This is a genomic window from Streptomyces sp. NPDC048623, assembly GCF_040650755.1.
GTDB lineage: Bacteria > Actinomycetota > Actinomycetes > Streptomycetales > Streptomycetaceae > Streptomyces.
In genome coordinates, this window is the sequence record NZ_JBEZHV010000036.1 from 1 (window position 1) to 57,671 (window position 57,671).

General features: G+C 71.4%; 49 protein-coding genes and 1 pseudogene (1 of these 50 running past the window's edge). 26 read left to right on the forward strand and 24 right to left on the reverse strand.

Annotation, left to right across the window (positions count from 1 at the left end):
* Positions 1 to 240: 240 nt before the first annotated feature.
* From AB0C73_RS33415 to AB0C73_RS33430, 4 genes are all read right to left on the reverse strand, one after another.
* A complete protein-coding gene (locus AB0C73_RS33415; protein ID WP_362537228.1) occupies positions 241 to 1,200 on the reverse strand; it encodes a slipin family protein in 960 nt (319 codons plus the stop codon).
* Positions 1,201 to 1,257: 57 nt separating this feature from the next.
* Positions 1,258 to 2,142 (reverse strand): aminoglycoside phosphotransferase family protein, encoded by an 885-nt coding sequence (locus AB0C73_RS33420; protein ID WP_362537230.1) that lies wholly within the window; start codon positions 2,140 to 2,142, stop codon positions 1,258 to 1,260.
* Between the two features lie 74 nt (positions 2,143 to 2,216).
* On the reverse strand, positions 2,217 to 2,633 hold the full coding sequence (locus AB0C73_RS33425) for a ferritin-like domain-containing protein (protein WP_362537232.1): 417 nt from the start codon (positions 2,631 to 2,633) through the stop codon (positions 2,217 to 2,219).
* Positions 2,630 to 3,238, reverse strand: coding sequence for a hypothetical protein (locus AB0C73_RS33430; protein ID WP_362537234.1), 609 nt, complete (start codon positions 3,236 to 3,238; stop codon positions 2,630 to 2,632). The genes AB0C73_RS33425 and AB0C73_RS33430 overlap by 4 nt, the downstream gene beginning before the upstream one ends.
* 183 nt (positions 3,239 to 3,421) lie before the next feature.
* Between AB0C73_RS33430 and rimP the strand changes: the two genes are divergently transcribed.
* From rimP to AB0C73_RS33475, 9 genes and pseudogenes are all read left to right on the forward strand, one after another.
* Entirely contained in the window at positions 3,422 to 3,919 is a 498-nt protein-coding gene (rimP, locus tag AB0C73_RS33435) for a ribosome maturation factor RimP (protein ID WP_362537236.1), read from the forward strand.
* A gap of 2 nt (positions 3,920 to 3,921) precedes the next feature.
* On the forward strand, positions 3,922 to 4,923 hold the full coding sequence (gene nusA / locus AB0C73_RS33440; RefSeq protein ID WP_362537238.1) for a transcription termination factor NusA: 1,002 nt from the start codon (positions 3,922 to 3,924) through the stop codon (positions 4,921 to 4,923).
* Between the two features lie 159 nt (positions 4,924 to 5,082).
* Entirely contained in the window at positions 5,083 to 5,361 is a 279-nt protein-coding gene (locus tag AB0C73_RS33445; RefSeq protein WP_362537240.1) for a YlxR family protein, read from the forward strand.
* Between the two features lie 179 nt (positions 5,362 to 5,540).
* The gene (infB, locus tag AB0C73_RS33450; RefSeq protein WP_362537242.1) at positions 5,541 to 8,627 is read left to right on the forward strand and encodes a translation initiation factor IF-2; all 3,087 of its coding nucleotides are present in this window, start codon (positions 5,541 to 5,543) and stop codon (positions 8,625 to 8,627) included.
* Positions 8,628 to 8,785: 158 nt separating this feature from the next.
* The gene (locus AB0C73_RS33455; protein ID WP_356076752.1) at positions 8,786 to 9,079 is read left to right on the forward strand and encodes a DUF503 domain-containing protein; all 294 of its coding nucleotides are present in this window, start codon (positions 8,786 to 8,788) and stop codon (positions 9,077 to 9,079) included.
* Positions 9,080 to 9,108: 29 nt separating this feature from the next.
* Positions 9,109 to 9,549 (forward strand): 30S ribosome-binding factor RbfA, encoded by a 441-nt coding sequence (gene rbfA, locus AB0C73_RS33460; protein ID WP_362537245.1) that lies wholly within the window; start codon positions 9,109 to 9,111, stop codon positions 9,547 to 9,549.
* Positions 9,546 to 10,445, forward strand: a complete 900-nt coding sequence (truB, locus tag AB0C73_RS33465) for a tRNA pseudouridine(55) synthase TruB (protein ID WP_362537247.1) — start codon at positions 9,546 to 9,548, stop codon at positions 10,443 to 10,445. The genes rbfA and truB overlap by 4 nt, the downstream gene beginning before the upstream one ends.
* A 161-nt stretch (positions 10,446 to 10,606) precedes the next feature.
* A pseudogene (locus AB0C73_RS33470) lies at positions 10,607 to 11,095 on the forward strand (trypsin-like peptidase domain-containing protein); the annotation flags it as partial.
* 2,667 nt (positions 11,096 to 13,762) lie between these two features.
* Positions 13,763 to 14,728, forward strand: coding sequence for a bifunctional riboflavin kinase/FAD synthetase (locus AB0C73_RS33475; protein WP_362537314.1), 966 nt, complete (start codon positions 13,763 to 13,765; stop codon positions 14,726 to 14,728).
* A 184-nt stretch (positions 14,729 to 14,912) separates the two neighbouring features.
* Here the strand turns inward: AB0C73_RS33475 and AB0C73_RS33480 are convergent, their stop codons facing one another.
* From AB0C73_RS33480 to eccE, 8 genes are all read right to left on the reverse strand, one after another.
* Positions 14,913 to 15,929, reverse strand: coding sequence for an ABC transporter ATP-binding protein (locus AB0C73_RS33480; RefSeq protein WP_362537249.1), 1,017 nt, complete (start codon positions 15,927 to 15,929; stop codon positions 14,913 to 14,915).
* On the reverse strand, positions 15,926 to 16,963 hold the full coding sequence (locus AB0C73_RS33485) for an ABC transporter ATP-binding protein (RefSeq protein ID WP_362537251.1): 1,038 nt from the start codon (positions 16,961 to 16,963) through the stop codon (positions 15,926 to 15,928). The genes AB0C73_RS33480 and AB0C73_RS33485 overlap by 4 nt, the downstream gene beginning before the upstream one ends.
* Positions 16,960 to 17,844: an ABC transporter permease gene (locus AB0C73_RS33490; RefSeq protein WP_362537253.1), complete on the reverse strand. Its 885-nt coding sequence runs from the start codon at positions 17,842 to 17,844 to the stop codon at positions 16,960 to 16,962. Before AB0C73_RS33490 ends, AB0C73_RS33485 begins: the two co-directional genes overlap by 4 nt.
* Positions 17,841 to 18,932 (reverse strand): ABC transporter permease, encoded by a 1,092-nt coding sequence (locus AB0C73_RS33495; RefSeq protein WP_362537255.1) that lies wholly within the window; start codon positions 18,930 to 18,932, stop codon positions 17,841 to 17,843. Before AB0C73_RS33495 ends, AB0C73_RS33490 begins: the two co-directional genes overlap by 4 nt.
* Positions 18,933 to 18,935: 3 nt before the next feature.
* On the reverse strand, positions 18,936 to 20,801 hold the full coding sequence (locus AB0C73_RS33500; protein ID WP_362537316.1) for an ABC transporter substrate-binding protein: 1,866 nt from the start codon (positions 20,799 to 20,801) through the stop codon (positions 18,936 to 18,938).
* A gap of 206 nt (positions 20,802 to 21,007) precedes the next feature.
* Complete coding sequence (locus tag AB0C73_RS33505) at positions 21,008 to 23,815, reverse strand: SCO5717 family growth-regulating ATPase (protein ID WP_362537257.1); 2,808 nt, start codon at positions 23,813 to 23,815, stop codon at positions 21,008 to 21,010.
* 239 nt (positions 23,816 to 24,054) lie between these two features.
* Entirely contained in the window at positions 24,055 to 24,900 is an 846-nt protein-coding gene (locus tag AB0C73_RS33510; protein ID WP_362537318.1) for a hypothetical protein, read from the reverse strand.
* A gap of 125 nt (positions 24,901 to 25,025) precedes the next feature.
* Complete coding sequence (gene eccE / locus AB0C73_RS33515) at positions 25,026 to 26,351, reverse strand: type VII secretion protein EccE (RefSeq protein WP_362537259.1); 1,326 nt, start codon at positions 26,349 to 26,351, stop codon at positions 25,026 to 25,028.
* 191 nt (positions 26,352 to 26,542) lie between these two features.
* Here eccE and eccB point away from each other — a divergent pair, with 191 nt between their 5' ends.
* The 7 genes from eccB (at position 26,543) to AB0C73_RS33550 (ending at position 33,285) form a co-directional block, all read left to right on the forward strand.
* Complete coding sequence (eccB, locus tag AB0C73_RS33520) at positions 26,543 to 28,084, forward strand: type VII secretion protein EccB (RefSeq protein WP_362537261.1); 1,542 nt, start codon at positions 26,543 to 26,545, stop codon at positions 28,082 to 28,084.
* Positions 28,085 to 28,158: 74 nt separating this feature from the next.
* The gene (gene mycP, locus AB0C73_RS33525; RefSeq protein ID WP_362537320.1) at positions 28,159 to 29,358 is read left to right on the forward strand and encodes a type VII secretion-associated serine protease mycosin; all 1,200 of its coding nucleotides are present in this window, start codon (positions 28,159 to 28,161) and stop codon (positions 29,356 to 29,358) included.
* 122 nt (positions 29,359 to 29,480) lie between these two features.
* Positions 29,481 to 29,942, forward strand: coding sequence for a hypothetical protein (locus tag AB0C73_RS33530; RefSeq protein WP_362537263.1), 462 nt, complete (start codon positions 29,481 to 29,483; stop codon positions 29,940 to 29,942).
* 18 nt (positions 29,943 to 29,960) lie between these two features.
* The gene (locus AB0C73_RS33535) at positions 29,961 to 31,343 is read left to right on the forward strand and encodes a hypothetical protein (RefSeq protein WP_362537265.1); all 1,383 of its coding nucleotides are present in this window, start codon (positions 29,961 to 29,963) and stop codon (positions 31,341 to 31,343) included.
* A gap of 13 nt (positions 31,344 to 31,356) precedes the next feature.
* Positions 31,357 to 32,598, forward strand: a complete 1,242-nt coding sequence (locus AB0C73_RS33540) for a S8 family serine peptidase (RefSeq protein WP_362537267.1) — start codon at positions 31,357 to 31,359, stop codon at positions 32,596 to 32,598.
* Positions 32,599 to 32,632: 34 nt separating this feature from the next.
* The gene (locus AB0C73_RS33545; RefSeq protein WP_362537269.1) at positions 32,633 to 32,959 is read left to right on the forward strand and encodes a hypothetical protein; all 327 of its coding nucleotides are present in this window, start codon (positions 32,633 to 32,635) and stop codon (positions 32,957 to 32,959) included.
* Positions 32,960 to 32,976: 17 nt separating this feature from the next.
* The gene (locus AB0C73_RS33550; RefSeq protein WP_362537271.1) at positions 32,977 to 33,285 is read left to right on the forward strand and encodes a WXG100 family type VII secretion target; all 309 of its coding nucleotides are present in this window, start codon (positions 32,977 to 32,979) and stop codon (positions 33,283 to 33,285) included.
* Positions 33,286 to 33,372: 87 nt separating this feature from the next.
* On the opposite strand, the gene AB0C73_RS33555 is transcribed toward AB0C73_RS33550, so the two are convergent.
* From AB0C73_RS33555 to AB0C73_RS33565, 3 genes are all read right to left on the reverse strand, one after another.
* Complete coding sequence (locus AB0C73_RS33555; protein ID WP_362537273.1) at positions 33,373 to 33,606, reverse strand: DUF397 domain-containing protein; 234 nt, start codon at positions 33,604 to 33,606, stop codon at positions 33,373 to 33,375.
* Between the two features lie 102 nt (positions 33,607 to 33,708).
* Positions 33,709 to 33,915, reverse strand: coding sequence for a DUF397 domain-containing protein (locus AB0C73_RS33560; protein ID WP_362537275.1), 207 nt, complete (start codon positions 33,913 to 33,915; stop codon positions 33,709 to 33,711).
* A gap of 10 nt (positions 33,916 to 33,925) precedes the next feature.
* Entirely contained in the window at positions 33,926 to 34,777 is an 852-nt protein-coding gene (locus tag AB0C73_RS33565) for a helix-turn-helix transcriptional regulator (RefSeq protein WP_362537277.1), read from the reverse strand.
* 258 nt (positions 34,778 to 35,035) lie between these two features.
* Here AB0C73_RS33565 and AB0C73_RS33570 point away from each other — a divergent pair, with 258 nt between their 5' ends.
* A complete protein-coding gene (locus tag AB0C73_RS33570; protein ID WP_362537279.1) occupies positions 35,036 to 35,542 on the forward strand; it encodes an ATP-binding protein in 507 nt (168 codons plus the stop codon).
* 74 nt (positions 35,543 to 35,616) lie between these two features.
* On the opposite strand, the gene AB0C73_RS33575 is transcribed toward AB0C73_RS33570, so the two are convergent.
* The 7 genes from AB0C73_RS33575 to eccCa all read right to left on the reverse strand — a co-directional run bounded on the left by AB0C73_RS33575 (position 35,617) and on the right by eccCa (position 45,686).
* Positions 35,617 to 36,129, reverse strand: coding sequence for a hypothetical protein (locus AB0C73_RS33575; protein WP_362537281.1), 513 nt, complete (start codon positions 36,127 to 36,129; stop codon positions 35,617 to 35,619).
* Between the two features lie 103 nt (positions 36,130 to 36,232).
* The gene (locus tag AB0C73_RS33580) at positions 36,233 to 36,859 is read right to left on the reverse strand and encodes a hypothetical protein (RefSeq protein WP_362537283.1); all 627 of its coding nucleotides are present in this window, start codon (positions 36,857 to 36,859) and stop codon (positions 36,233 to 36,235) included.
* A gap of 232 nt (positions 36,860 to 37,091) precedes the next feature.
* Positions 37,092 to 38,105 carry a hypothetical protein gene (locus AB0C73_RS33585; protein WP_362537285.1) on the reverse strand — a complete coding sequence of 338 codons (1,014 nt, stop codon included), beginning with the start codon at positions 38,103 to 38,105 and terminating at the stop codon, positions 37,092 to 37,094.
* A 1-nt stretch (position 38,106) separates the two neighbouring features.
* Positions 38,107 to 40,380 carry a DUF6571 family protein gene (locus AB0C73_RS33590; RefSeq protein WP_362537287.1) on the reverse strand — a complete coding sequence of 758 codons (2,274 nt, stop codon included), beginning with the start codon at positions 40,378 to 40,380 and terminating at the stop codon, positions 38,107 to 38,109.
* A gap of 31 nt (positions 40,381 to 40,411) precedes the next feature.
* Positions 40,412 to 40,801, reverse strand: coding sequence for a hypothetical protein (locus AB0C73_RS33595; protein ID WP_362537289.1), 390 nt, complete (start codon positions 40,799 to 40,801; stop codon positions 40,412 to 40,414).
* A gap of 140 nt (positions 40,802 to 40,941) precedes the next feature.
* Positions 40,942 to 41,625 carry a hypothetical protein gene (locus tag AB0C73_RS33600; protein ID WP_362537291.1) on the reverse strand — a complete coding sequence of 228 codons (684 nt, stop codon included), beginning with the start codon at positions 41,623 to 41,625 and terminating at the stop codon, positions 40,942 to 40,944.
* 110 nt (positions 41,626 to 41,735) lie between these two features.
* Positions 41,736 to 45,686, reverse strand: a complete 3,951-nt coding sequence (gene eccCa, locus AB0C73_RS33605; protein ID WP_362537293.1) for a type VII secretion protein EccCa — start codon at positions 45,684 to 45,686, stop codon at positions 41,736 to 41,738.
* Between the two features lie 182 nt (positions 45,687 to 45,868).
* Here eccCa and eccD point away from each other — a divergent pair, with 182 nt between their 5' ends.
* From eccD to AB0C73_RS33635, 6 genes are all read left to right on the forward strand, one after another.
* A complete protein-coding gene (gene eccD / locus AB0C73_RS33610) occupies positions 45,869 to 47,344 on the forward strand; it encodes a type VII secretion integral membrane protein EccD (RefSeq protein WP_362537295.1) in 1,476 nt (491 codons plus the stop codon).
* Between the two features lie 214 nt (positions 47,345 to 47,558).
* Complete coding sequence (gene rpsO / locus AB0C73_RS33615) at positions 47,559 to 47,846, forward strand: 30S ribosomal protein S15 (protein WP_265864476.1); 288 nt, start codon at positions 47,559 to 47,561, stop codon at positions 47,844 to 47,846.
* 274 nt (positions 47,847 to 48,120) lie between these two features.
* Entirely contained in the window at positions 48,121 to 50,355 is a 2,235-nt protein-coding gene (locus tag AB0C73_RS33620; RefSeq protein WP_362537297.1) for a polyribonucleotide nucleotidyltransferase, read from the forward strand.
* On the forward strand, positions 50,352 to 51,731 hold the full coding sequence (locus tag AB0C73_RS33625; protein ID WP_362537299.1) for a pitrilysin family protein: 1,380 nt from the start codon (positions 50,352 to 50,354) through the stop codon (positions 51,729 to 51,731). The genes AB0C73_RS33620 and AB0C73_RS33625 overlap by 4 nt, the downstream gene beginning before the upstream one ends.
* Before the next feature lie 39 nt (positions 51,732 to 51,770).
* A complete protein-coding gene (dapB, locus tag AB0C73_RS33630; protein ID WP_362537301.1) occupies positions 51,771 to 52,523 on the forward strand; it encodes a 4-hydroxy-tetrahydrodipicolinate reductase in 753 nt (250 codons plus the stop codon).
* 5 nt (positions 52,524 to 52,528) lie between these two features.
* Entirely contained in the window at positions 52,529 to 52,975 is a 447-nt protein-coding gene (locus tag AB0C73_RS33635; protein WP_362537303.1) for a hypothetical protein, read from the forward strand.
* A 105-nt stretch (positions 52,976 to 53,080) separates the two neighbouring features.
* Here AB0C73_RS33635 and AB0C73_RS33640 read toward each other — a convergent pair whose 3' ends face one another.
* Both AB0C73_RS33640 and AB0C73_RS33645 read right to left on the reverse strand, forming a co-directional pair.
* On the reverse strand, positions 53,081 to 53,629 hold the full coding sequence (locus tag AB0C73_RS33640) for a hypothetical protein (protein WP_362537305.1): 549 nt from the start codon (positions 53,627 to 53,629) through the stop codon (positions 53,081 to 53,083).
* A gap of 52 nt (positions 53,630 to 53,681) precedes the next feature.
* Positions 53,682 to 53,912, reverse strand: a complete 231-nt coding sequence (locus AB0C73_RS33645) for a hypothetical protein (RefSeq protein ID WP_362537306.1) — start codon at positions 53,910 to 53,912, stop codon at positions 53,682 to 53,684.
* 202 nt (positions 53,913 to 54,114) lie between these two features.
* Here AB0C73_RS33645 and thyX point away from each other — a divergent pair, with 202 nt between their 5' ends.
* The 3 genes from thyX to AB0C73_RS33660 form a co-directional block, all read left to right on the forward strand.
* Positions 54,115 to 54,858: an FAD-dependent thymidylate synthase gene (gene thyX / locus AB0C73_RS33650; protein WP_362537308.1), complete on the forward strand. Its 744-nt coding sequence runs from the start codon at positions 54,115 to 54,117 to the stop codon at positions 54,856 to 54,858.
* Positions 54,859 to 55,067: 209 nt separating this feature from the next.
* Positions 55,068 to 55,967, forward strand: coding sequence for a 4-hydroxy-tetrahydrodipicolinate synthase (gene dapA / locus AB0C73_RS33655; RefSeq protein ID WP_362537310.1), 900 nt, complete (start codon positions 55,068 to 55,070; stop codon positions 55,965 to 55,967).
* Positions 55,968 to 56,120: 153 nt separating this feature from the next.
* Positions 56,121 to 57,671, forward strand: the 5' portion of a protein-coding gene (locus AB0C73_RS33660) for a ribonuclease J (RefSeq protein ID WP_362537312.1). 135 nt of this gene lie beyond the right edge of the window; the window shows 1,551 of its 1,686 coding nt (coding positions 1-1,551); it begins with the start codon at positions 56,121 to 56,123; the stop codon falls past the right edge of the window.

A 57,671-nucleotide genomic window follows, 5' to 3' on the forward strand; every position in this document is an offset into this window, starting at 1 on the left:
CCGAGAGCCCCGACGGTGGCACCGAGACCGGCAGCAAGTCCTGCATCCATCGGCACCTGCGCCTGGACCCGCACCACCAGTGCGGCGCCCTACGGGCGAACGTCCAGGCGCAGGGAGCCTAGGCCCGGCAAGGGGCGCCGTCCGTTGTGCCCACCCGTTCCGCCCCGGCGGAACGTATGCCCACAACGGGGAACAGCGGGACGGGCACCGCCCAGCGGGCGCAGGCCCACAACGAGGGGCTCAGGACGCGTCGTCGTCACGTGGCGCCGGGTCCACCGGGGCGCCCGCCAGGTCCTCGACGGCCTCCACCGCGTCCGCCCGGCCCTTCAGGTACGCGGGGGACGGGACGTCCGGGAGCTCCGGGGGGACCGGGGGCGGCGCGGTCACCGAAGGGGCGTCGGGGGCGGCCACCGGCGGCGCCGGCTTCGGAGCCGTCTCGGACAGCGGCGCGCGCTCCAGGAAGCGCAGCAGCTCCACCGGGATCGGCAGCACCAGCGTCGAGTTCTTCTCGGCCGCCACCGCCATCACCGTCTGCAGCAGCCGCAGCTGCAACGCCGACGGCGTGTCCGCCATCTGCCGCGCCGCCTCCGCCAGCTTCTTCGAGGCCTGCAGCTCGGCGTCCGCGTTGATCAGACGGGCCCGGCGCTCACGGTCGGCCTCGGCCTGCCGGGCCATGGAGCGCTTCATCGTCTCCGGCAGCGACACGTCCTTGATCTCGACCCGGTCGATCTGCACGCCCCAGCCGATGGCCGGCGAGTCCAGCATCAGCTCCAGGCCCTGGTTGAGCTTCTCCCGGTTCGACAGCAGGTCGTCCAGGTCGCTCTTGCCGATGATCGACCGCAGCGAGGTCTGCGCCATCTGCGAGACGGCGAACTTGTAGTCCTCCACCCGGATCAGCGCCTCGGCCGCGTCGACCACCTTGAAGTAGACGACCGCGTCCACCCGCACCGTCACGTTGTCCCGGGTGATGCCCTCCTGGGCCGGCACCGGCATCGTGACGATCTGCATGTTCACCTTGTGCATGCGGTCCACGCCCGGGACGATCATGTTGAAGCCCGGCTTGCGCACCTCACCGCGCAGCCGCCCGAAGCGGAACACCACGCCGCGCTCGTACTGCTTCACGACCCGCGCCGCCGCGGCCGCGTAGACGCCGATCACCGCGGCAGCTCCCGCGGCCACCATCAACACCTCTTGGATCATCACGGCCCCCTGTCAAAGGGATACAAAAAGGGTATTCCCTACCGCGGGGCCGCGGACTCACAGCCAGCCGGCGAACTCCAGGAGCAGCTCCGCGTCGGACCGGCGCCCGGCGGTGAGCGCGCGGGTCGCGGACTCGACGGCGCGGAACAGCGTCCAGCCGCGCAGCCGGTCCCGGTCGAGCTCCAGGGAGTCGGCGAGCTTGTTGACCCGGCGGCGGGCCGCCGAGGCGCCCGCGGACGCGGCCACCAGGTCCTCCACCCGGTCCCGTACCAGCCTGGCCAGGTCGTAGGCGCGCTCGCCGACCAGCGGCTCGGGCCCGACCGCGAGCCACGGGGCCCGGTCGCCGGCGAGCACCTTGCCCTGCCGGAACTGGCCGTGCAGCAGCAGCGTCTCCGCCGGCGCCGCGAGCAGCTCGGCGCGGGCGTCCAGCGCGGCGGCGACCAGATCCCCCGCCTCCGGGTCGGCTCGGTACGCCTCCATGGGCGCCGCCTGGCGCGCGGTGCGCTCGCCGACCGACCCGAAACCGTGCCCGGCGGGCGGCTCGACCCACAGCTTGCGTACGGTGTCGGCCGCCTCGAGCAGCGCCTTCGCCTCCGGCAGCGAGCGCAGGGACACCTCGGGGTGCAGCCGCTCCAGGAGCACCGCGCCGGGCGCGGGCTCCCCGAGCAGCCGGGCGGCGCCCCAGCCGTTCCAGTGCGCGAGCGCGTCCCGCTCCAGGTCGGGGCGGGCGAAGGTGGGGGCGAGCTTCAGCACGGCGTCGGGGACGAGCACGACGAGGCTGCTGCGCCCGCCGGGGGCCACCACCCGTTCGGCGACCAGACCCGACCGGTCGAGGGTGTCCCGGGCGAGCTCCGGGAGCGCCTTCAGCCATTCGGCCGCGGCAGCGTCCCCGTACGTCTCGCCGAGAGCCCGCACCAGTCGCTGCGGCGGTTCGAAAGCCATGCGTGCGTTGATTCCTTCGTCTCCTGCGGTGCGGCGAGCTCCTGGATAGCGCCGCTTTCCAGGAGTGCGGCCTGTCAGGCCCGCTCCGCGAGCCCAGGAAAGGTTACGTCGCTGCCGCGCCAGCGGACCGCCCGCACCGCCGCCTCGCGCAGCGCGGCCGCCGCGTCCCTGCGCAGCGGGCCGTCGGCGGAGCGCACCAGGTCGGAGTAGACGCCGGCCACCCGGTCCTCCAGGACGGCGGCGAGGCGGACGGCGGCGGTGGGGTCCGGCACGGCGAACGGCAGCGCGTAGCCGGCGGCCGCGGCGACCGGTTCGCCGCCCAGGTCGCGCACGGTGCGGCGGAGCGCGTCACGGCGGGCCCGGTGGGCCTGGTGGGCCGCGGTGGCCTCGGCGCGCCGGTCCTCACCGACCCGGGCGCCGACGACCCCGTAGCCGTACACGGCGGCGTGCTCGGCGGCGAGCGCGGCCTGGGTGGCGGCGAGCGCGCTCATCCGCGGCCCCCTTCGGTCGGCTCGGTGAGCAGATAGGCGTGGGCGGCGCCGGCCGCGGCGACGGAGGCGAGCAGCCGGGCGTACTCGGGCGGTGCGGTGAGCAGGGCGGCCGTGTGGGTGTCGGCGGTCGCCCGTTCGGCGGCGGTGAGGTTCCTGAGCGCGGCCGCCGGGTCGGCCGGCACCCGGACGAGGGCGAGCGAGCGGGAGGGGGAGGGTGCCGTGGACACGGACGCGGACGCGGCTCCGGACGGCCCGGACGGCCCGGACGGCCTGGGGGAGGAGGGCGCGGCTCCGGACGGGCCGGGCGCCGGGGCCGTACCGCCCTCGGCCAGCGCCTTCACATGGGCCGCCGCCGAGGCCCGCAGCGGTGCGAGCCGGGCTGCGAGCGCCGGGTGGCCCTCGATGACCGCGTCGTACTGCGCGAGCAGGTCGCGGCTCGCAGCCGCCGAGCGCCCGCGCAGGGCCGCCTCGGCGGCGGCCGCCCGTTCGGCCGCGTCCGGCTTCCTCGGTCCGGCCGCGTCCCCGTCGGACGTGCAGCCGGCCAGTGCGGCGGCCGCGCCCGCGGCGCCGGCGGCCAGGAGCGCGCGTCTGCCCACGGTCGTCACGCTTCGCCTCCCTCGCGTGTTCCCTCGCGTGTTCGAAACCCTCGAAGATCTTCGAAGATCGCCGCAGGCGAGCGTACCCGCGGTCCCCCGGCCGGTGGACGGCAACACCCTCCGGGACCGGATACCCTTTGATCTGACACGCGACGAACCCACAACAGCACACGCGGCCGAGGAGTCACCCGGATGAGCACCACCCCGAACGAACGGCTGCGCGGTCTTCTGGAGCCGCTCGTCCACGCCAAGGACCTCGACCTCGAGGAGATCGAGCTGTCCCGGGCCGGCCGGCGCGGACTGCTGAGGGTGATCGTCGACTCGGACGAGGGCGTCGAGCTGGACACCTGCGCGGAGCTGAGCCGCGAGATCTCCGAGAAGCTCGACGAGACGGACGCGATGGGCGAGGGCGAGTACGTCCTCGAGGTCAGCTCCCCGGGCGCCGAGCGCCCCCTCACCGAGCCCCGCCACTACGTGCGCGCCACCGGCCGTCTCGTGAAGCTGCAGCTCACCGAGGGCGGCGAGCTGGTCACCCGGATCCTCGCCGTGGACGAGGACGGCCTGGACACCGAGGTGCCGGGCGTGAAGGGCCGCAAGGCCACCGCCCGCCGGGTCGAGTTCGCCCAGATCGCGAAGGCGCGTGTCGAGATCGAGTTCAGCCGCAAGGACAAGAAGGAAGAGGAGGCGTAGCCGTGGACATCGACGTGAAGCTCCTGAAGGGCTTGGCACAGGAGAAGGAAATCTCCTTCGAGATGCTGGTCGAGGCGATCGAGTCGGCCCTCCTCATCGCCTATCACCGCACCCCCGACGCCCGCCGCCACGCGCGCGTGGAGCTCAACCGGCAGACCGGTCACGTGACGGTGTGGGCGAAGGAAGACCCCTCCGAGCTGGAGGAGGGCCAGGAGCCCAAGGACTTCGACGACACCCCGTCGGACTTCGGCCGGATCGCGGCGAGCACCGCCCGCCAGGTCATCCAGCAGCGGCTGCGGGACGCCGAGAACGACGTCACCTTCGGCGAGTACGCGCGCCGCGAGGGCGACATCGTGGCCGGCCAGGTGCAGCAGGGCAAGGACCCGAAGAACGTCCTGGTCAAGCTGGACGACAAGCTGGAAGCCATCCTTCCGGTGCAGGAGCAGGTGCCGGGCGAGGACTACACGCACGGCCTGCGGCTGCGCACGTACGTCGTCCGGGTGGCCAAGGGTGTGCGCGGTCCGTCCGTCACCCTTTCGCGCACCCACCCCAATCTGGTGAAGAAGCTGTTCGCCCTGGAGGTGCCGGAGATCGCCGACGGTTCCGTCGAGATCGCCGCCATCGCCCGTGAGGCCGGCCACCGCACCAAGATCGCGGTCCGTGCCACCCGTTCGGGCCTGAACGCCAAGGGCGCCTGCATCGGCCCGATGGGCGGCCGGGTGCGCAACGTGATGGCCGAGCTGCTCGGCGAGAAGATCGACATCGTCGACTGGTCGGACGACCCGGCCGAACTGGTGGCCAACGCGCTGTCCCCGGCGCGGGTCTCCAAGGTCGAGATCGTCGACCTGGCCGCCCGGTCCGCCCGGGTGACGGTGCCCGACTACCAGCTGTCGCTGGCGATCGGCAAGGAGGGGCAGAACGCCCGTCTGGCCGCGCGCCTCACCGGCTGGCGGATCGACATCCGTCCCGACACCGAGCAGCAGGGCGACGCGGGCGCCCGGTAGCCCGGCGCCCGGCGGTACGGGCCGTCCGGGCCGTCCGGCGGCCCGCGCCGCCCGCTGGCACGGCCGCCCGGTCCCGTACCGGCACTGATCCTTTTTGGCCAACGACTGTTCGATTTTTGCCCCGAACGGGTGAGGTCGGTACGGGGAGGTAGACTTAACGTGTCTGGCCGGACGCATGCCCGCGTATGCCCTGAGCGAACCTGTGTGGGATGCCGGGAGCGAGCGGCCAAGAGCGATCTGCTGCGGATCGTGGTGAATAAGGACGAGTGCGTTCCCGATCATCGCGGTACGCTGCCCGGCCGGGGTGCGTATCTGCATCCCGCCTTGGCTTGTCTCGATCTGGCGGTGCGCCGCCGGGCGTTCCCGCGGGCCTTCAAGGTCCCGGGTCCGCTCGACACCGCGGCGCTTCGCGCACACGTCGAGCAGGCCGCACCGTAGATGAAGTACGGGAAGTACGGAAGTACGGCACAACAGATGTACGGCACGGAACCCCGTGCGGTCAGGTACCTCGCGAGTCGGAAGTAGGTCGAGATTGCGATGAGCACTCGATGAGTACGCGATGAGTACGCCCATGAAGTAGCGACGGTCCGGCGGTAACCGGACCTAAAAGGAGCGAAGTGGCTAAGGTCCGGGTATACGAACTCGCCAAGGAGTTCGGTGTGGAGAGCAAGGTCGTCATGGCCAAGCTCCAAGAACTCGGTGAATTCGTCCGTTCGGCGTCCTCGACGATCGAGGCGCCGGTCGTGCGCAAGTTGACTGACGCTTTGCAGGGTCCCGGCGGTTCCGCCGGCAAGACCGCTGCCAAGCCCGGCGCGCCCCGCAAGGCGGCGCCCGCCCCCAAGCCCGCGGCGCCGTCTCCGGCCGCCGCGGCACGTCCCGCTGCCCCGAAGCCCGGCGCCCCGGCCCCCAAGCCGGCCCCCGCCGCGCCTGCGGCCCCGGTCACCCCGGTCGCGCCGGCGAGCAGCACTCCCTCTCCGGCCCCGGCCGCGTCGGGCCCCCGCCCGGGCCCGAAGCCCGCGCCCAAGCCGGCTCCCGCCGCGCCCGCGGCCCCGGAGTTCACCGCGCCTCCGTCGGCCCCGGCCGCCGGTCCGCGCTCCGGTGGTGCCACCCCCGGCCCGCGTCCCGCTGCCCGTCCGGGCCAGCAGGCGCCGCGTCCGGGTCAGCAGGCCCCCCGCCCCGGCGGCCAGCAGGCCCCGCGTCCGGGCGGCCGTCCGGCCGGCCCGCGTCCGGGCAACAACCCCTTCACGTCCGGTGGCTCCACCGGCATGGCGCGCCCGCAGGCGCCCCGTCCGCAGGGCGGCGCCCCGCGTCCCGGCGGCCCCGGTGCTCCCGGCGGCGCTCCGCGTCCGCAGGGTCCGGGCGGCGTTCCCGGCGCCCCGCGTCCCCAGGGCGGCGCGCACCCCGGTCCCTCCGGGCGACCCACCCCTGGCGGCATGCCCCGTCCGCAGGCTCCGCGTCCCGGCGGCGGCCCCGGCGGCAACCGTCCGAACCCGGGCATGATGCCGCAGCGTCCCGCTGCCGGCCCGCGTCCGGGCCCCGGCGGCCGTGGCCCGGGTGGCCCCGGCGGTCGTCCCGGCGGTCCGGGCGGGCGTCCCGGCGGCGGCTTCGCCGGCCGTCCGGCCGGTCCCGGCGGCGGTGGCGGCGGCTTCGCCGGCCGTCCCGGCGGTCCCGGTGGCGGCGGCGGTCGTCCCGGTGGTCCCGGCGGCGGTGGCGGCGGCTTCGGCGGTCGTCCCGGCGGCTTCGGCGGCCGTCCCGGCGGCCCGGGTGGCCGTGGTGGCACGCAGGGCGCCTTCGGTCGTCCCGGCGGTCCCGCGCGTCGTGGCCGTAAGTCGAAGCGGCAGAGGCGCCAGGAGTACGAGGCCATGCAGGCCCCGTCCGTGGGCGGCGTGATGCTGCCTCGCGGCAGCGGCGAGACCATTCGCCTGTCGCGCGGTGCGTCCCTCACCGACTTCGCGGAGAAGATCAACGCCAACCCGGCGTCGCTCGTCGCGGTCATGATGAACCTCGGCGAGATGGTCACGGCCACGCAGTCCGTCTCCGACGAGACGCTGACGCTCCTCGGCGACGAGATGAACTACACGGTTCAGATCGTCTCCCCCGAGGAGGAGGACCGTGAGCTGCTCGAGTCGTTCGACCTCGAGTTCGGCGAGAACGAGGGCGGCGAAGAGGCCCTGGTCTCCCGTCCGCCGGTCGTGACCGTCATGGGTCACGTCGACCACGGTAAGACCCGGCTCCTCGACGCCATCCGCAAGACCAACGTGGTCGCGGGCGAGGCCGGTGGCATCACCCAGCACATCGGTGCCTACCAGGTCGGCACCGAGGTCAACGGCGAGCACCGCGGCATCACCTTCATCGACACCCCGGGTCACGAGGCGTTCACCGCCATGCGTGCCCGTGGTGCGAAGTCGACCGACATCGCGATCCTCGTGGTCGCGGCCAACGACGGCGTCATGCCGCAGACGGTCGAGGCGCTCAACCACGCCAAGGCCGCCGGTGTCCCGATCGTCGTCGCGGTCAACAAGATCGACGTCGAGGGCGCGGACCCGGTCAAGGTGCGCGGTCAGCTCACCGAGTTCGGTCTGGTCGCGGAGGAGTACGGCGGCGACACGATGTTCGTCGACATCTCCGCCAAGCAGGGCCTGAACATCGACAAGCTGCTCGAGGCCGTCATCCTGACCGCCGACGCCACGCTCGACCTGCGGGCCAACCCGGAGCAGGACGCGCAGGGCATCGCGATCGAGTCCCACCTCGACCGCGGCCGTGGTGCGGTCTCGACCGTCCTCGTCCAGCGAGGCACCCTGCGCATCGGCGACACGATGGTCGTCGGCGACGCGTACGGCCGTGTCCGCGCGATGCTCGACGACAAGGGCAACAACGTCGAGGAGGCGACCCCGTCGACTCCGGTCCTGGTCCTGGGTCTCACCAACGTCCCGGGCGCGGGCGACAACTTCCTGGTCGTCGACGAGGACCGCACCGCCCGCCAGATCGCCGAGAAGCGCGCCGCGCGTGAGCGCAACGCCGCCTTCGCCAAGCGCGTCCGCCGGGTGTCCCTCGAGGACCTCGACAAGGTGCTCAAGGCCGGTCAGGTCCAGGAACTCAACCTCATCATCAAGGGCGACGCGTCCGGTGCGGTCGAGGCCCTGGAGTCCTCCCTGCTCCAGCTCGACGTCGGCGAGGAGGTCGACATCCGCATCCTGCACCGCGGTGTGGGTGCGGTCACCGAGTCGGACGTCGACCTGGCCATGGGCTCCGACGCCATCGTCATCGGCTACAACGTCCGTGCGGCCGGCCGTGCCGCGCAGATGGCGGAGCGCGAGGGCGTCGACGTCCGGTACTACTCGGTCATCTACCAGGCGATCGAGGAGATCGAGGCGGCGCTCAAGGGCCTCCTCAAGCCGGAGTACGAAGAGGTCGAGCTCGGTACGGCGGAGATCCGCGAGGTCTTCCGCTCGTCCAAGCTGGGCAACATCGCCGGTGTCCTCATCCGCTCGGGCGAGGTCCGCCGCAACACCAAGGCGCGCCTCATCCGCGACGGCAAGGTCATCGCGGAGAACCTCAACATCGAGGGTCTGCGCCGCTTCAAGGACGACGTCACCGAGATCCGCGAGGGCTTCGAGGGTGGTATCAACCTCGGAAACTTCAACGACATCAAGATCGACGACGTCATCGCGACGTACGAGATGCGCGAGAAGCCGCGCGTGTAACACGCGAGGCTGAGTCGCGACACTCAGGTCGGGGCCGGTCGGCGGAAGATATTTCCGTCGATCGGCCCCGGCCGTTGCGTGTACGGTTTTGATGTTCCCCCGCCGGGCGTGCGCCCGGCGGGACGTCGAACCCGAACCGGCGGGACATCCGGCACCGCATGTACGTGGGGACTCTGTCCTTCGATCTGCTCCTCGGCGACGTTCATTCGTTGAAGGAGAAACGCTCCGTCGTCCGGCCCATCGTCGCCGAGCTCCAGCGCAAGTTCTCCGTGAGCGCGGCCGAGACGGGCGACCAGGACCTCCATCGCAGGGCCCGGATCGGGGTCGCGCTGGTGTCCGGGGACGCGGGGTTCGTGTCGGACGTGCTCGACCGCTGTGAGCGGCTGGTCGCGGCCCGGCCCGAGGTGGAGCTCCTCTCGGTACGCCGAAGGCTCCACACTGATGAAGACTGAATGAGCAAGGCAAAGAAGGAGACGGACCAGTGGCCGACAACGCGCGGGCGAAGAAGCTGGCGGACCTCATCCGGGAGGTGGTCGCCGAGAAGCTGCAGCGCGGCATCAAGGACCCGCGCCTGGGCACGCACGTGACCATCACGGACACCCGCGTCACCGGTGACCTGCGGGAGGCCACGGTCTTCTACACGGTCTACGGCGACGAGGAGGAGCGCGCGAGCGCCGCCGCCGGCCTGGAGAGCGCCAAGGGCATCCTGCGCTCGGCCGTGGGCAAGGCGGCGGGCACCAAGTTCACCCCGACGCTCGCCTTCGTGGCGGATGCCCTCCCCGAGACCGCCAAGAACATCGAGGACCTCCTCGACCAGGCGCGCGCCTCGGACGCCAGGGTGCGCGAGGCGTCCTCCGGCGCCACCTTCGCCGGTGACGCCGACCCCTACAAGAAGCAGGGCGAGGACGAAGCCGCCGAATGAGCACCGCAGGAAAGACGCCCGACGGGCTTGTCGTCGTCGACAAGCCGTCGGGCTTCACTTCGCACGACGTCGTGGCCAAGATGCGCGGGATCGCCAAGACCCGTCGCGTCGGCCACGCCGGCACGCTCGACCCCATGGCCACGGGCGTTCTCGTCCTCGGCGTGGAGCGGGCGACCAAGCTGCTCGGTCACCTCGCGCTGACCGAGAAGGAGTACCTGGGCACCATCCGCCTGGGCCAGACCACCATCACGGACGACGCCGAGGGCGAGATCACGGCGTCGGTCGACGCGTCGAAGGTCACCCGCGAGCAGATCGACGCGGGCGTGGCCGAGCTCACCGGCGCGATCATGCAGGTGCCGTCGAAGGTCTCCGCGATCAAGATCGACGGCAAGCGGTCCTACGCGCGCGTGCGCGGCGGCGAGGAGTTCGAGATCCCGGCCCGGCCGGTCACCGTCTCCTCCTTCACCGTGTACGACGTGCGCGAGGCCGTGGCGGAGGACGGGACGCCGGTCGTGGACCTGGTCGTGTCCGTCGTCTGCTCCTCCGGCACGTACATCCGGGCACTCGCCCGGGACCTCGGCGCCGGGCTCGGCGTGGGCGGCCATCTGACCGCACTGCGCCGCACCCGGGTCGGCCCGTACAAGCTGGACAGCGCCAGGACCCTGGACCAGCTCCAGGAGGAGCTCACGGTCATGCCGGTGGCCGACGCCGCCGCGGCGGCGTTCCCGCGCTGGGACGTCGACGAGAAGCGGGCCCGGCTGCTGCTCAACGGCGTACGCCTGGAGATGCCGGAGTACCCCAAGGGGCCGGTGGCGGTCTTCGGGCCGGACGGGCGGCTGCTCGCCCTGGTCGAGGACCAGCGCGGCAAGGCGAAGAGCCTGGCCGTCTTCGGCTGAGCGGTGTGAAACATCGAGATGGGGCGGACACCCGGGTGTCCGCCCCATCTCGATGTTTTTCACCCCATTGGGTAAGCGCTCGAAGCGAACCCGGGAGTGCGAGGGGGCGCGTTCGCCCGACGCGCTTCACCCGGAGATCACCCCCGGCCTACCGTCGATCCATGGGGAGCGGGGACCTGGGGACACTGGTACGGATCGAGGACCCGGCCGGGCGGCACCTCGGCACCGGATTCCTCGCCGACCACCGCGGCACCCTGCTCACCGGCCTTGAGGTCGTCGCCGGCCACCGCAGCATGGTCCTGCGCGCCCCCACCGGCCCGCCCCGGCCCGTCACCGACGCCGACGTCACCCCGCTGCCCGCGCACGGCCTCGCCCTGGTCCGCTGCCCCGGCCTCCACGCCCGCCCGCTGCCGCTCGCCGCCCGCCCGGACCTCGAACCCGGCACGTACGTCCGGATCAGCGCGTACGGCTGGCGCGAGGCCCGGGTGCTCGGCCGCGCCACCGGGACCGCCGGGACCGCCGGAACCCCGGGAACCCCCGGAACCCCTGGAACCGCCCTCGAACTCGCCATCGGTACGGAGGGGGCCGAGGCCCTGCTCGACGGCGGGCCGGCCGCCGGCGGACCCGTCCTCGACCCCGCCACCGGCGCCGTCCTCGCCGTCCTCGGCACCGCCGCCCACGGCGACAGCCGGGCCGCCGGACACGCCCTGCCGGTCCCGCCCACCGGCCCGCTCGCGAAGCTGCTCCGCCGTAACGCCGGCACCGTCCCCTGCTACGGGCGCCACCTCAATCTCGGCGGGGTCCTGGAACTCACCGCCACCACCTGCCCCGCCCCCGAGGACCTGCCCGAACCCCGGGTCGGCGACGAGCACCGCCCGCCCGTCCTCGCCGTCGTCGGCGTGCCCGGCACCGGCCGCAGCACCGCCCTCGCGGGCCTCGCCGCCGCCCGCGCCCGCGGCCCCGAGCCCGCGCCCACCGTCTGTCTGCGCGGCGCCGACCTGCGCGCCGACGACGACTCGCTCGCCGCCGCCGTCGGGCGCGCACTGCGCCGGGCCGGCCGGGTCGCCGCCGCCTCCGGCACCCCCGGCGAACCCGAGGCCGTCACCCCCGAACAGGCCGCCGCCCTCGCCCGGGACGCGGGACGGCCGCTGCTCGTGCTGCTCGACGGGCCCGAGGAGATGCCGCCGCTGCTCGCCCACCGCCTCGGACCCTGGACCGCCGCCACCGAGGAGTGGCTGGCCGCGCACGGCGCGCGCCTGGTCCTCGCCTGCCGCCCCGAGCACTGGGAACAGGCCCGCACCCACTACACCGCCCCGCCCGAGGTCGTCCGCCTCGGCGACCTCACCGAGGCCGAGGCCGTCGCGGCCCGGCGCCGCCACGGTGTGCCCGAGGACGCCATCGCCGAGGCCGACGCCCGCCACCCGCTCGCCCTCCGACTGCTCGGCGAGGTCCGCGCGGCCACCCGGGACGACCTGCCCGGCCGCCCCGGCAGGGACGAGATCTTCGCCGCCCATCTGGACCTGATGTGCCTGAAGATCGCCGTCCGGATCGCCGCGGCGGGCCGCCCGGTGCTCCGCGGCACCGCCGTGCGCCGGCTCGCCGCCCGGGTGAGCGGCCGGGTCCACGAGGCCGCCCGCCGCTGCCTCGGCCCCGGCCAGGGCGAACTGGACCGGGAGTCCTTCGAGGAACTCTTTCCGTGGAGGACCGGCTGGGCCTCCGCCGTCCTCACCGAGGCCCTCCTCGTCCCGGCCGGGGGCGGCTACCGCTTCGCCCACGAGGAGTTCGGCGACTGGCTCCAGGGCACCCACCTCGACATCGACCGGGCCCTGGACACCCTGATCCACCGGCCGGCGGCGCTGCCCGTCCCGCGCCACCGGATCGGCCCCGTGCTCCAGGCCCTGCACCACCTGGACCGCGACCACGGCCCCGAAGGCCTGATCCCGCGGCTCACCGCCCTGGTGGACGCCCTCGCGGAGCCCCCGGCCGATCCCGGGGCGGGGGAGACCGAGGAGGGACGCTGGTGGGCCGCCAGGCTGCTGCACGGGGCGCTCGCCGACCTCCGCCCGTACCTCCCGGTGCTCCGGCTGCTCGCCGACCGCATCGGCGAGCGCGGAGTGCTCCCCGGCTTCGGTGCCGGCTACTGGCGCGACCTGCCCGTCGCCGAGGACGAGCGGCTCGACCTGCTGCGCCGCCTCGTCGCCGCCGACGCCGTGCCCGAGGGCCGGCTGCCCGAGGGCCGGTTCCTCGACCTGGCGGCCGCCCGGCTCACCGCGGACCCGCGCGGAGTACAGCCGCTGCTCTGCCGCTGGTTCGGCGACGAGCGGGCGCTCGCCGGGGCGCCAGGCGCCACCGTCGGCGCCGCCGCCCAGGCCCTCCTGCACACCCACCGCGCGCTCGCCGTGGACGATCTGTGCGAGGCCCTGGTCGCCACCGCCCACCCGCTCGCCGAGGGCCTGCTCGCCGCGCTCACCGAGGACGAACCCGCCGCCCTGTGCCGGGCCGTGGACCGCTGGGCGCACGACGACCGGCGCCCCGAACGCCGGGCGGCGGCAGCCGCGTACGGGCAGCTCGTCGCCCGGCACGCGACCGACCCCGCCGACCGCGACACCCTGCGCTACGCGGCCCTCGCCCTGCTCGCCCGGCCCGGCGACCGGGCGCTGCACGGCGCCGCGCTCGGGCTGCTGCTCCGGGACCCCGACACCCGCGAACGGTTCCTGCCGCGGGCGCTCGCCGACCCCGGCGTACCGGCCGACGCCCTCGCCGCCGCGCTGCCCAGCCACGCCGAACCGGTCCTCGCCGCCTTCCGGGCCCGGCTCCTCGACGGGGCGGGGACCGCGGCGGCGCAGGCCCTCCGGGCCCTCGCCGGGGTCGACACGCCCCGGCTCGCGCGCCGCGCCGCCGCCCTCGTCGCCGAGTACGCCGAGCGGCACCCCGAGGGCGCGCCGCTGGTCGCCGGCTTCGTCGACCGGCGCCTGGAGCGCGGCCCGGTGGTCCGCTGCGTCCTCCACCCGCTGGTCCTCGGGCTGCTCGCGCTGCCCGCCCAGCGGGCCGCCCTCGCCCCGGTGCTCGCCGCGCCCGGCACCGGCGCCTCCCGCTTCCTGCGCGCCGAACTCCGCGCCGTACTCCACGCGGACCTGCGCACCGGACCACCACGGGCACAGCTCCCCTCAGGAGTGCTCGAACCGCTGCCCGCCGGGCCGCGAGACAAGGCGCACACCATGCCGATGCCACCGCTGCCGCATGCTCATGGCAGTCTTAGACCTGCGCCAACAGGCGTACACGCGGACATGGGTACAGGCGGACGAGGAGCGGTCACAGTGCAGCGCTGGCGTGGCTTGGAGGACATCCCCCAGGACTGGGGGCGCAGCGTCGTCACCATCGGTTCCTACGACGGGGTCCACCGCGGGCACCAGCTGATCATCGGGCGGGCCGTGGAGCGCGCCCGCGAGCTGGGCGTGCCCTCGGTCGTGGTCACCTTCGACCCGCACCCCTCCGAGGTCGTCCGCCCCGGCAGCCACCCGCCGCTGCTCGCCCCGCACCACCGGCGCGCCGAGCTGATGGCGGGCCTCGGCGTGGACGCGGTCCTCGTCCTGCCGTTCACGGCCGAGTTCTCGCAGCTGTCCCCGGCCGACTTCATCGTGAAGGTCCTGGTCGACAAGCTGCACGCGCGCTGTGTCATCGAGGGCCCGAACTTCCGCTTCGGCCACCGGGCCGCCGGGAACGTGCAGTTCCTCGCCGAGCTCGGCGACACCTACGACTACGAGGTCGAGGTCATCGACCTGCGGGTGACCGGCGCGGCGGGCGGCGGCGAGCCGTTCTCCTCGACGCTCACCCGCCGCCTCGTCGGCGAGGGCGACATGGCCGGCGCCGCCGAGATCCTGGGCCGGCCGCACCGCGTCGAGGGCATCGTCGTACGCGGCGCCCAGCGCGGCCGCGAGCTCGGCTTCCCGACCGCCAACGTCGAGACCCTGCCGCACACCGCGATCCCCGCCGACGGCGTCTACGCGGGCTGGCTGACCGCCGCCGGCGAGCGGATGCCCGCCGCGATCTCGGTGGGCACCAACCCGCAGTTCGACGGCACCGAGCGGACCGTGGAGGCGTACGCGATCGACCGCGAGGGCCTCGACCTGTACGGGCTGCACGTGACGGTGGACTTCCTCGCCTATGTGCGCGGGATGCTCCGCTTCGACACCCTCGACGACCTGCTCGTGGCGATGGCCGACGACGTGAAGAAGTGCCGCGAGCTGACGACGGCGTACGACCAGGAGCATGGCCAGGCCTGAGCCGGCGGGGCAAACGGACGGGAGCGGGGGACGGGCGGGGGGACCGTGTACGGGACGTAAAGCGTGATTTGTGGCGCGGAACAAGAAGGGCGCCCTTTCAGGGACCGGCCCCGCGCCGTAAATCATGCAGTCCCGAACACGGCCCCCCGCCCGGCCCACGCGCCACCCACCACCGGCCCCCGCCTCAGCCCTGTACGGCCGCCGCCTGCACCAGGTGGCACGCCACCCCGCCACCCCCCAGCACCGCCAGGTCCTCCGTACGGCACCGGTCAGCGACCCCCGCCGCCGCCCCCGACGCGAGCGCCTGGCAGCGCACGTGGAAGCGGCAGCCGGAGGGGATCCGGGCCGGGTCCGGTGGTTCTCCCGCCAGCACCACCGGCTCACCACCGGACTCCGGAAGCACCGACAACAGCGCCTGGGTGTAAGGATGCTGAGGACGCGTCAGCACATCCTCCACCGCCCCGGTCTCCACGATCCGCCCCAGATACATCACCGCCACCCGGTCCGCGATGTTCCACGCGAGCCCCAGGTCGTGCGTCACCACGAGCGCCGACAGGCCCAGTTCGTCGCGCAGCCGCAGCAGCAGGGCCAGGATCTCGCCCCGTACGGACGCGTCCAGAGACGCCACCGGCTCGTCCGCGACGATCAGTTCGGGTTCGAGCACCAGCGCACCCGCGATCACCACGCGCTGCCGCTGTCCGCCGGACAGCTCGTGCGGGTAGCGCAGGAAGAAGCGCTCCGGGGGCCGGAGCCCGGCCCGGGACAGCGCCTCGGCGACCGCCGCGCGCTCGTCGCCCGCGTACCCGTGGATCCGCAGGCCCTCCGCCACGGCGTCGTACACCGTGTGCCGCGGGTTCAGCGAACCGCTCGGGTCCTGGAGCACCAACTGGGCGCGTTTCCGGTACGCCTTGAGCGCCTTGCCCGTGTACGTGAGGGGGGCGCCCGCGAACCGCACCGAGCCGCCCGTCGGCCGGACCAGGCCGAGCAGCGAGCGGGCCAGCGTCGTCTTGCCGCAGCCGGACTCGCCGACCAGGGCCACGATCTCGCCTGCGCCGATGTCCAGGTCGACACCGTCCACCGCCCGGGCCGGAGGCGCGCCCCGCCGCCCGGGAAAGACGACCCGCAGCCCCTCCGCCGACAGCAACGGCGCCACGCCCGCCGCCGACGCCGCCGCATCCGTACCCACGCCCTGCCCGCTCATGAGCCGCTCCCCACATGTACGCAGGCCGCCCGGCGCCCCGCGCCCGCGTCCCCTGAGGCCTGTCTGGCATTCGCCCGCGGCGTCGCGGCGGGGGACCGCCGGACAGGCCTCAGCTCCTGGTCCTCGGTCGCGCACCGCTCCTCCGCCACCGGGCAGCGCGGCCGGAACGCGCAGCCGACCGGCAGGTCCGCCGGGTCCGGCGGGTCGCCGGGCAGGCCGCGCGGGGCCCGGCGCGAGGCCGGGTCGCCGATCCGGGGGAACGCGGAGGACAGCGCGCGCCCGTAGGGGTGGGCGGCCGACTCGTACACCGCCTTCGCCGGGCCCTCCTCGACCACCCGCCCCGCGTACATCACGGCGAGCCGGTCGCAGGTGTCGGCGAGCACCGCCAGATCGTGGCTGATCATCAGGAGGCCGATGCCCTGCTCCGCGACCAGCTGCTCGATCAGGCGCAGGATCTGCGCCTGGATCATCACGTCGAGCGCGGTCGTCGGCTCGTCCGCCACGATCAGGCGCGGATCGCAGGCCAGGGCCATCGCGATCATCACGCGCTGCCGCTGCCCGCCGGACAGCTCGTGCGGATACGCTGCCGCGCGGGCGGTGGGCAGGCCCACCTGCTCCAGGAGCTCACCGACGCGCCCACGGGCCGCCGCCGGGGTGGCCCGGCCGTGCACGAGCAGCGGCTCGGCGATCTGGTCGCCGATCCGGCGCACCGCGTTCAGCGAGTGCATCGCGCCCTGGAAGACGATCGACGCGCCCGCCCAGCGCACCGCCCGCAGCCGCCCCCACTTCATGGCGAGGACGTCCTCGCCCTCCAGGAGGATCTCGCCGCTGGTGGTGGCAGAGGCGGGCAGGAGCCGCAGCAGCGCGAGCGCCATCGTGGACTTGCCGCAGCCGGACTCGCCGGCGACGCCCAGCTTCTGCCCGGCCGGCAGGGTCAGGTCCACGCCCCGTACGGCCGGGACGGCGTCCGCCCCCGTCCCGTACGTCACCCTGAGATTCCGTACTTCCAGGAGGTTCCCGTCAGTGGTGCTCAACGCCCCACCCCCAGCTTCGGGTTGAGGACGGACTCGACGGCCCGCCCGCACAGCGTGAACGCGAGCGCGACGAGCGCGATGGCGATGCCGGGCGGCGCCAGGTACCACCAGTGGCCGGACGAGACCGCGCCCGCCTCGCGCGCGTCCTGGAGCATCCCGCCCCAGGACACCACGGTCGGGTCGCCCAGGCCCAGGAACGCCAGGGTCGCCTCGGTGAGGATGGCCGTGGAGATGCCCAAGGTGGTCTGCGCGAGCACCAGCGGCATCACGTTCGGCAGGACGTGCCGGGTCATGATGTGCCCGTGGCCCCCGCCGAGCGCGGTCGCCCGCTCGATGTACGGGCGCGACTCGACCGCGATGGTCTGCGCCCGCACGAGCCGGGCCGTGGTCGGCCAGCTGGTCACGCCGATCGCCAGGATCACGGTCCACATCGACCGGGACATCACGGTCGCGAGCACGATCGCGAGGACGAGGGTCGGCATCACCAGGAACCAGTCGGTGATCCGCATGACGACCGTGGAGAACCAGCCGCCGTAGTGGCCCGCGACGATGCCCACCAGGGTGCCGATGGCGACCGAGAGCGTGGCGGCGAGCAGCCCCACCAGGAGCGAGATCCGCGCGCCCCAGATCAGCAGCCCGAGCAGAGAGCGCCCGAACTGGTCGGTGCCCAAAGGGAATTCGGCGCTCGGTGGTTCGAGCGCGGTGCCGGGCGCGTCGGTCACGGACTGCACGTCCGCGCCGACGGTCAACGGCGCCGTGAGGGCGAGCAGCCCGATCAGGGCGAGCCCGACCAGGCCCCACAGCCCGGCCCGGTGGCCGCGGTACTGCTTCCAGAAGCGGGCGACGGTGCCACGGCGCCGCTCCCATGCCAGTGACGTCATCGGCCCACCCGGGGGTCGAGCAGCGGATAGAGCAGGTCGGCGATCAGGTTCATCACGATCATCGCGCCGGCGAAGACCACGAACAGGCCCTGCACCAACGGCAGATCGGGCACGCTGAGCGCCTGGTAGAAGAGCCCGCCGAGGCCCGGCCAGGAGAACACCGTCTCCACCAGGATCGAACCGGCCACCACATGCCCGAGGTTGATGAAGACCATCGTCACCACGGGCAGGAGCGCGTTCGGTACGGCGTGCCGGCGCCGTACCGCGTCGTCGCGCAGCCCCTTCGCCCGCGCGGTGGTCAGATAGTCGCCGCCCATCTCGTCGAGCAGTGAGGAACGCATCACGAGCAGCGTCTGGGCGTAGCCCACGGCGACCAGCGTGAGCACCGGCAGCACCATGTGGTGGGCGACGTCGAGCACGTACCCGAAGCCGGTCTCGCCGGTGCCGGACTCCATGCCGCCGGTCGGGAACAGTCCGGGGACCGGCCCCATGCCGACCGAGAAGACGATGATGAGCAGCAGCCCGAGCCAGAACGAGGGCACCGACCACAGGGTGAGCGCCACGCCCGTGTTCAGCCTGTCGCCGAGGCTGCCGTGCCGCCAGGCGGAGCGGGTGCCCAGCCACAGGCCGAGCGCCGAGTAGAGGACGACGGCCGTGCCGGTGAGCAGTAGCGTCGCCGGGAGCTTCTGCGCGATCAGGTCGCCGACCGGCGCGCGGAACTGGAAGGAGGTGCCGAGGTCGCCGCTGAGCGCCTTGGCGCAGTAGTCGGTGAACTGCTGCCACAGCGGCAGGTCGAGCCCGAACTGGTGGCGCAGCGTGGCCAGTTGCTCGGCGGTGGTGGGCATGCCGTGGGTCATCGTCTTCACCGGGTCGCCCGGGATGATCCGGAACAGGAAGAAGCTGGTGACCAGGACGGCGAGCAGGGACACGGCCGCGCCGGCGAGCTTGGCCGCCGCGTGGCGGAGGTAGGGGAGGAGCGCGGAGGTACGGGTACGGGCGCCGGCACGGGTGCCGGGGGCGCCGCCCTCCGTGGTCCCGGCCCGGTCGGCCGGGACCACGGAGGAGGCGGGGGTGCTTGCGCTGGTCACGGGCTACTCGCGGTCGTCGGCGGTGGTGCGGCGGCGCATGGAGAGGAAGATCCCGACGCCGACGACGACCACGACGGCCGCGCCGATCCCGATGATCACGCCGGTGTTCGAGCCGCCCGAGCTCTCGTCGGAGGCCTGCGCGGCGGGCACCGCCGACCACCAGCTCCAGTAGCCGTCCTGACCCCACAGGTTGCCGGCGGCCTCGGGCATGGTGGTGATGGAGCGGATCTGGTCGGTGCGGTAGGCCTCCAGGGCGTTCGGGTACGCGATGACGTTCATGTACCCGGTGTCGTAGAGCCGCGACTGCATCTGCTTGACCAGGTCGGACCGCTTGGCGGCGTCGTACTCGACGGCCTGCTGCGCGTACAGCGCGTCGAACTGCGGGTCGCAGATGAAGTTGTCGGTGGCCCCGGTGTCCTTGGGCGTCGCGGGCAGCGTGCCGCAGGTGTGGATGGAGAGCACGTAGTCCGGGTCGGGGTTGACCGACCAGCCGTCGAAGGCCAGGTCGTAGTCGCCCTTCACCCACGGGTCCGAGACGCTGTCCAGACAGTCGACCTTCAGCCCGATGCCCAGCTTGCCCCACCACTCCTGGAGGTACTTGGCCGAGGCCTTGTCGTTCGGGTCGGTGGCGTGGCACAGGATGCGGAAGTCGAGCGGCTTGCCGTCCTTGCCGAGCCGCTTGCCGTCGGCGTTCTTCTTGTACCCGGCGGCGTCCAGGACCTGCTCCGCCTTGGCGGGGTCGTACGCACGCTTCTGCGTGTCGGCGGGCTTCCAGAAGTACGAGCCGAAGCGCGGCGGGATGTAGCCCTCGCCCTCCACCGCGTGGTCCTGGAAGACCTTGTCGACCAGGGCCGTCCGGTCCACGGCGAGGAACAGCGCCTTGCGCACCTCGGGGTCGAGCAGCGCCCTGTTGCCGTTGCCGAAGGTCTTGCCGTCCTTGGCCCGGGCGCCCGGGTTGGTGGCGAGCGCGTAGAAGCGGCGGCCCGGCGCGTCGTTGACCTTGATGTCCTTCTGGCTCTTCAGCGCGGCGGCCTGAGCGGGCGTCAGGTTCGGGACGAACGACACCTCGCCCTTCTGGAGCGCGGCGACGGCGGCGTCGCCGTCCTTGTAGTACTTGAAGACCAGCTCGTCGAACTTCGGCGCCCCGCGCCAGAACTTCTTGTTCGGCTTCAGCTTGATGTACTGGTCGACCTTGAAGTCCGTGATGACGAACGGTCCGTTGCCGACGATCGGGAACTGCTGGTCGTTGTTGAACTTGGAGAAGTCGGAGACCTTCTCCCACACGTGCTTGGGCACGATGGGCACGTCGAGCGCCGTCATCGTCGCCTGCGGCTGCTTGAGCTCTATGACCAGCGTCTGCGGGTCGGGTGCGCTGACCTTCTTGAAGTTGGCCGTGAAACTCCCGTTGGCGGTGGCCGCGTTCGGGTCGGTCATCATCTTGTTGAAGGTCCAGGCCGCGTCCTCGGCCGTGGCCTGCTGCCCGTCGGACCACATCGAGTCCTTGCGGATCGTGTACGTCCAGGTGAGCTTGTCCGGCGAGGACTTCCACTCGGTCGCGAGGCCCGGGATCGGGTGAGCGTCCTTCGGGTCGTAGTTCGTCAGGTACTCGTACGCGAGGCGGTGGATGCTGGTCGACACCAGCTTCTGGGCGAGGAACGGCGAGAGCGAGTCGACGCTCTGCGATACGGCGACGGTGAGCGTGTTACCGGTGCCTGCCTTGGCGTCCTCCCCCTGTGCTGCCTGCGTCGCCTGTGCCACCTGGGGTACGGCCGCGACGGAGGCGGCGGTGAGACCGGCGGCGAGCAGAAGAGTGAGCGGGCGGAGGGGTCTGCGGGCGGACGTCGGACGGGGTGGAACCTTCGTGACCATGACCATGGGACGTGACCTCGCGTCGGGATGCGTGCGTCGTGGGTTGTGCCGTGGATCTTGGGCTGACGATGGATGAAGCGAAGGTGTATCAGCGGTGGTCTGCCGTCGTCAACGATGTCTCAAACACCGCGTGGGCTGCGGGAATACCAAAAGGCCCCGTACCGGAACACCGGTACGGGGCCTCATTGGTCTATTCCTGTGACGCCCTACTGCTGAGGGGCTGGCGGCGCCTGCGGCGGCTGCTGCGGGGCCTGCTGGGGCCACGGGGGCGGCGGAACCTGCCCCTGCGGCTGGCCGGGGGCCTGCCCCGGCTGCTGCCAGCCCTGCGGCACCGGCGGCTGACCGGGCTGCGCCCCGTACATCTGTCCGGGGGCCGGCGGTGCGCCATACGGCTGACCGGGCTGGCCGGGCTGCCCCGGTACGGGCGGCTGCTGCTGGGGCGGGTACGCGTACGGCTGGCCGGGCTGCTGCTGCGGCGGGTAGGGCTGACCGGGCTGTCCCGGCTGTCCCGGCTGACCGGGGTAGGCCTGCGGCTGTCCGGGCTGGCCCTGGTAGCCGGGCTGGCCCGGCATCGGCGGGGCTTGGTGCGGCGGCATCATGTTCTGGGCGTCCGCCGTCCACAGCCCCTGCGCCTGCTGCGCCCGTACGAAGTCCTCGGCCACCATCGCCGACAGATGGAAGTACGCCTCGCGGGTCTTCGGCCGCATCATGTCGAGGTCGACCTCGGCACCGGCCGCCAGATGCTCGTCGAAGGGCACGACCACGACACCGCGGCAACGGGTCTGGAAGTGCTGGACGATGTCCTCGACCTTGATCATCTTGCCGGTCTCACGGACACCCGAGATGACCGTGATGGAGCGCTGCACCAGCTCCGCGTACCCGTGCGCCGACAGCCAGTCCAGCGTGGTGGAGGCGCTGGAGGCACCGTCCACGGACGGGGTGGAGATGATGATCAGCTGGTCGGCGAGGTCGAGCACACCGCGCATCGCGCTGTAGAGCAGACCGGTGCCCGAGTCGGTCAGGATGATCGGGTACTGCTTGCCCAGGACGTCGATCGCCCGCCGGTAGTCCTCGTCGTTGAAGGTCGTCGAGACGGCCGGGTCCACGTCGTTGGCGAGGATCTCCAGACCGGACGGCGCCTGCGAGGTGAAGCGGCGGATGTCCATGTACGAGTTGAGGTACGGGATCGCCTGCACGAGGTCGCGGATGGTCGCCCCGGTCTCGCGCCGCACCCGGCGCCCGAGCGTGCCGGCGTCCGGGTTGGCGTCGATCGCCAGGATCTTGTCCTGCCGCTCGATGGCGAGCGTCGCGCCGAGCGCGGTCGTCGTCGTGGTCTTGCCGACACCGCCCTTGAGCGAGATGACCGCGATCCGGTAGCAGGACAGCACCGGCGTCCGGATCAGCTCCAGCTTCCGCTGCCGCTCCGCCTCCTCCTTCTTGCCGCCGAGCTTGAAGCGCGACGAAGAGCCCGGATTCCGGGACGACTTGGGCTTCTGCTTGTTGTTGCGCAGCAGCCGGTCGGAGGACAGCTCGACCGCCGCGGTGTACCCGAGCGGCGCACCGGGCACGGACCGCTCGCGCTGGTCGTGCGTCACGGCCGACGGCCAGGCGGCGCCGGTACGGGGGTCGATGGCGGGGTTGGCGGGCGCGGCGGGGGCGCCCGGAGTGCCGGGGGCGGCGGGGGCACCCGGGGTGGGCTGCGGGGGCTGGCCCGGGTGCGGGAATCCGTAACCCTGGGGCGTCTGAGGGGCCTGCGGCGCCTGGGGTGCCTGGGGCTGCGGGGGGACGGGCGGCTGGGCCTGCGGCTGGGGCTGGCCGGGGTGGGGGAAGCCGTAGCCCTGGGGGACCTGCGGCTGGCCGAACTGACCGGGGTGCGGGAATCCGTAACCCTGGGGCGTCTGAGGGGCCTGCGGCGCCTGGGGTGCCTGCGGTTGCGGGGGGACGGGCGGCTGGGCCTGCGGCTGGGGCTGGCCCGGGTGCGGGAAGCCGTACCCGCCCTGCGGCGGTACGGGCGCCGGCCAGGCGTCCGTGGCGGGCGGCAGCGGCGCGGCCGGCGGGACCTGCTGCTGTTCGGCCGGCACTCCCTGCGCGGGCCACTGCGGGGCGGGCGCGGGCGTCGCCGGCTGGAACGACGGCGGCAGCGGCGGCAGTCCGGCGGCCGGAGCCGCGGGCGGCAGCGCGCCGGGCATGGAGTCCTGGGGTACGGGGGCGGGCGCGGGCCCGGGCTGCTCGGCGGGCGCCACGGCCTCGGGCACCGGCTGGGGCTCGGGCGTGGTCTCCGGCGCGGTCTCGGGCGCGACTTCGGCGGCCGGGGGCTCGGGAGCCTCGGAGGCGGCGGGAGTCTCGGAGGTCTCCGCGGGGGCGGATTCCCCGGCCTCGGCCTGTGCAGGTGCCGCGGCTTCCGCCTCGGGCGCGGTCTCGGGCTCCGCGACGGGCTCGGCGGGGGACGCCGCGGTCGCCTCGGCGGCCGGGGCCTCCGGAGCGGTCTCCTGGGGCTCCTGGGTCTCCTGCGCGGCCGCGATCTCCGCCATCTCGCGCTTCAGCGCGGCGGGGGAGAAGCGCATGGTCGCGCCACTCTCCAGGTCCCCACCGCCGAACGGCGCGGGAGCGGGCGCGGGCGTGGGCGCAGGGGTCGGCTCCGGCGCGACGGGCGCGACGGGCGCGGCAGGCGCGACGGGCGCGACAGGAGCCGGGGCGGGGGCAGGGGGCTGGGCCTGAACCGGCGCCGGGGCCTCCGGGGCCGGGACCGGTGCGGCCGGGGCCTGCGGGGCCGGGGCCCAGGGGGACTCGTAACCGCCGCTCGCCGGAACGCCGGGCATCGCGACCGGAGCTCCGGTCGGCGGCGGAGGCGTCGGCGCCCCGCCGCTCGTACCGCCCGACGCGTTCTGCGTGTACCAGGCCGGAGGGGTGTAGTCGATGGTGAACTCACCCGTCATCTCGGCGGGATCTGCGTCGGACTGATCGTCGACGGGCGGGTTCCAACCCCCGTTGATCTCGTCCCGATCGCGGTTCACTTTGCCTCCTGGTGTGGTCGCGCACCCTTGTGCAGTCGTGGGCGGGCACATCCCACCCTAAACGCCAACCGTGTCCGCGGGCAGGGCCGACGGCCCGCCGCTGCCCGTCGCGCGGATCGGTCCGGTCCCCCAAGTGACCCGCGAGTACCGGAGAGTGAGACCCTCGGTGCGCCAAACTTGCATAAAAACGGACATGTTGGGCGCTGTGATCCTGGTCGTGATCCTGGTCTCGGCCTGAGTCAGTCCATCCGGCGGGCGCCGCCCAGCAATCCGGTCTCGGCGTCCGTGGCCTGCGTCATCACGAACTGGCGGTCGCCCGGCGTGCACCACAGGGTCACCCCGTCCGCCAGCGTCGACAGCGCCTCCCACTCCGCACGCTGGAGCCCCATGATGCGGCCGATCTGCGCGGCCTCGTCGGGGGAGACCCGCTGCACGCCGACGAGCGAGGACTTCTCCAGGAGGCGTGGGGCCACCGGGCTCAGATAGGGGAGCAGGGTCACGACCGACTGCCACGGCGCGGAGACGACCCGGCCGCGCGGCGGCCGCATGCCGCAGTCGCGGATGACGACCACGGGGCTGCCGGCGGACGCGCCCTGCGGCGGCACCCGGCCCACGTCGTGCAGCGTGATGCAGGGCTGGCCGCCGCCGGCCGCCTGGGCGAGCGACGTCCAGGCGGGCGCACGGCCCGTCTCGACCGCCACCCGGGCGCCCGTCGCGGCCGCCCGCAGCGCGAGCACCTGCGCGGTCCACAGACCGCCGATGAGGGTGATGTCGTACGGGCTGGGCCGGTTGATGCCGAGGACGGCCGGCCGGCTCTCGGCGTCCACACCGATGACCACGCCGTCGTCGCCCACCGGCAGTGCCAGCGCGCCGAGTTGGTCGAGCGGCGCGGAATGGCGGTCGCGGCGCGGGCCGATGAGCCCGAAGCCGAGTCGGGGCTTGCCGCCCCGTCCCGTACGCCGGGCGGCCCGGCCGCCCTCGCTCGTACGGGCCGCCCGCCGTGACGGCGTACCGCCGCCGCTCGCGGCGCCGGGCAGGCCACCGCTCACGCCCCCAACCGGACCGGCGGCCGGACCGCCGGGCATCGCGCCGACGACCCCGCCGGGAGCCGGAGCCCCAGCCGTCGCGTACCCGGGCTGCCCGGCCTGGTGGCCCATCGGATGGTTCGGGTTCGGGTTCGGGTTCGAGTTCGGGTTCCCCGGAGTCGTCATCAGCGCGCACCCCCCAGCGGCAGCGTCGCCAGCATGCCCGGCACCTGCTCGCGGTCGAGCCGCACCAGGCCGGTCTTCACGCCGCGCGCCACGCGCTCCAATTCGTGCCGGGCCGCGAGGAGTTCCTCGTCGCTGCGCCCGGTGATCCGTACGTGTCCGGTGACCGTCACCTCCTGGCGGTCACCTCCGCTCAGCGTCAGGCTGAAGGTCGTCGCGAGCGCGGGCAGCGAGGTGAGCAGCGCCACCAGCTGCGGCATCGACGCCCCGGCCCCGCCCGCGCCGCCCAACTGCGGCCAGCGCCCCACCCAGTACGTGGTGTGGCGGCGGTCGTCGACGCGCCAGGTGCGCGCGGTCTCCTGGGTGCGCCGCCCCTGCGTCTGGCCGCGGCCGGCCTGCGCTATCGCCATCGGGCTCGCGCAGGTGGAGGTGGCGAGCGCGGCGGTGAGCTCCTGCTCGGTGAGGACCGTGGCCTTGAAACCGGCCCCGGCAAGACGGCTCGCCAACTGGTCGGCTGCTCGTACGACGCACTTCTGCGCGCCCTGCATGCCGCCGCCGCGCGCCTCGACCGCCTCCGGGCACAGCTCCGGGTCCAGCTTCAGCGCGACCCAGGTGATGCGGAGCGCCGGCGAACCCGTTTGGGCCTGGAGGGGCCCGTAGTTACGGGCCGCCATCGACTGCGCGGGCAGATGCGGGGCGGGCGCGGGCTGGGTGTGCTGCACGATCTGCGCGGACTCGAGCCGGATGCCGTCCACCGACAGCATGTCCCGTATCAGCCCCACGGGAAGCGGGTGCGCGCCCCGGTCGGGGCGCAGTGCCGTGGACTCGGACTCGACCCGTACGACGGCGGTGAGAAAGGTCCCGTCGCCGATCATCCCGATCGGGCGCCGGTCGCGGTCGCTGTACGCGTAGGTCCGCAGCGCCGGATCGCACTCCACGACCGGGGCGAGCCCCGGCTCCGTGCCCTCCGGTACGCCGAAGGCGGCCGCCCGGCGGGTGCGGGCGCGCAGCGCGAGGAAGGTGGTCAGCCACTCGGGCAGCGACCGGCTGTGCCGGCGCAGGAGTGCGAGCAGGACGAGTACCGCGGCGACCACACCCGCGGGCACCAGCATCAGCTTGTCCACGACCGCGGCCACGACCAGGACCGCGGCCGCCACCTCGATCAGCACGAGCTGTTGCAATCGGAACGCCCCGAAGTGTCCGGGGCGCGCCTGGAGTCTCGGTGACACCGAGGACGCGAGCGGCGAACCGGCCCCCGCGGCCGAGGAGGTGGAGGGCGCGGAAGTGGACCCGGCCGCAGCGGACCGTGTCCGCGTCGCGGAAGCCATGATTGGAGAATCCCCCTCAATTCGTCCCGATCACCGTGGCCCGCCAGGCCTTTGGCGGCCGGATCACCCTACCCGCCCCACAAGGACCGGTGGACAGCAGGCATAGTAGGGGGCCGGTCCGACCGCCGGGGCCCGGGCGCCATGCTCCCCGGACTCCCGAGCGAAGACTGAGCCTGACGAAACGGGGACCCATGGCATCACGGCGGGACGAGCTCAACGCGTACACCTTTGCGAAGAAGCGCACGGTCGCGGCATTCCTCCAACCCTCTCCCTCGGGTACGGAGGAGGGCGCGCCCAGGCCGCTGCGCGCGGTGCTTCCCGGGGTCGTCGTCGGCGCGCTGGTGATGGCCGGATTCGGCGCCTGGGGCATGTTCAGCCCGACCGCGCCCAAGGGCTGGGACGATCCCGGCAAGAAGGTGATCGTCGGCAAGCAGTCCACCACCCGTTATGTCGTCCTGACCACCGGCAAGGGCAAGGACAAGAAGACCCTGCTCCACCCGGTGCTCAACCTCGCCTCCGCGCGGCTGCTGCTCGATCCGGACGGCTACTCGGTCGTCCAGGTCGACGACAAGACGCTCGACCTGGGCAAGCCGCCACGCGGCCCCATCCTGGGCATCCCGTACGCCCCCGACCGCCTCCCCGCCAAGGAGGACGCGGGAAAGGCCAAGCGCTGGGCGGTGTGCGAACAGCCCGGCGGCGGCAACGGCGGCAACGTCCAGAAGGCCACCTTCCTCTTCGCCGAGCGCGACCTCAAGCGCACCCAGAACAGCAACAAGCTGGAATCCGGCGAGGTTCTGTACGTGAAGGGGCAGAAGGACAGCGCCCAGTTCCTGGTCGACCACACGGGCACCAAGTACCGCGTCGCCGAGAACGACTCGAAGCTCACCAACGCGCTGTTCGGCAGCGGGCAGCCGCAGCAGGTCACCGACGACTGGCTGGCCACCCTGAAGACCGGCAGCCCCGTCGACTTCCCGCCGATCCCCGGCACCGTCGGCGCCGACGCCCATGTCCGCGGCGGCCTCAAGCCCGAGCAGGACAGGGTCGGCATGGTGCTCATCGCCCAGACCGGCTCCGGCCCGCAGAACTACGTGGTCCTGGAGGGCAAGGTGCAGCCGGTCTCCGCCTTCACCGCCTGGCTGCTCATCCAGTCGCCGCTGACCGACAAGCTCGACATGGCGGGCAAGGCCAGCCCCGTCGACCTCCAGTCGCTCACTCCCGACGGCACCGCCTTCGGCACCGGACTGCGCTGGCCCGCGCGCCAGTCCACCCAGGCCAACTCGATCGGCGGCGCCGGGGCCCGGGACACCGTCTGCTCCGTCCTGGAGAGCGTCGACTCGAAGGGCAGGACCACGCTGTCCACCTGGGCCGGCCCCGAGTACCCCGCCGACATCACCGCCGGCGGCACCAGCACGTACGTCACGCCCGGCACCGGACTGCTCTACACCCAGATCCAGGGCAACCAGTCCACCCCCGACGGCTCGCTCTTCCTCGTCACGGACACCGGACTGCGGTACGCGGTGCAGGCCAACGGCGACAGCGACGCCGGCCGCTCCGAGATCGGCACCGGCAACCAGCAGCAGACCACGGACGGGCGGCCGGAGCCGTCCGACGCGCAGAAGCGGCTCGGTTACGAGACGGTCGTGCCGGTGCTCGTACCGATGGAGTGGTCGGAGTTCCTGTCCAAGGGCCCGCGTCTGGACACCAACAGCGCGCGCCAGCCGCAGGGTTCGTGAGGGGGGCTGCTCCGGTGACGACGTCTCGTAGGCGTGCGGGCGCGCTGCTCGCGGTCACGGCCCTGACGGGCGGACTGGCCGCGGCCCCGGCGGCGGCCGCGGCGGAACCCCGGTCCAGCATGGGGACCGACGGCAGCGGTGAGTGCACCTTCCCGATGAAGAAGCAGATCGAGGGCATCCCCTGGGCGCTTCAGCGGGTGCTGCTCGACGAGCTCTGGCAGGACACCAAGGGCAAGGGCGTGCGGGTCGCGGTCATCGACACGGGCGTGGACGACGTCAACCCGCAACTCAAGCCCGCCGTCGACGCGAAGGCCGGCAAGGACTACCTGAAGCCGGACAAGCAGAACCCGGGCGCGGGCAACGACCAGCGCGGCAAGACCGACGGCACGGTCGACGAGGTCGGCCACGGGACGAAGGTCGCCGGCATCATCGCCGCGCGCCCGCGCAACGGCACCGGTTTCGTCGGCCTGGCGCCCGAGGCGACCATCATCCCGATCCGCCAGAACGACGAGAAGAACAGCGGCAAGTCGGACACGATGGCCCAGGCCATCGACCACGCCCTCGCCAAGGGCGCCCAGGTCATCAACATCTCCCAGGACACCACCCAGCCGCTCAGCCCGGAGTCGTCGCTGGGCAAGGCGGTGGCCCGGGCGCTGGCCAAGGAGGTCGTGGTCGTCGCTTCCGCCGGCAACGACGGCATGGACGGCAAACTCAAGAACACCTACCCCGCGGCCTTCCCGGGGGTCCTCGCCGTCGCCTCCTCCGACCGCAACAACGAACGGGCCGTCTTCTCCCAGGCCGGCACCTTCGTCGGCGTCGCCGCACCCGGCGTCGACATGGTCTCCACGGTCCCGGGCGGCGGCCAGTGCGTCGACAACGGCACCAGCTTCTCCGCCCCGTACGTCACGGGCGTGGCGACCCTCCTGCGCGCCAAGTACCCGAAGTGGACGGCCGCCCAGATCGTGACCCGCATCGAGCAGACCGCCGTCCGCTCGGTCAACGGCCATGACAACTACGTGGGTTGGGGCGTCGTCGACCCGGTCCGCGCCCTGGCCGACGGCCCGGAGCCCCCGCTCACCGGCCCCACCCCGGACCCGGGCCCACCGAAGGCGGAGGCTCCGGAACCGGCCCACATGTCCATGTCGGAGACCCCGCAGGAGCGTTCGGAGCGCCTTGCGACGTACGCGCTGGGGATCGGTGGGGTGCTGGTCGCGGTGGTCGCGGGAGCAGCGGTGGTGATCAGGGACAGCCGACGGCGAGAGGCGACTCGATAGGCCGTCAGATGAGTAGGGATACTTAGGCATTACCCGGCAGTACCTAGGCAGCTTTGCAGTTGGAACTGTCGTACCAAGTCGATAGAGTGGACTTGTTCGTTCGTGTGACAGGGGGAACTGAGGTGGCAGGGCCGAACGGGGACGGCGGCAAGCAGGGGCTCGAAGTCGGTGACGTGACGCTCCTGAGCTTCCAAACGCGTATGCAGAAGCTGGTCGACGACCTGAAGGGCTCGCCGGCCGAGAGCACGAAGATCGGCGAGCAGAAGGTCACGGCCGCGTCGTACGGCACGGGCTTCAGCGCGGCGAGCGAGCTGCACGGGGCGTACGAGAAGGTGCGTGCGCGGCTCGAAGAGTTGACGAAGATCTTCGGCGAGACGATCGAGGCGATGGGGATTCGCGCGCAGATCGCCGACAAGGGCTACGGCAGCGTGGATCAGGAACAGCGCGAGCGCTTCCAGCAGATCCAGAAGAGCACGCAAGAGGACTACGAGAAGCACACCGGAACGGGTGTCGAGGACCCGGCCAAGCCGCAGCAGCCGACCAAGCCGACGCCCAGCGCCACCGATTCCGGCGGCTTCAGCTAAACGGGGGAGGACAACACGATGTCTGGAGAGTTCGAGGGGAAGTCCCTGGACGCTCTGTACGCGATGATCGCGTCGGCCAAGCCCGAGGAGATTTCGGGTGCGGGCACGGCGCTCGCGGCGGCGGTGCCGCAGATTCTCGACATCGCCGAGGATCTGAAGCACTACATCTCCCACGTGCACTGGGAGGGCGAGGGCGGCGATGCCTTCCGCCTGTGGGGCGAGGGCATGGTCCGCGAGACGCTCGTCCTCGGTGACTTCACCAAGATCGTGTCCGAGGAGATGAAGCGCGCGGGAAGCGCACTGACCGAGGCGAAGGCGGCCATGCCGAAGCCGGCGGGCATGTGCTTCGCCGACCCGGAGAAGGAGAAGGCCCGCCTTGAGGCGGAGACCGGACCGAAGCTCCAGGAGGGCATCCAGCAGATGGAGCGCCTGTCGTCGTACTACGACGTTTCGAGTGAGCGTCTCGCGGCGGAGAGGCAGCCTGAGTTCAAGCCGCTGGAGGGCGGCGGCTGGGACGGTGGATACAACGAGTACGGCTCGGGGAGCGGTACCGGCTCCGGGACGTATTCGGGTTCGGGATCGGGTTCCGGTACGGGCACTACTCAGACCGGCTACACCACGCTCCAGCGGGCTGATGTGTCGACCCCGACCAGCACGCATCGGGAGATCGTTGACCCGGTGACACCGCCGTCGGTCACGCCGACGCGCCCGCCAGAGTCCGAGGTGGACACCAACCTCGACTCCGTGACGCTGACGCCGCCGCCGGAGACCACGAACCGACCGCCCGTGCAGCCTCCGGTGACCACCACCGCGACGCCGCCGACGCCCACGAACCCGCTGCCCCTGCCGCCCATGGCACCTCCGATGGGCGGGCAGAGCGGTTACCAGCCTCCGCGTACGCCGATCACGGGTCTGCCTAGCTCCGCGAACCGCACTGGTCTGCCGCGCCCGAACATGCTGGGCCCGATGGGCCGTACCGAGGGCATCACCGGTGGCCGTCAGGTGCCCGGCCGTCCGCTCACGAACCAGCCGATGGGCCGCATGCCCAAGGGCATGGTCGTCGGCGAGGAGCGGACCTCCACGCCGTACGGCCGTGGCGCGGGTGGCATGCATGGCCCGGGCGGCAGTGGCATGCACGGTGGTCCCGTCGGCGGCCAGGGCGGTAACGGCCGCCGTCTGGCGAGCCAGCCGGGCGGAACCGTGGGCGCGCCCAAGGCGTCCGGTGTGAGTGGACGCTCGGCCTTCACTCCCGGTGGCACCGGCCTGGTGCGTCCGCCCGCTTCGACACAGCCCGAGGGGGAGGAACGGCGTCAGCCGGGCCACCGCCCCGACTATCTGTCCGAGGACGAGGAGACGTGGACCTCGGGCCAGCGCCAGATCGTCCCGCCCGTCATCGACTAGGAGCACTTCCCTGATGTCCCCCCTCACCCGGGTCGCCCGGCGCCGCGCGGCAGCCCTGCTCGGCGCCATGTCGGCCGTCGTCGCCACCTGGACCGTCGGGGCGCCGGCCGCGACGGCGGACGATACGCGGTCGCGCCAGTGGTACCTGGACGCGATGAAGGCCGACGAGCTGTGGAAGGTGGCCACGGGCAAGGGCATCACCGTGGCGGTGCTCGACACCGGCGTCGACTCGACGCTGCCGGAGATGCGTGGAAAGGTGCTGCCCGGACGCGACTTCGACAAGGGGGGGCTTGGCCGTATTGATGACAAGGACAAGGACCGCCACGGCACGAACATGGCCCTTGCGATCGCCGGGACTGGGGCCGACGGCGGTGTGAAGGGCATTGCTCCCGGAGCGATGATCCTCCCCGTCAAAACGGGCGACTACGTTTTCAACGGGTGGAAACCCATGTTCCAGGGCATCCGCTACGCAGTTGACAACGGCGCTCGGGTGATCAACATCTCGGCCGGTGGTGTGGCAGACGAGGCTGAAGCCCGCGAGTGGCAGAGCGCTGTCGACTACGCGGTGCAGAAAGGCGCATTGATCTTCGCCGCCTCCGGAAACGATGGCAGGGAGCGGCGCAACGTCTACCCTGCCTCCGTTCCCGGCGTGGTTGCTGTCGCTGCGCTGGACACCAAGGGGAAGGTCGCTAAGTTCTCCGACCACGGCTCCTACGTCGACCTAGCCGCTCCCGGTATCGAAATGCCCGGGCGCTGCCCCAATGACAAGAACAAATTCTGCGGCTTCTGGGGCACCAGCCATTCCGCCGCCATCGCCTCCGGCACCGCAGCCCTCATCTGGTCTGCTCACCCGGAATGGACGAGGAACCAGGTCCTCCGGGTCATGATGGAAACTGCTGGCCACACGGGCCCGGTTCCGTCCCCGTACATCGGCTACGGCTCGGTCCGCCCCGCCCAGGTTCTCCTTGAGGGCAAGGGCAACCCGGGCGACCCCAACGTCGACCCGCTGCTCGCCGCGCAGGGCGCGAGCAAGGCGCCGACACCCAAGCCGTCCAACGCATCCCAAACCTCCCCCTCTCCTGACAACACGGGGGCAAGCGGCAACGGCCCGGTCAAGGACAACGACCAGGCCGCACAGTCCGACAAGGGCGGCTTCCCGCTCTGGGCCATCGCCGCGAGTGCCGTCGCCGTCGTCGCCGTGATCGGCTTCGTCGTGGTGGCGGGAGTACGCAGGAGAGCGTCGACAGACGCATGAACAACTGCAGCATCGACAACAAGAGGAGCTTCACATGAGCACTCCCGGTGGGTTCGGACTCGCAGACGATCCGATCACTCAGGCGAAGAACAAGATCATGGACACCGGTGAGAAGGTGACCAAGCAGGCGCGCGAGCTCGCCAACATCCTCGAGACGTGCAGCGCGGGCTGGACCGGTGTCGGTGCGGCGGGCTTCAAGACGGCCCAGACCAACCTCAACGAGGACCACGACGTCATCCGTCGTCTGCTGAACGTCCTCCTCAACGCCGTGGCCGAGACCAAGAACCTCAGCAACGCGAACGACGACGACGTGCGCGCCACCTTCGCCGCCGTCAACCACTCGTCGCTCAACAACATCTGACGAAAAGGGGGAACACCATGGCTTCCGACAACGCGGGGACCCGGGTCCGGTATGAGAGCGTCCAGGAGATGGCGAACCGCATCCGTGCGGTCTCGAACCACATCGTCCAGGACCTCCACAACATGGAGACGGCGCTCAAGACCGTCACCGACACCTGGGACGGTGACGCGCACCGCGAGTACGAGATCCTTCAGGGGAAGTACAACAAGCGCGCCACGGACATGAAGGACCGCCTCGAGAAGATCGCCCAGATCGTCGAGCAGGGCAAGGACAGCTACCGCTCCACCGACGTGAAGGCCTCGCGCCTCTTCACCGAGTCGTACTGACCTGCCGGCCGACCCGGTCCATGAGAAGGGCCCGCTCCTCCTGGAGCGGGCCCTTCTCATGTTCTGGCTGGCCGGCTGGCCGGCTGGCTAGCGGAGGTCGAACTCCCCGTCCTTCGCGCCGAGTACGAACGCGTCCCACTCGGCCTTCGTGTACCGCAGCACGGTGTCGTGGTCGAGCGAGGACCGCATGGCGATGGCCCCGCCCGGCAGGTGGGCGATCTCCACACGCTCCTCGTCGGGGCTCGTCCCCGGGGCGCCCTGCCACTCGACGCCGCTGATGTCGAGCGCGTACAGCTTGTCCTTCTCCTGCTGCGTACCCATCTGGCTCTGCTCCTTCATCCAGCGGTGGAACGGCGTCCTTGCAGGTCAATCATGGGTGCTGGCGGGTCCGCCTGTCACCCGGATCCTGCGGAATCACCCCGCCTACGCGCTCGGCGAACCGGCGGCGTACAGGTCGCCGCGCACCCCGGCGACGAAGGCGGCGAGCGCGGCCCGCCGGACCGGGATCACCCGGGCGGGGAACACGCTGTCGCGGACGGCCGCGCTGCCGTCGCCCCAAGTGGCCAGCTCGACGCAGGCGTTGCCGGACGCCTCGGAGTACGAGGACTTGAACCACTGCGGCTCGGACAAGGCGGCACCTCTACAGATCCTGGGATACCTCGAGGATCAGATCCCTCGATTCCCTGGGATTCAACGCCACCTGTTCGACCAAGTCCAGCCGTCGACGGAAGTTGGCCAGTTGCGTGGGGGAGTCGAAGAAGACGGCACCGATCGGAGAGTCCACCTCCGCGGTGTCGAGCCGAGGGTTCGCGGCGGAGGCGTACATCATCGTGTCGCCGGCCATGGGGAAGCCGCCGGCGGAGAAGGGAATCACGAGGAGTCGGACGTTGGGGCGCTCGCTCTCCTCGACAAGCCGGCTCAACTGCGCCTTGGCGACATGACGCCCTCCGATGCGCATACGGATGGCGGCCTCGTGGATCAGTCCCACGTACGGCACTTCTGGTTCGCGGGCGACGACAGCGTGTCGGGCGAGGCGGTGCGCAACGCGCAGTTCGACCTCCAGCCGGGGGAGAGCGGGGACGAAGAGGTCGAAGAGGGCGCGGGCGTGATCCTCGGTCTGGAACAGGCCCGGGATGTGGGCGGTCTGGAGCGTGGTCAGGCTGGTGGCGTGGTGTTCCAGCTCGGCCACGTCCAGGAAGTCCGGCGGGATCTTGCCCCGGTACTCGTCCCACCAGCCCTTCGTGCGACCTCCGGTCATCGTGGCCAGAGCGTCGATGAGTTCGGGGTCGGCGCATTCGTAGATGCTGGCGAGGCGCCGCAGCCGCTCCTCGCTGATACCGAACCGGCCCGACTCGATGTTGGAGATCATCGTGCGGTCCGAACCGAGCCGCTCAGCCGCCATGGGGGCGGACATGCCGGCGGCGTCCCGTAGCCGCCGGAGTTCGGCGCCGAAGCGGCGCTGGGTGATGGTGGGCTGCTGCCGTGGTGCCATGGTCAACTCCTCGCTCGCGCGCACAGTTTGCTGCCGCTCGGACCCACTCGTCCATTGAACAGCGAAGCATGACCCGTTTTAGTGAATGAGGTACTACGGGTTATGTGCCGGCCGTTATGGTGTGAGGCGAGCCACACGACCCACCCGCCCCGCGTCGCCGGAAGCGCACCGAGAACCCTCGGCAATGCCACCACGACGCGCCCGTGGGTCGACACGGCGAGCGTCCACCCCCCTCACGCCGCACATGGAGGTGCCCGCGTGAACCCCGAAGAAGTCAAAGCCGCCCCGGAAGGCCTGGGCGGCCCGGTCCCGCTTCCCTTCGCCCACCCCTGGGAGTACGAACTCCACTTCCCCCGCGACCCGCGCGCCCCCGCCATCACCCGCGTCGCCCTCCGAGCCGTCCTGGCCGCGCACGGACTTGACGAACTCCTCGACCGGGCCGAGCTGTTGACCTCCGAGCTGACCACGAACTCCGTCCGCCACACCCGAGGCCCCGCCTCCGTGCGTTTGCGCTGGACGTGCCCCGTCCTCCGCGTCAGCGTGTCCGATACGAGCCCGGTCTTCCCCATGCCGCTCCCGCAACTACCCAGCGAGGACGCCGAGCGGGGTCGTGGCCTGGCCATACTCGAACTCCTCGCCGACCAGTGGGGCGGCTGCTGCCTGGACGAGACCCTGTTCGGCGTCGCCGGCAAGACCATCTGGTTCGAGCTCCGAACCGACGACGGCCCCACGGCGCCCCCGTCCGCCCCCGCCATCGCCGCCTGAGCGGAACGCGGGGGCAGTCCGAGCTGTTCTGCCGACGGAAGCAATTTGCCCGGCTCCGCGTCCCCGCAGGCCGGTCACAGCCTGACGAGCGTTCCCCGCCAAGTCCATCCCGCGCCGAGGACCGCCTTGCGCAACGGGTCCTTCAGCTCCTCAGTGTCGAACGCGAAGTCCTCGACCAGGTGCCGGCGGCCGTCGGCACCCCGCTCGATCGTCCAGCGCTTGGACGTCGTGGTCACCTGGCCACGGCTGAACTCGGCCGATGCGGCCAGCCTGGGCACGTCGCCGACCCAGCTGATCTCCAACTGCTCGTCGAGAGCCCGCACCTCGTGCTTGTCGGCGACCAGACGCATCTTGATCTTGAGGGTCCGGTCCAGCCGGGACTCGAGGAAGAAGGTCCGCCAGGCGGGCTCCAGGACCCGCAACTCCGCCACGAGGTCGGCCTTCTCCGCGGGGCGGGCGTTGCGTACGGCGTACGGCTTGTCCGCGCTGTTCACGGCGAGCAGCGCCTCACGAACCTCCAAGGCGGACAGCGGTGTGACGCCCCTGTCCGGGTACCGGGTTCCGGTGAACCTGTCCAGCAGCCCCATCGTCAGGCCCTCCGTCCCATTCTCCGGGCGACTTGTGCGCAGGCACTCCTGGCCGACCATGGCCGACAGCGTCAGCCGGACTCTCGGAATCAGCCCCGTCGGTTCACTTGGTCTGCCCGGCGAACGTCTTCGCGAGCTCCAGTATCTGCTCGGGCGTCAGCGAGGTCTTCCCCATGTTCCCGACCGTCAGGACTATCGCGACATTGCCTGTGTCGCCGGCGCTGAGCGGGACCGTCACCACGTTCCCGCCCTCGCTCTGCACCGCCTCTCCGGGCGCGGCCTTCTTGGTCTTCTCGACGTAAGGACCCAGTTCGGTGGTGTTCATACCGCCGTCCCGCTGCATGACGGGCGCCAGCAAGGAGACCACGCCCGGCTTCTCCCCGCCGATGGTGTGGATCTTCAGGGCATCCTCGCCGGAGTGGTACATGCAACTGACCAAGGCGCCCGGGTTGGCGGCCCAGGCGCTCTCCTTCTCAGGCTGCGTACCGTTCTCCGCCGTGGCGACGACGGCACCCAGGGCGTCGTCGGGGGCCCCCGGCTCGATCTCCTTGCCGAGACCGACTGCCCCGGCCGCCTTCTTGACGTCGTACGGCAAAGGACAGTTGTCGGACCCGTCCTCCCCAACCTCGTCGGCGAGCTGAGCCAGCCGGTTCACACTCAGGGCCGTGCCGTCACCCGAGGCCGCGCCGCCGCTCTGGCAACCAACCAGTCCCGCCAGGATGAAGGCCACGGCCGTCGTACCGACGGACTTCCTCGTCGTGCGCTTCATGTCTCCGCTTTCGGTTCGGTCCACCCTGCCCCGAAGCGACAGCCTACGCGGCGGCTACGAGCGCGCGCCGGGCGGCGTCGGGAGCCCGTGCGTGCCGGGGTACCTCAGCGCCTCGAAGGCTGCCTTGCCAGGGCGAGGATCGACTTCCGCGTGTGCTGGTGCTCCGGGGTCCACGGGTCGTGTCACCGGGGTGTCAGCATCCGATCCGCTTGCCGACGGACTCGACGAAGTTGTCGAACAGGTCTTGCATCCGGAGAGTGCCGGGCGTGCCGACCGCGTCGTTGTAGCTCGGGCCGAACTCCAGAGAGAAGTACGTCGGAGTGCCGGCGCAGTCGGCGACCACGTGCCGGGGATCGAAGCCCGAGACCCGACGACCGGCCACCGGCGACTGCTCCTTGAACCCGGGCGAGGAGCGGATGCCGTTGACGATCTGTGGCTCCTGGGTGACGGCGTACGTGGCGTACCCGGCGATCTCACAGGCCCAGGTGGGGCGGATGTGTTCCTGCATCCTCTCTGTCGCCTTGGTCCGTTGTCCTGGTACGGGGAACTCCAGGTCCGCGAGACCGCACACCGCGCCGTTCCGGACCGGTCGTGGTCCCGCAGGTGCCGCGAGGCCGGCGGGAGCGCGGAGGGGCTCCTTGCCACGGCAGTCAGCCCCTTCGGCCGCACGATTGGCCACGTCGGTCAGGAGCCGGGCGAGCTTCACGGGGTCCGAGCCCTCCGGGGCGTAACCCTCGACGATGGCGGGCTCGCCGGCCGTCGTGCAGGCGCCCGGCAGGAAGACCCAGCCGTGGTCGTCGCCGACCGCCCCGACCGCACCGGTGGGGCCGCCCGAGAAGAATGACACGGCCGCGGGGTTCGGCCAGCGGCCGTCATCGGTGAAGGGGAAGTCGCCGCGCTCACGGCCCGCAGAGATCCGTATCCGCTCGGTGTCCGTCCACGGGAGGAAGGATGAGCTCTCCAGGGTGCACGTGAAGGCGAGTCGGTCGTCCGGGCGCGTGTCCGGACCGCTGCCGTCGGAGACACGGCCGGACGACGAGAAGACCGCCGCGGCCGAGTCGGTGGGGACCAGCCCCCCGCACGCCTCGTCGCGCCCGAACGCGTTGGTGTTCAGCCACAAGTGGGCGCCGACCCCCAGAAGGGCGATCGCCAGGAGAAGCGCGATCGCCTTCCGCCGGAGGGACGTCCGGACGCTGACGTCCTTCATCTCACTTCCTCGTTCGCAGGGCCGAGTACGCGTCCTCGCGCCCCGTGATGAAGCTTTGCTTGGCCTCACCCTTGGCGTGCTCGTGTGCTTCCGTGCCCTGGATGCCCTGTGTGGACCCCCAGGCGTCCATCAGCGCGTTCGTTCCACCGACTCCGGTCGAGGTGGCGGTGCTGTCCTTCGACCTTGCCACGTCCTCCGCGGCGGCCGATACGTCCTTGGAGTATTCGTAGGTGGCGGCGTCGACCATGCGCTGAATGGGGTCACCCACGACGGGAATCTGGGTGAAGAGGCCACCGACGCCGTGGTACGTGTAGCGCATGGCGTCGTTGAGGTTGCCGATCTTGGTGTCGCGGTCGTCGAGGATCATGTCGGATCCGATGGCCGTCATCGCGCCGTATACCTCGCCGACATGGCGGGCCTTGTTGTCCCAGTCACCGACGACGTTGCCCTGCTGGCCGTTCGCGGCGTCCCGCGCCGTGTCCAGGTACTCGGCCGAGTAACGCTTCTCGTTCTCGTACAGGAGGTCGTACACGAGGACGGGTTCGCCGTCGGACGTCGTCCCGTACGCCGCGTCGGACACCCCGCGCATCACCCGGAGCAGACTGTGCTTGCTGTTGGTGATGCTGGAGTCCTCGCCGTGCGCGTTGATGCCGGAGCCGCCCTCGGGGCTGCTGGTCTCGGTGCCGCTGAGGATCGCGTGGGTGTCGACGGTGTAGTCCGCGAGGGCGCGGCCGAGGGGCACCTTCAGGTTCTGCGCGATGCTGTCGCCCTTGCCGTCCTTGTCCAGGACGTTGATGGTCTCCTGCATCACCCGGGCTTGAGCCTCGGAGTGGTGATCGAAGGCCGCCCCGGCCGAATCGGGCTCTCGTCCGGTCGTGGCGGCTTCGAGAGCGGCACCGAGGCCGATCTTGCTCGTGTAGTCGTCGAAGGTGCTGACCCCGTATCCCGTGATCACGTTCTTGGGCCAGTCACGGGCCCCGTCCCCGCTGCCGACGAGGTACTTCAGGTGCTCATTGCCGATGTGGTCTCCGGCCGGCCCGTTGCCCTGCGGGTCGAAGAACGCGGTCGCGGCCTCCGGGTTCTTGCTCATCACGCCGAGGAGGCCGTCGATCGGGTCGCTTTCGAGCCCCTTGTCCTCCCAACCGCCGCCCCACTTGGTGAAGATGCCTTCGTGCTTCTTCTCCGCGGCGATCAGGTCGTCACCGAGTTGGTAGAGGAACTGGTCGTCGTACTTCGCGTCGGCGTGCTGCATCATGCTCACGAACGACTGGTAGCCGTAGAGCGGCTGGGTGTTGGAGCCGAAGTTCTTGGTGCCGGACTTGTCGAGGCTGTCGGTCCATTCCTTGTAGAACTTGCCATCCGGGCTGTTGAGCCACTCGTTGAACTTCTTCGACCCCGGTGGCATCTCGGAGGTCTTCCCCGGCACCTGGGTCGCTCCGGCCACCGTGTTGGCGAGCCCGCGCTCCAGATCCTGGTATTCCTTCTTGTTGAGCTTGCCGGAGAGCTTGATGGTTCCGTCCGTGCCCAGCCCGGCGAGGAAGGTCTGGCTGAAGGCCTTGTTGTCGGCGTTGTCGCGGAAGGAGCGGTTGAGTTCGGCGTAGTCGGCGGCGGAGACCTTGTCGCCGCTGTTGATACGGGTGGCGATGTCCTTGGCGTTCTCGGCTTCGTAGAGTTCGATGTCGCCCTTGGCGCCGGCGTTGAAGCCGTTGAACTGGTCGTCGCCCTTGCCGCCGATGTCCTTGTTGCTGTCGACGACGACGGCGTTGAGAGCGATCTTGACTCCCTCGTCGGCGTCCGAAACGGCCTTCACGCGATCGTCGATGTGCTTCTGCCACTTGGCGATGCCTTCGCGGATCAGCCTCTGACCGTCGGGGTCGTGGACGTAGGCCTGGCGGTCGGCTTGGGAGAGCCGGGCGTAGTCGAAGGAGACGTTGCCCTGCTCCGAGACGTTCATCCCGGCCTCGACAGCATCGGCCCGCGCGGAGTCGAGCTTCCCCTTGAGGTCGACGAACTGGGTGTGGGCATCGCGCAGTAGGGATGCGACGGCCTTCGCCTGCGTCTGGGCGGCGGCGTACTCGTAGCGGGTGCCGGCGAAGTTGACGTGGGCGACGCCGACGCTGATCCCGAGCCAGTTCGGGCCCATGGTGATCTTCTGGACGGTGTCCCCGTAGCGGTCCTCGACCTTCTTGATCTCGCCCGCCATCGACTCCCACTTGTCCGCGGCCGTAGTCAGCGCCCCGAAGTCGGTGGTCATGATCTCTGCGTACGTCAGCATGTCTTCGTTCCCCCGTTGGCGTGGTACGTCATCATCGCGGCGGCTCTATGTCGTGGACCTTGGACTGCGACAGCGGCGCGAACTGCCCGCGGAGGTCCAGGTCGTTCCGCGCGAAGAGCCCGGACGCTCCGCGCAGGTTGCTCTTCTCCGTCGACAGCCGGCCCATGAGGGTCTTGACCTGCTGGTCCCAGGTGTCCTGGACCTTCTTCAGGCCGGCGGCCGTCTGCCAGCCGTCGAAGGCCTTGATGGCGGCGTTGGTCGACTCGTCGGCCCAGTCGGTGGACTTCTTCGTGCTGTCCTCGAGCTCGTTCTCGATCGTGTTGGCAGCAGCCTGCTTCTCCGCCGGAGACGAGCCGAAGGCCCCCGGACCGCCCCCGGGTGTCGGCCCCGAAGGATCGGCCGGCACCTGGTTCAGCCGCATGCTCGATTCCTGCCGCTCAGTCGCCTGAGCGCGTGCCGCGGCCCACTCCTCGTCGAACCCCATGATGATCACTCCCCGTTTCCGGCCCGCTCAGGGCCACACCTGTGATGTCTGCCGTGCCCGAGAACCGACGCGATGGATCAGCCTTCCGAGACTTGGCTACGGAACTCCTCCAGCGGCATCGTCTTCCCCGCCGCCGGCAGACTGATGGTGAAGTTCTTCCCGTACGAGTCGTACGTCGTCGTGCTGGAACGCCCGTTCCGCTCCGACTGCATCAGGACGAGGCGTGAGGTGTCGGAATCCACGTAATAGGTGTCCGTGGCGTCGGGCGCCGCCTCGATGGTGAAGGCCTTGGCGTTCCTGCCCTGGATCGTGCGGTCCTGGTCCGAGGCGCGTTCGACCTGGTCAGGGACTTTGAAGTACGTGTCGCAGTCGGCGTCGTCGGGAAGCTCGGACACCACGAACATGTCTGCGAGCCGGTCCGGCGCAGTGGTCGACCGGCCCTTCTCCGTCAGCCCGTTGGCGAGGAGCGCGGCACTCGTGTACGTCGTGCCGTCCTTGCAGTACATCTCGCCGGAGCCGCCGATCCAGGTGGCCTTGAGCCGCAGCCCCTGGTCAGGGTTCCACCACATCTCCTGCCACCCGCCGGCGAACGCCGTCGTGCCGCCCGAGGAGTGGAAGGACGTGGAACGCATCTCGTCGTTCGCCTTGCCGACCGTGCTGCATCCGGTCAGCGCGGTCGCGGCCACCGCCACCATGGCGCATGCTCCCAGGGCGCGCAGTGGGCGCAGGGAGCGCAGGCCGGGGGTCTTGCGGGCTGCCATGGCGTGGCGACCTTTCGTTCGTCTGGTCGTTCGTCTCGTTGATCTCGCTAGCCTCGACTGGGGACGCACGATGGTGCGGCGCCGTTCCCCGGCGCCGCACCGCACCCGTCTCACCGCTCCGGCAGCCGCCCCGTCTGCACCAGCGAAGCCTGACCCCGCCGGCTCACGAAGTAGCCGCGGCCCGGGGGCATCGGGCGCGGGCGGGCGGTGCCGATGAGGTCGCCCTCGCTCGGGTCGCCCGAGAGGACCACGCCCTGGGCGCCGAGTTCCTTGATGCGCTGCATGAAGGACTCGTACATCGAGCGCGAGGCGCCCGCGCTGTTGCGGGCGATGATGAAACGGACACCCGTGTCGCGGGCGAAGGGGAGGAACTCGGCCAGCGGGGCCAGCGGGTTGCCGGCGCTCGTCGCCACCAGGTCGTAGTCGTCCACGATGATGAAGACCTGCGGGCCCGACCACCAGCTGCGGTCGCGCAGCTGCTGCGGCGTCACGTCCTGCGGCGGCTGGCGGCGGGCGAAGACGCCCGACAGGGCCTCCATGTGCATCTGCATGGAGCTCGCCATCGGCGCGTACTCCAGCAGGTGCTCCTCCGGCAGGGCGCCGAGCAGCGCGCGCCGGTAGTCGCCGACGACCAGCTTCGCCTCGTCGGGGGAGTAGCGCTCGCCGATCTGCTTGGCGATCAGCCGCAGCAGGTTGGTCTTGCCGGACTCGCTCTCACCGAAGATCAGGAAGAACGGGTCGGTCTCGAAGTTGACGAACACCGGCTCCAGACGCGTCTCGTCGATGCCGATCGCGATGCCGTGCTGCGGGAACTCGAAGCCCTTCGGCAGCTGTTCGGCGTGCAGCTTGTGCGGCAGCAGCCGGACGGCCGGCGCGCCGGGGCCCTGCCAGGCGGTGCGTACGGCCTCGACGAAGGCCGAGGTGCCCACCGCCAGGTCGTTCGCCGAGCTCGACCCGTCGATCCTCGGCAGCGCGCCCATGAAGTGCAGCTTCTCGGGCACCTGGCCGCGGCCGGGCACGCCGGTCGGCACGTTCGCCGCGACCTTGCGGTCGAACTCGGAGTCCATGACGTCACCGAGCCGCAGCTCCAGACGGCCCAGCATCTGGTCCTTGAGCGCCGCCCTGACCTCCATGTAGCGGGCCGCGGTGATGACGACGTGGATGCCGTAGCCGAGACCGCGCGCCGCGAGGTCGGAGATCACGGACTCCAGTCCCTCGTACTCGGTGCGGAAACCGCCCCAGCCGTCGATGACCAGGAAGACGTCGCCCCACGCCTCGTTCGGCAGCTCGCCCGCCGCCCGCTTGCGCCGGTACGTCGTCATCGAGTCGATGTTGTGCGCGCGGAAGAACTCCTCGCGCCGGTTCAGTACGCCGAGCACCTCGGCCACCGTGCGCCGCACCCGCTCCGGGTCGAGCCGCGAGGCCACCCCGCCGACATGCGGCAGTTCGGCGAGCGAGGACATACCGCCACCACCGAAGTCGAGGCAGTAGAACTGCACTTCGGCCGGGGTGTGGGTGAGCGCGAACGACGAGATCAGGGTGCGCATCAGGGTCGACTTGCCGGACTGCGGACCGCCGACCACCATCATGTGGCCCGCCGCACCCGAGAAGTCCCGGTACAGCACCTCGCGCCGCTGCTCGAACGGCTTGTCGATGAGACCCATCGGTACGGTGAGCCCGCCCGGCCGGGTGTACTCGGTCGCCGTGAGCCCCCGGTCCGCGGTCTGCGCGAGCCCCGGAAGCAGCTGGTCGAGCGACGGCGCCTGGTCGAGCGGCGGCAGCCACACCTGGTGGGCCGGCACACCCTGGCCCTCAAGCCGGCGCACGATCACGTCGAGGACGGTGTCCGCGAGCGCCTCGTCCTCGTCGTCACGCCGCGCCGTCAGATACGCCGGGTCCGGCGCCGCGTACACCACCGGCACCGGCGAGGCCGTGAACAGCGCCGGCCGCCGGTCGATCGGCATGCTCCCCGCCTCCAGGCGCGGCCCGCCCGTGCGGTACGTGCCGGAGACGTACGCCGCCTTGAAGCGCGTCATCTCGTCCGTACCGAACTTCAGATAGCCCGAACCCGGCACCGACGGCAGGTGGTACGCGTCCGGCACACCGATCGCCGTGCGCGACTCGGCCGCCGAGAAGGTCCGCAGACCGATCCGGTACGAGAGATACGTGTCCAGGCCGCGCAGCTTGCCCTCCTCCAGGCGCTGCGAGGCGAGTAGCAGATGCACACCGAGGGACCGGCCGATGCGGCCGATCTGGATGAACATGTCGATGAAGTCCGGCTTGGCCGTCAGCAGTTCGGAGAACTCGTCGATGACCAGGACCAGCGAGGCCAGCGGTTCGAGCGGAGCACCCGCCGCCCGCGCCTTCTCGTAGTCGTGGATGTTGGCGTAGTTGCCCGCCGACCGCAGCAGCTCCTGGCGCCGCTGCAGCTCACCGCGGATCGCGTCACCCATGCGGTCGACCAGCGTCAGGTCGTCCGCCAGGTTGGTGATGACCGCCGCCACGTGCGGCATCTGCGACATGCCCATGAAGGTCGCGCCGCCCTTGAAGTCCGCGAGGACGAAGTTCAGCGTCTCCGAGGAGTGCGTCACCGCGAGACCGAGCACCAGCGTGCGCAGCAGCTCCGACTTGCCGGAACCCGTCGCACCCACGCACAGACCGTGCGGACCCATGCCCTCCTGCGCGGCCTCCTTCAGGTCCAGCATGACCGGCGAGCCGTCCTCGCCGACACCGATCGGCACCCGCAGCCGCTCCGCGACCGAACGTGGCCGCCAGGTGCGCGCCACGTCCACCGAGGCAGCGTCGCCCAGGTTCAGCAGATCCGTGAAGTCCAGGTTGGCGAGCAGCGGTTCGTCGTCGTCCCCACCGCCCATCCGCAGCGGCGCGAGCTGCCGCGCCAGGGCCTCCGCCGCCGGCAGCGACATGCCGTCCGGCACACCCTCGTACGCGAACCCGCCGCCCGACTCGAGGCGCAGCCGCCCGGGCCGTACGACCACCGAAAGGCCACCGCGCGGCTCGTCGAGCTCACCGGAGACCACCTCGACGATGGTCACGCCCTGCAGACCCTCGGCCGCCGCGAACAGCGAGTCCGGCGGCACCATCCCGCCGTCCAGGACCACCACGACATGCGGCTGGTCGAGCACCGGCTGGTTCTCCCGGCTGAACCGCGGCCGGCCGTCGAGCCGCGTGCGCAGCAACTGCTCCAGCTCGCCCAGGTCGTCGCCGAACAGACGCTTCGTGCCCGCCCCGTCGACCGTGCCCGGCACCTGCGTGTGCGGCAGCCACTTCGTCCAGTCCCAGCGCTCCTGCGCGCCCCGCGCCGCCACCACGGCGACCATCAGGTCGTCGGGGGAGTGCAGGGTCACCAGCTGCGCCACCAGACCGCGTGCCGCGGACTGCGCCGACTCCGGATCACCGGAGACCGTCACGTGGTAGAAGGCCCGCATCGAGACCGCCATCGGCAGCCCGTCCAACGTGCCGTGCACCGCCAGGAACTGCTGCATCGCACCCGCACACAGCGGCTCAAGCTCGTCCACCGGCGCGGTGTCCGGCGCCACGAGCGGAGTCGCCAACTGCTGCGCGCCCAGCCCGATCCGGGCCTGCGCGAAGTCATGGTCGCCGACCCGCCGCTCCCAGACCCGCGAGCCCTCCGCGACCACCGACCACAACTGCTCGGGCGCCGGGTGCAGATACAGCTGCGCGTCCCGCTGCCTGCGCGCGGTGCGCCGCACCGTACGCCGGGTCTGCGCGAGGTATTTGAGGTAGTCCCGCCGCACATCGGCCATTTGCCCCTGCGACCCCTTGCGGAATCTGACGAACTGGGCGATGGCCATGCCGACCGTCGACGCGAGCATCAGGGTGCCCATGATGCGCATGATCGGCGACGGCGTCATGAAGAAGAACACCACGGACGAGCCCATGCCGAGCATCGGCAGGAGCTGCATCAACGCGGACTCCTGCTGCCCCCGCGGCAGTTCCGGCGGGGCCTCCAGGACCAGTTCCTCGGCGGGTACTTCCGGAGGAAGGGACCTCGGCGGGCGTTTGACGACGATCTGGCTCACCGGCGCATCAATCCCTCGTTACGGGCGGGCTCGTGGAGGATTCCCCGCACCAGCGCCCCCGTCGACTGTGTTTCGATGCGGACTCCCCCGTGAGTGCAGGATCCTACTTGCAGCCACTGTCAGCGGTCCCCGGTAGGGTGTCGCCGCAGTGTGCGCAACCGCGAATCAGGGGGTCCAGAAACGTGAGTACGACCGCAGCGACCGGCTTCTGCCGCGTCACCGTCGTGGCGCCGGACAGCCGCATCGACGTCGCACTCCCGGAGGACATCGCCGTCGCCGACGTCTACCCGGAGATCCTCCGGCTCACCGGGCAGACCCAGCCGGCCGGCGCACCCACCGGATACCACCTGGTCCGGCGTGACGGCTCGGTCCTCGACGGCGCCCGCAGCCTCGCCGCCCAGCAGGTCCTCGACGGCGAGGTGCTCAGCCTGCGCCCCTTCGCGCAGTCCCTGCCGCCTGCCGTGTTCGACGACGTCTCCGACGCCGTCGCCTCCGCCGTCACCCGCGACCGGCACCTGTGGAGCGACGACCTGCTGCGCGGCGCCGGACTCGTCGGCGGCGTGCTGCTCCTCGTCCTCATGGGCTTCGTGCTCTGGTTCGCCGACCCGGTCCGGCACGACATGCACAGCCTGCCCGGCGTCATCGCCGGCGCCGCCGGCGTGCTGCTCACCGCCTTCGCCGGAGTACGCGCCCGCGTGTACGGGGACCGGGCCACCGCCGTCGGCCTCGGCCTCGGCGCGCTGCCGCTGCTCCTGATCGCCGGCTCCGGGATCATCGCGCCCGACGCCGGCCACGGCCCCGGCCGCCTCCAGTTCCTGCTCGGCTGCGTCACCGTCCTGGTCGCCTCCGTCGCCCTGGTCGCGCTCACCCCGAGCGGCGACGCCCCGTTCGTCGCCGCCACCTTCCTCGCCACCGTCGGCACCCTCGCGACCTTCGTCGCGATCCTCACCGAGGCCTCGGCCACCCAGACCGCCGCCGTGTGCGTGCCCGTCGCGATCGGCCTGGTCGCCTTCCTGCCGAGCCTGTCCGCCCGCTTCGCCCGGCTGCCCATCGGCTACGCCTCCCCGCACAGCGCCGCCGACGACGAGTTCCTCGCCGACCCGCACCAGCAGGCCGGCCCCGAGGCGCAGCCCGTCGACGGCGAGCGGATCGCACTCCAGGCCCGCCGCGGCCACGAGATGCTGCTCGGCCTGGTCGGCGGCTGCGCCGCGGTCGTCGTCGGCGCCTCCGCGGTGCTCGGCTTCGCCGGGAACATGTGGGGCCAGCTGCTCGCCCTCGCCGCCGGCCTGGCGATGCTGCTGCGCGCCCGGCTCTTCCGCTACACCTCGCAGGTCGCCTGTGTCCTGGTCGCCGGCCTCGCCGCGATCGCGCTGCTGATCCTCGGCCTGTCCCTGAACCCGCCGGTCGACCTGGTGCAGGACCTCCTGATGTACGGGGACCGCGGCGGCCTCGACATCCGTACGATCTGGCTCACCGCGGCCGTCGCCGCCGGCGCCGCCCTGGTCACCGCGATCGGCCTGATCATCCCGCGCAAGGGCCTCTCGCCCTTCTGGGGCCGGCTGCTCGACCTCACCGAGGGCTTCGTGCTGCTCTCCCTGGTCCCGCTCTGCCTCGCGGTGCTCGACGTCTTCATGCGGGCCCGCTCGCTGACCAGCTGAGCCCGGGGCGGCCGCAGGGCCCCGCGCCTCGGGGACGTACGCCGAGCTGGTACGCTGTGTGACGGCCGTTTGTGTACGCGCTTCCGGAAACCCACGGGCATCCCGTGAACATCGGGGAGCAGCGCCCATCGGACCTTCGCACACGAGTCACCGAAGCTTCCCCTGAGACCAAGACCAGGGGCACTCGTGGGCGCACGAACCAGAGGAGAACCGCGTGGCTCTCGACACCGCTGTCAAGAAGCAGATCATGGCCGAGTTCGGCACCAAGGAGGGCGACACCGGCTCCCCCGAGGTCCAGGTCGCGATGCTTTCCCGCCGCATCTCGGACCTGACCGAGCACCTCAAGACCCACAAGCACGACCACCACTCCCGTCGTGGTCTGCTCATCCTGGTCGGTCAGCGTCGCCGCCTGCTGCAGTACCTGGCCAAGAAGGACATCCAGCGCTTCCGTACGCTGGTCGACCGCCTCGGCATCCGCCGCGGTGCGGCCGGCGCCAAGTAAGTCGCTGTGAAGGGAGCGGTTCCCACTTTCAGGGGGCCGCTCCCTTTGCTGTACGTGCGCGATGTACCCCCCGGCACTTAGTCTGGTCGCACAACGCCACACCACCCCCGCGCGAGAAGCAGCCGGCACGCCGCCGGTCCTCGGTAGTGGCCCCCGGACATCGACCCGGGAGCTTCGATCGAAGACCGGCCCGCCCCCACACCGCTTCTCCCGCACCGTCCCCGGGCCACACGGGCCCGCCGGACGCAAAGACGAAACGTAGGAGAAACCGCTAGTGGAGAACGAGACCCACTACGCCGAGGCCGTCATCGACAACGGCGCCTTCGGCACCCGCACCATCCGCTTCGAGACGGGCCGCCTGGCCCGCCAGGCCGCCGGCTCCGCCGTCGCCTACCTGGACGACGACACCATGGTGCTCTCCGCGACCACCGCGTCGAAGAAGCCCAAGGACCAGCTCGACTTCTTCCCCCTCACGGTGGACGTCGAGGAGCGGATGTACGCCGCCGGCAAGATCCCCGGCTCCTTCTTCCGCCGCGAGGGCCGCCCCTCCGAGGACGCGATCCTCACCTGCCGCCTGATCGACCGCCCGCTGCGCCCGTCCTTCAAGAAGGGCCTGCGCAACGAGATCCAGATCGTCGAGACGATCATGGCGCTCAACCCCGATCACCTCTACGACGTGATCGCGATCAACGCCGCCTCCTGCTCCACGCAGCTGGCCGGCCTGCCCTTCTCCGGCCCGATCGGCGGCACCCGTGTCGCCCTGATCAAGGGCCAGTGGGTCGCGTTCCCGACGCACACCGAGCTCGAGGACGCCGTCTTCGACATGGTCGTCGCCGGTCGCGTCCTGGAGGACGGCGACGTCGCGATCATGATGGTCGAGGCCGAGGCCACCGACCGGACCATCGAGCTCGTCAAGGGCGGCGTCGAGGCGCCGACCGAGGAGGTCGTGGCCGCCGGTCTCGAGGCCGCCAAGCCCTTCATCAAGGTCCTGTGCAAGGCCCAGGCCGACCTCGCCGCCAAGGCCGCGAAGCCCGAGGGCGAGTTCCCGATCTTCCTCGACTACGAGGACGACGTCTACGCCGCCCTCTCCGACGCCGTCCGCGGCGAGCTCGCCCAGGCGCTCACCATCGCCGGCAAGCAGGAGCGCGAGGCCGAGCTGGACCGCGTCAAGGTCCTCGCGGGCGAGAAGCTCCTCCCGGCCTTCGAGGGCCGCGAGAAGGAGATCTCCGCCGCCTACCGCAGCCTGACCAAGGCCCTGGTGCGCGAGCGCGTCATCAAGGACAAGGTCCGCATCGACGGCCGCGGCGTCACGGACATCCGTACGCTCGCCGCCGAGGTCGAGGCCATCCCGCGCGTGCACGGCTCCGCCCTGTTCGAGCGTGGCGAGACCCAGATCCTGGGCGTCACCACCCTCAACATGCTCCGCATGGAGCAGCAGCTGGACACCCTCTCCCCGGTGACCCGCAAGCGCTACATGCACAACTACAACTTCCCGCCGTACTCCACCGGCGAGACCGGCCGCGTCGGCTCCCCGAAGCGCCGCGAGATCGGCCACGGCGCCCTCGCCGAGCGCGCCCTCGTCCCGGTCCTGCCGACCCGCGAGGAGTTCCCGTACGCGATCCGCCAGGTGTCCGAGGCCCTCGGCTCCAACGGCTCGACGTCCATGGGCTCGGTCTGCGCCTCCACCATGTCGCTGCTGAACGCCGGTGTGCCGCTCAAGGCCCCGGTCGCCGGTATCGCCATGGGTCTGATCTCCCAGGAGATCGACGGCGAGACGCACTACGTCACCCTCACCGACATCCTCGGTGCGGAGGACGCCTTCGGCGACATGGACTTCAAGGTCGCCGGTACGAAGGAGTTCGTCACCGCCCTCCAGCTCGACACCAAGCTGGACGGCATCCCGGCCTCCGTCCTGGCCGCGGCCCTCAAGCAGGCCCGCGACGCCCGCCTCCACATCCTCGACGTGATGATGGAAGCGATCGACACGCCGGACGAGATGTCCCCGAACGCCCCGCGGATCATCACCGTCAAGATCCCCGTGGACAAGATCGGCGAGGTCATCGGCCCCAAGGGCAAGATGATCAACCAGATCCAGGAGGACACCGGCGCCGAGATCACGATCGAGGACGACGGCACCATCTACATCGGTGCCGCCGACGGCCCGGCCGCCGAGGCCGCCCGCGCCACGATCAACGGCATCGCCAACCCGACCATGCCGGAGGTCGGCGAGCGCTACCTGGGCACGGTCGTCAAGACCACCACCTTCGGTGCCTTCGTCTCCCTGCTCCCGGGCAAGGACGGCCTGCTGCACATCTCGCAGATCCGCAAGCTCGCCGGTGGCAAGCGCGTGGAGAACGTCGAGGACGTGCTCGCGATCGGCTCCAAGGTCCAGGTCGAGATCGCCGAGATCGACCAGCGCGGCAAGCTCTCCCTCATCCCCGTGATCGAGGGCGAGACTGCATCCGACAGCGGCTCCGCCGCGGTGAAGAAGGACGACACCGACCAGTGACGTCCCGCAGTTCCGTGACGACGGCCCGCCCCTCTTCGGAGGGGCGGGCCGTCGCCCGTACCCAAACACTGCTCAAGGGCAGGGACGGCATCGGCACCGTCCGCCGCACCACCCTCCCCGGCGGCCTCCGCATCGTCACCGAGACTCTCCCCTCGGTGCGCTCCGCGACCTTCGGCATCTGGGCGCACGTCGGCTCCAGGGACGAGACACCGGCGCTCAACGGCGCCACCCACTACCTGGAGCACCTCCTCTTCAAGGGCACCAAGCAGCGCTCCGCCCTCGACATCTCCGCCGCGATCGACGCGGTCGGCGGCGAGATGAACGCCTTCACGGCGAAGGAGTACACCTGCTACTACGCCCGGGTCCTGGACACCGACCTGCCGCTGGCGATCGACGTCGTCTGCGACATGCTCACGGGCTCGCTCATCCTCGAGGACGACGTCAACGTCGAGCGCGGGGCGATCCTCGAAGAGATCGCCATGACCGAGGACGACCCGGGCGACGTGGTGCACGACCTGTTCGCCCGCACCATGTTCGGCGACACCCCGCTCGGCCGCCCCGTCCTCGGCACGGTCGACACCGTCAGCGCCCTGGACCGCGACCAGATCGCCCGCTTCTACAAGAAGCACTACGACCCCACCCACCTGGTCGTCGCGGCCGCGGGCAACATCGACCACGCCACCGTCGTACGACAGGTCCGCCGCGCCTTCGAACGCGCCGGCGCCCTCGGCCGGGACCACGCCGCGCCGATCGCCCCGCGCGACGGCCGGCGCACCATCCGTACCGCGGGCAGGGTCGAGCTGCTCGGCCGCAAGACCGAGCAGGCGCACGTGGTCCTCGGCATGCCGGGCCTGGCCCGCACCGACGAGCGCCGCTGGGCCCTCGGCGTGCTGAACACCGCGCTCGGCGGCGGCATGTCCTCCCGCCTCTTCCAGGAGGTACGGGAGAAGCGCGGCCTGGCCTACAGCGTGTACTCGTACACCTCGGGCTTCGCCGACTGCGGCCTGTTCGGCGTGTACGCGGGCTGCCGGCCCGCCCAGATCCACGACGTGCTGAAGATCTGCCGCGACGAGCTCCACAAGGTCGCCGCCGACGGACTCACCGACGAGGAGATCGCCCGCGCCATCGGCCAGCTCTCCGGCTCCACCGTCCTCGGCCTGGAGGACACGGGCGCGCTGATGAACCGCATCGGCAAGAGCGAGCTGTGCTGGGGCGAGCAGATGTCGGTCGACGACATGCTGACCCGGATCGCCGCCGTCACCCCCGACGACGTACGGGAGGTGGCGCGCGATGTACTGGAGCAGCGGCCCTCGCTCTCGGTGATAGGCCCGCTGAAGGACAAGCAGGCGAACCGCCTCCATGAAGCGGTCGCCTGACCGAACGAGTTCGCACGAGTTCACTGAGAGAAGAGAGCAATGAGCAAGCTGCGCGTGGCGGTCCTCGGAGCCCAGGGCCGGATCGGCTCCGAGGCGGTCAGGGCGGTCGAGGCCGCCGAGGACATGGAACTGGTCGCGGCCCTCGGCCGCGGCGACAAGCTGGAGACGCTCGTCGAGGCGGACGCCCAGGTCGTCGTCGAGCTGACCACCCCCGGCTCGGTCATGGGGAACCTCGACTTCTGCGTGCGCCACGGCATCCACGCGGTCGTCGGCACCACCGGCTGGACCGAGGAGCGCCTCGCGCAGCTGCGGGACTGGCTCGCCCAGTTCCCGCAGACGGGCGTCCTGATCGCCCCGAACTTCTCCATCGGCGCGGTCCTCACCATGAAGTTCGCGCAGATCGCGGCGCCGTACTTCGAGTCGGTCGAGGTCGTCGAGCTCCACCACCCGAACAAGGTCGACGCCCCCTCGGGCACGGCCACCCGTACGGCGCAGCTGATCGCCGCCGCCCGCGCCGAGGCCGGTCTCGGCCCCCAGCCGGACGCCACCACGACCGCCCTGGAAGGGGCGCGCGGTGCGAACGTGGACGGCGTCCCGGTGCATGCCGTACGCCTCCGGGGCCTGCTCGCCCACCAGGAGGTGCTGCTCGGTGGCGAGGGCGAGACCCTCACCGTGCGGCACGACTCGCTGCACCACTCCAGCTTCATGCCGGGCATCCTGCTGGCCACCCGCCGCGTGACCACCGTCCCGGGCCTCACCTTCGGCCTGGAACACTTCCTGGACCTGGGCTGACGGTCATGGGCGGAAAGATCACGTACGTCTTCCTCTCCACCGTCCTCGTCCTGGTCTTCGGGGTGGTGGCGATGGAGGGCGTCCTGCTGCTGCTCACCGGGGAACCGGCGGCGATGGGCATGGGCGCCATAGCGTTCCTGCTGCCGGTCGTCGGCGGCTGGTTCCTGTGGCAGAACACCCGCTTCGCGCGCCGCGCCAACCGGCTGGCCGAGGAGCTGGAGGCCGAGGGCGGCCTGCCGGTGGACGAGCTGAAGCGCACCCAGGGCGGCCGGATCGACCGCGACTCGGCCGACGAGGTGTTCGCCCGCCGCAAGGCCGAGACGGAGGACGCGCCGGACGACTGGCGCAGCTGGTTCCGCCTCGCGGTCGCCTACCGCGACGCCCGCGACACCCCGCGCGCCCGCAAGGCGATGCAGCGCGCGATCGCGCTGCACGAGGCGGGAACGGCGTAGGGGGCGGGGGCGATTCGCCCGTGCCCCCGTCAGGGGCGCGGGGCTGTGACACCTACGGCTCCGCCGTGCGAGCGCGACCAGCCACACGCACCCGCAGGCGGCGTCCTACCGCGCGTCCGCGTACTCCGCGTTCCAGGCCTCGACGGTGTCCGCGGCGCGGTCGAAGGCCTCGACGCGGGAGAGGAAGTCGGCGTTGTGGTCGGTGAGCAGCGCGGTCTGCTCGCCGTTCTGGCGTACGAGGATCAGGGCCTGGCCCTGGACGGTGCGGGGGAGGCCGAGCCAGCGCACCGGCTGCTGGACGGTGCGCACGCCGTTCGCCTGCCGCCAGGACAGGGTGCTCGTGGTGAGGAAGCGGACGTGCCGCAGGCCGGCCCGGCTGACCCAGACGCCCATCCGGAGCATGCGCAGCGCGGAGGCGATGATCAGCGCGGCGAAGCCGAAGGTGAACATCGCCCCGCCGGACTCCCCGGCCGCGGCGATGATCACGGCCGCCAGCAGCACGAACGAAGCGAGCAGCAGCGCGAGCGCGGCGAGCCCTACCCGCCACGGTCCCGGCCGGTACGGCCGGCGCCACTGGTCGTGGTCGGCGAACGGCAGCGCGATGTCCTCGTCCGCGTCAAACGCGCGGTCGGCCGTCAGAAAGGGCAGGGGCACGACAGGTCCTCACTCACAAGCACGTTCGGTGGCTGTGCCCGGTGAGGCTACCTCAGCGGCCGTCGGATGCCTCGGACTGATGCCGATGACCGCCGGCGTCCCCGGCGCCGAGGGCGGGCATGCCGAAGACGAGCGAGCCGACCAGGCCGGCGACGAGGGTCAGCCCGAGCAGGCCGCGGCCGAGCCACTGGGCCGCGGTGAGACGTTCCTTCGGCGGGGGCGTGACGTTACTGCGGAAGTGGTCGGACTCCGCGACGAACGCGAACGGTACGGCCTCTCGCATGGGGGTACCTCCCGGCGAAGCCAGGGGGAGCGACATCTGGGGCCACTCTCCTCTGGGCGGTGGTGCTCGGGTGTGTCACCGGTACAGACGAGCGAACGGGCGCTTTGGTGCCGATTTTTCATCAAAGCGGCCGAATCTCATCCTTGAGAGGGAGATGGATAGAGTGGGCGACTGCAACGAGCCCCGCCGGGAAGGACCGCTGGTGACCGACACCTCCACCGAGCACGACGCGAAGATCGACCTCCGGAGCGACGTCACCGTCGAACTGGTCAGGAGCGCCGCCGCCGACTCCGACGTCCTCTGGGCGGCGCGCGTGTCCACGGCCGGCGAGCAGTCCCTCGAAGAGCTCCAGAAGGACCCGGAGCGTTCCAAGGGCCTGATCAACTACCTGATGCGGGACCGCCACGGCAGCCCCTTCGAGCACAACTCGATGACCTTCTTCATCAGCGCCCCGATCTTCGTGTTCCGCGAGTTCATGCGGCACCGGGTGGGCTGGTCGTACAACGAGGAATCGGGCCGCTACAGGGAGCTCCAGCCGGTCTTCTACGTGCCGGACGCGTCCCGCAAGCTGGTCCAGGAGGGCCGCCCGGGCAAGTACGTGTTCGTCGAGGGCACCCAGGCGCAGCACGAGCTGACCGGCCGCGCCATGGAGGACTCGTACCGCCAGGCGTACGCCACGTACCAGGAGATGCTGGCCGCCGGCGTGGCCCGCGAGGTCGCCCGTTCGGTCCTCCCGGTCGGTCTCTACTCCTCGATGTACGCCACCTGCAACGCGCGCTCGCTGATGCACTTCCTCGGTCTGCGCACCCAGCACGAGCTGGCCGCGGTGCCGTCCTTCCCGCAGCGGGAGATCGAGATGGTGGGCGAGAAGATGGAGGAGCACTGGGCCCGGCTGATGCCGCTGACCCACGCCGCCTTCAACAAGAACGGCCGGGTCGCGCCGTAGCGCACGCTCCGGAGGGGGCGCACGCCGGGGGCGCACATAAGTACGAACATCCCCTGCGAAGTGTCCGTATTGCGACGTTTCGTGAAGTTCATCTAGGCTGATCAAACGGACCCGGCACTGCTTGAACCCCCGAGCAGGCAGTGCCGGGCTCCTCTTATCGCGTCCCCCGAGGGGACTCCCGGCGCTGAGCAGCGAGTAGCGTGTTACCCATGGCTCCGATCTCCACTCCGCAGACCCCCTTCGGGCGGGTCCTCACCGCCATGGTCACGCCCTTCACGGCGGACGGCGCACTCGACCTCGACGGCGCCCAGCGACTCGCCACCCACCTGGTCGACGCAGGCAACGACGGCCTGATCGTCAACGGCACCACCGGCGAGTCCCCGACCACCACCGACGCGGAGAAATCGCAGCTCGTACGGGCCGTACTGGAGGCGGTCGGCGACCGTGCCCATGTCGTCGCCGGCATCGGAACCAACGACACGCACCACACCCTCGAGCTCGCCCGCGCCGCCGAGCGCGACGGCGCACACGGCCTGCTCGCGGTCACGCCGTACTACAACAAGCCCCCGCAGGAGGGCCTGTACCGGCACTTCTCGGCCATCGCCGACGCCACCGAGCTCCCGGTGATGCTCTACGACATCCCCGGCCGCAGCGGCGTCCCGATCGACACCGAGACCATCGTCCGGCTCGCCGAGCACCCCCGGATCGTCGCCAACAAGGACGCCAAGGGCGACCTCGGCCGCGCCAGCTGGGCCATCGCGCGAAGCGGCCTCGCCTGGTACTCGGGCGACGACATGCTCAACCTGCCGCTGCTCTCCGTGGGCGCCTGCGGCTTCGTCTCCGTCGTCGGCCACGTCGTCGCCCCCGAGTTGCGCGCCATGCTCGACGCCTACCTCTCCGGCGACGTCCAGAAGGCCACCGAGATCCACCAGCGGCTGCTCCCGGTCTTCACCGGCATGTTCCGCGCCCAGGGCGTCATGACCACCAAGGCCGCCCTCGCCCTCCAGGGCCTCCCGGCCGGCCCCCTGCGCCTGCCGCTCGTCGAGCTCTCCGCCGAGGAGACCGCTCAGCTCAAGGTCGATCTGACCGCCGGCGGGGTACAGCTCTGACAACAGACTTCACAACCGAAGATCCGTAACTGAACACGCGCAACTGAACACGCTGTAACTGAACACTCATAACCAAAGACAACAGCAAGTGCACGAATGTCATGCGCGCCACGTGCCCGAGCGGTACGTGGCGCGTGTGGTGAGGAGAGACTTTTGAGCCATCCGCATCCCGAACTCGGCGCCCCGCCGAAGCTCCCCAAGGGCGGCCTTCGCGTCACCCCGCTCGGCGGGCTCGGTGAGATCGGCCGGAACATGACGGTCTTCGAGTACGACGGCCGTCTGCTGATCGTCGACTGCGGCGTCCTCTTCCCCGAGGAGGAGCAGCCCGGCGTCGACCTGATCCTGCCGGACTTCACCACCATCCAGGACCGCCTCGACGACATCGTCGGCATCGTCCTGACCCACGGCCACGAGGACCACATCGGTGGCGTGCCGTACCTGCTCCGCCTGAAGCAGGACATCCCGCTCATCGGCTCCAAGCTGACCCTCGCCCTGATCGAGGCCAAGCTCCAGGAGCACCGCATCCGCCCCTACACCCTTGAGGTGGCCGAGGGGCACCGCGAGCGGTTCGGCCCCTTCGACTGCGAGTTCGTCGCCGTCAACCACTCCATCCCCGACGCCCTGGCCGTCGCCATCCGCACCCCCGCGGGCATGGCCGTCCACACCGGCGACTTCAAGATGGACCAGCTCCCGCTGGACAACCGCCTCACCGACCTGCACGCCTTCGCGCGGCTGAGCGAGGAGGGCATCGACCTCCTGCTCACCGACTCGACGAACGCCGAGGTCCCGGGCTTCACCCCGCACGAGCGCGACATCTCCAACGTCCTGCGGAACGTCTTCGCGAACGCCCAGAAGCGCATCATCGTGGCCAGCTTCGCCAGCCACGTGCACCGCATCCAGCAGATCCTGGACGCCGCCCACGAGTACGGGCGCCGCGTCGCCTTCGTCGGCCGCTCCATGGTCCGCAACATGGGCATCGCCCGCGACCTCGGCTATCTGCGGGTCCCCGCCGGCCTCGTCGTGGACGTGAAGACGCTCGACGACCTCCCGGACGACGAGGTCGTGCTCGTCTGTACGGGTTCCCAGGGCGAGCCCATGGCCGCGCTGTCCCGGATGGCCAACCGCGACCACCAGATCCGGATCGTCCCCGGCGACACCGTGATCCTGGCGTCGTCCCTCATCCCGGGCAACGAGAACGCGGTCTACCGCGTGATCAACGGCCTGACCCGCTGGGGCGCCAACGTCGTCCACAAGGGCAACGCCAAGGTCCACGTCTCGGGCCACGCCTCCGCCGGCGAGCTGCTGTACTTCTACAACATCTGCCGGCCGAAGAACCTGATGCCGGTCCACGGCGAATGGCGCCACCTGCGCGCCAACGCCGAACTCGGCGCCATGACGGGCATCCCGAAGGACCACATCGTCATCGCCGAGGACGGCGTCGTCGTCGACCTGGTCGACGGCCGCGCCCGCATCACCGGCAAGGTCCAGGCGGGTTACGTGTACGTGGACGGCCTCTCGGTCGGCGACGTCACCGAGAGCTCCCTCAAGGACCGCCGCATCCTCGGCGAGGAGGGCATCATCTCGGTCTTCGTGGTGGTGGACTCCTCCACCGGCAAGATCGTCGGCGGCCCGAACGTCCACGCCCGCGGCTCCGGCATCGAGGACTCCGCCTTCGACGCGGTGCTCCCCAAGATCGACCAGGCG

Excerpts from the sequence above, each read along its gene's own strand:
- AB0C73_RS33415 (WP_362537228.1), bottom strand. The coding sequence starts at position 1,200 with ATGATCCAAGAGGTGTTGATGGTGGCCGCGGGAGCTGCCGCGGTGATC.
- AB0C73_RS33420 (WP_362537230.1), bottom strand. The coding sequence starts at position 2,142 with ATGGCTTTCGAACCGCCGCAGCGACTGGTGCGGGCTCTCGGCGAGACG.
- AB0C73_RS33425 (WP_362537232.1), bottom strand. The coding sequence starts at position 2,633 with ATGAGCGCGCTCGCCGCCACCCAGGCCGCGCTCGCCGCCGAGCACGCC.
- rimP (WP_362537236.1), top strand. The coding sequence starts at position 3,422 with ATGAGCACCACCCCGAACGAACGGCTGCGCGGTCTTCTGGAGCCGCTC.
- AB0C73_RS33455 (WP_356076752.1), top strand. The coding sequence starts at position 8,786 with ATGTACGTGGGGACTCTGTCCTTCGATCTGCTCCTCGGCGACGTTCAT.
- truB (WP_362537247.1), top strand. The coding sequence starts at position 9,546 with ATGAGCACCGCAGGAAAGACGCCCGACGGGCTTGTCGTCGTCGACAAG.
- AB0C73_RS33480 (WP_362537249.1), bottom strand. The coding sequence starts at position 15,929 with ATGAGCGGGCAGGGCGTGGGTACGGATGCGGCGGCGTCGGCGGCGGGC.
- AB0C73_RS33490 (WP_362537253.1), bottom strand. The coding sequence starts at position 17,844 with ATGACGTCACTGGCATGGGAGCGGCGCCGTGGCACCGTCGCCCGCTTC.
- AB0C73_RS33500 (WP_362537316.1), bottom strand. The coding sequence starts at position 20,801 with ATGGTCACGAAGGTTCCACCCCGTCCGACGTCCGCCCGCAGACCCCTC.
- AB0C73_RS33510 (WP_362537318.1), bottom strand. The coding sequence starts at position 24,900 with ATGCCCGGCGGTCCGGCCGCCGGTCCGGTTGGGGGCGTGAGCGGTGGC.
- eccE (WP_362537259.1), bottom strand. The coding sequence starts at position 26,351 with ATGGCTTCCGCGACGCGGACACGGTCCGCTGCGGCCGGGTCCACTTCC.
- eccB (WP_362537261.1), top strand. The coding sequence starts at position 26,543 with ATGGCATCACGGCGGGACGAGCTCAACGCGTACACCTTTGCGAAGAAG.
- AB0C73_RS33535 (WP_362537265.1), top strand. The coding sequence starts at position 29,961 with ATGTCTGGAGAGTTCGAGGGGAAGTCCCTGGACGCTCTGTACGCGATG.
- AB0C73_RS33540 (WP_362537267.1), top strand. The coding sequence starts at position 31,357 with ATGTCCCCCCTCACCCGGGTCGCCCGGCGCCGCGCGGCAGCCCTGCTC.
- AB0C73_RS33545 (WP_362537269.1), top strand. The coding sequence starts at position 32,633 with ATGAGCACTCCCGGTGGGTTCGGACTCGCAGACGATCCGATCACTCAG.
- AB0C73_RS33550 (WP_362537271.1), top strand. The coding sequence starts at position 32,977 with ATGGCTTCCGACAACGCGGGGACCCGGGTCCGGTATGAGAGCGTCCAG.
- AB0C73_RS33555 (WP_362537273.1), bottom strand. The coding sequence starts at position 33,606 with ATGGGTACGCAGCAGGAGAAGGACAAGCTGTACGCGCTCGACATCAGC.
- AB0C73_RS33565 (WP_362537277.1), bottom strand. The coding sequence starts at position 34,777 with ATGGCACCACGGCAGCAGCCCACCATCACCCAGCGCCGCTTCGGCGCC.
- AB0C73_RS33575 (WP_362537281.1), bottom strand. The coding sequence starts at position 36,129 with ATGGGGCTGCTGGACAGGTTCACCGGAACCCGGTACCCGGACAGGGGC.
- AB0C73_RS33585 (WP_362537285.1), bottom strand. The coding sequence starts at position 38,105 with ATGAAGGACGTCAGCGTCCGGACGTCCCTCCGGCGGAAGGCGATCGCG.
- AB0C73_RS33590 (WP_362537287.1), bottom strand. The coding sequence starts at position 40,380 with ATGCTGACGTACGCAGAGATCATGACCACCGACTTCGGGGCGCTGACT.
- AB0C73_RS33595 (WP_362537289.1), bottom strand. The coding sequence starts at position 40,801 with ATGCGGCTGAACCAGGTGCCGGCCGATCCTTCGGGGCCGACACCCGGG.
- AB0C73_RS33600 (WP_362537291.1), bottom strand. The coding sequence starts at position 41,625 with ATGGCAGCCCGCAAGACCCCCGGCCTGCGCTCCCTGCGCCCACTGCGC.
- dapB (WP_362537301.1), top strand. The coding sequence starts at position 51,771 with ATGAGCAAGCTGCGCGTGGCGGTCCTCGGAGCCCAGGGCCGGATCGGC.
- AB0C73_RS33635 (WP_362537303.1), top strand. The coding sequence starts at position 52,529 with ATGGGCGGAAAGATCACGTACGTCTTCCTCTCCACCGTCCTCGTCCTG.
- AB0C73_RS33645 (WP_362537306.1), bottom strand. The coding sequence starts at position 53,912 with ATGCGAGAGGCCGTACCGTTCGCGTTCGTCGCGGAGTCCGACCACTTC.
- dapA (WP_362537310.1), top strand. The coding sequence starts at position 55,068 with ATGGCTCCGATCTCCACTCCGCAGACCCCCTTCGGGCGGGTCCTCACC.